The sequence below is a fragment of the Paenibacillus sp. FSL W7-1088 genome (assembly GCF_037969855.1).
GTDB lineage: Bacteria > Bacillota > Bacilli > Paenibacillales > Paenibacillaceae > Paenibacillus.
Map to the genome: position 1 here is coordinate 1,268,769 of NZ_CP150216.1, position 57,671 is coordinate 1,326,439.

Below are 57,671 nucleotides of genomic sequence, written 5' to 3' on the forward strand. Positions count from 1 at the left end.
GGAGTACTCGGCCTACCTGGCTTGCAATCTTTTTACGAAAGATGATCAACTGTATACAGGTGGCTTCGGACAGGGAGCGTGGCTGGACAGCCGCTTTCCGAAGATTACTCAGGATGGAAGAGACGGCGATGAAGAGACCGGATATATTGCCAATATGGTTGATTCCGCAACGGCAGGGTTTAAATATTTCGATTGTAACGGAATCCGCCAGGTCACGCTCAAGGTGCGCGGATACTGTAATGGAATCTTCGAGGTCAAAACGGCATGGGATGGTCCTGTTCTGGGAGTGATTCCGGTACATTTTACAAATGATTGGAAAAAATACACAGCCGAGATTACCGTTCCGGACGGTAGACAGGCTTTGTATTTTACTTACAGGGGAGCCGGAGGCGCGAGTTTGGCCTCCTTTACATTAGAATAAACCGGCTGAACAGATTCGACGTGTGTAAAGACAGAGCAGCTGCTGATCATTCAGCAGCTGCTTATTTCATGTGAACACTAAAAAGTCAATCATCAGGATGATCGGCTGCCGTTGCCTGCTGGGAATGGCTGCGAAATTCACTTGGCGCGATGCCTGTCCACCGCTTGAACTGACGGCTGAAATGCGCATTGGTTTTATACCCCAGCATCATCGCAATATGGTCAATGTTCAGGTCTGTTTGCTTTAACAGCCGCTGGGCTTCGTTCAACAGGGTTTCGGATAAAAATTTGCGCGGGGCAATGCCGTAGATCTGCCGAAAGATGCGATTGACCTGCGATGGGCTAATGTTCAGTGACTTGGCGATGTCTTGAATCCAGGTTCGCTCGCTCTCCTGAATTTCCCCATGAAGATGGATATATCTTACGGAATCCTCAATGTGCTCGGCAATTTGATGGGCGATGGTTTCTTTTCGGGATAAAGTAACAGATGCTTTTTGAGATAACTGGCCGACCAGGGAGCCAAGCAGTTCAAATACGGCGGCATGAACCTTCATTTGTTTGGAGGAAGACAGCGAGCTCAACAAATGCTCTGTGGCCAGATCATAGAGTGTAGACAGGGAAGAGGACAGACCAATAGCCAGATCGGAATCTGCCGGATAATAGATGTCTTTATAGCGGTTGAGTTCTCTGCAAAAAGAAGTATCGTGTATGCTGAAATGTACGGAAAAATAAGTGAACCCCTGCGGTCCGGCACCGGTGCAGGAATGGGTCATACCAGGACGGATAAACAGAAGGTCGCCAACAGACTGGCTGTATGACTGCCCGTTAACGACCATGTTCATCTGGCCATCCATCATCCAGTGGACTTCATACATCGAATGCTCATGGGACGGATAAGTCCAGTTGGAATCTACTTTTCGTGCATGCAGCCCCAATAATTGAAAAGACATGCGAACATCGGGCAGACGACCTAAATACACGGCTTCTGAAAGCTTGGTCACAGCAACCCAACCCCCTCGTAATGTTCTATATTCCAACACCTTACCGTTTCGTCTATATCAATTGAACTAACTATTTACACAGAAACGGAGAGGACAGAAAAAACCTGAAAAAGCGAAGCGGTCGCCTTTATCACCGGATTTTCCCTTGTGAAGAGGGAATCAAAAAAATCTGGGGATAACAGTGATTGGAAGGTTATTCTGTCATCGGAGTGTCCGTGTAAATCATCTTTAGTTCAACTGATATAGATCCATCTTAACAGAAAAAGAATGCGTGAAAAGGGTAAATCGTCGGAGTGATTAGAGCATCGTCATGAACCATAGCTGGTGCTATGGTAGTATTATCAACCCGATGGGGGAGAATGGGGGCAAGCTTGAATGAGAATTATTCGATTTCTGGATGGACAACAGAAGTGGCTGGCAGCCGTTACGGATGATGAAAAAGCGTATCGTTTGCCACAAGCAGATTTTATGACTTTGATCTATCAAGCAAGAAAGCAGGGAATTTCTCCAGTCCAACTTGTTGAAAGCGCTTTTAAACCGTTGAACAAGTTAACTGACGATTGGACTTCCCTGCATTTAATCACTCCATTGGAAGCTCCGGAAGTATGGGCGGCGGGTGTGACTTATCAGCGGAGCCGGGAAGCGCGAAATTATGAAGCGACGGATGGGAAGCTGGATGCCAAGACCTTTTACGATAAGGTTTATGATGCAGAAAGACCGGAGATCTTTTTTAAATCCACAGCTGCCCGCACCGTTGGACCGCATGAGGCAGTCACGCTTCGCAGCGATTCCAATTGGCAGATCCCGGAGCCTGAGCTTGGATTGGTGCTTGCCGCGGATGGCAGCATTGTGGGATACATCGTTGGCAATGACATGAGCTGCCGTGATATCGAAGGGGAAAACCCGCTGTATCTGCCACAAGCAAAAATGTGGCGCAATTCCTGCTCCATAGGTCCGGCCATTCGACTAGCGGAAACGGTGCAGAATCCGTATGCGTTCAGCATCGTCTGCCAGATCTATCGCGAAGGGGAAGTGGTTGTCAAGAGTGAGGCGAGCACGAGTGAATTAAACCGAAAGCTGGATGAGCTGGTTTCCTTTCTGGCTAGGGATAACGATTTGTTTGACGGTACGGTGCTTTTGACAGGCACAAGCATCGTACCACCCAATGATTTTACACTTGAACCTGGGGACCGTATTGAAATATCTATTAGCGATATCGGGACACTCATCAATCCAGTCATTTCAAACTAGTTTATAAGGAGGATGAATGCGATGACCACATTTCAGGTAGAGCAGACATACAGCAATTACATTAACGGAGAATGGGTGAAGGCCACAACCGGTGAGACCGAACCGAGTATCAATCCGGCGAATCGGAAGGAGGTAGTCGGCTACGTCCCCACTTCCGGCGTAGAGGATCTGAACCAGGCTGTTGCAGCGGCGAAGGCAGCAGCCAAGGATTGGCGGAGGTTAACCGGTGCGGAGCGTGGTAACTATCTATTTCAGGCCGCAAACGTCCTGGAACGCCGGGCCGATGAGGTTGCGGAAGCGATGACCAGGGAAATGGGCAAAACCCTTCCTGAAGCCAAAGGAGAGACGATGCGCGGTGTCGCGATCTTAAGGTATTACGCAGGAGAAGGCATGCGCAAAACAGGCGATGTTATTCCTTCGACGGACAGCGAAGCGCTGATGTTTACGACCCGCGTCCCGCTTGGTGTTGTGGGCGTTATTGCTCCGTGGAATTTTCCTGTAGCGATTCCGATTTGGAAGACGGCTCCGGCCTTGATTTACGGCAATACCGTTGTGTTAAAACCGGCACAGGAAACGGCAGTTACTGCGGCTAAAATAATGGAATGTTTTGAAGAGGCGGGTATTCCGGCAGGCGTTCTTAATCTGGTATGTGGCAGAGGCTCGGTGATCGGAAATGCGCTTGCAGAGCATCCGGATGTGGGCGGAATTACATTCACGGGTTCCAATGAAGTGGGAAAGCGCGTCGGCGCAGCAGCACTGGCACGAGGGGCCAAGTATCAACTTGAAATGGGTGGGAAGAACCCGATTATCATCGCGGCAGACGCTGATCTGGATTTGGCTGTTGAGGCCACCATCAGCGGTGGCTTGAAATCGACTGGTCAAAAATGCACGGCCACCAGCAAGGTCATTATTGAACGAAAAATATATGACGCCTTTAAAGAAAAGCTCCTCTCGCAAATTCAGGAAATCCGACTGGGTGATGGCATGGCTTCCGGCAGCTGGATGGGTCCATGTGCAAACGAAGGACAGCTCAACACCGTGCTGAGCTATATTCAAAAAGGACAGGACGAAGGTGCTGTTCTGCTGGCAGGTGGAAAAAGACCGGACGACCCGGGGCTTGCAGAGGGATTTTATGTCCAGCCGACCGTATTTGAAGGTGTCGAATCGCACATGTCCATCGCCCGGGAAGAAATCTTCGGCCCGGTACTTGCTTTAATGCCAGTGGATTCCCTGGAAGAAGCTATAGAGGTGGCTAATGACACCGATTATGGTTTAAGTGCTTCCATTTATACTCAAAATGTTGGAGCTATGCTGTCTTTCATCCGGGATATGGATGCAGGATTGGTCAGAATCAATGCGGAAACGGCTGGCGTAGAGCTGCAGGCTCCGTTCGGTGGAATGAAGATGTCTAGCTCGCATTCCAGGGAACAGGGCCAAGCGGCTATCGAGTTTTTCACCGCCATCAAAACCGTCTTCGTGAAGTCATAAACATTGGGAGGCTACCATGTACGAACAGATTACGTCGATTATGGGGGAGACGGCATCCAACTGCTTCGATATCATAGCACATGCTCCAGGGGCTGCCGGAAGTCTTCCTTTAACGGATGATTTGCTGCGAAATGCTCCAAGCGGCGACTTGTTCGGCATGTCTCAAAATGTTGGAATGGGCTGGAAACCCGGGGAATTGAACGGTAAACAGTTTCTGATCTTAAGTACACAAGGCGGCATACGCAATGAGGACGGCAGCCCGGCAGCACTTGGTTACCATACGGGCCACTGGGAGGTCGGCCTGCTGATGAAGGCTGCTGCAGAAGAGCTGTCAAGCCGGGGAGGAATCCCGTTTGCCGGATATGTCAGCGATCCGTGTGACGGTAGATCACAGGGAACGACCGGAATGTTTGACTCGCTTCCCTACCGTAACGATGCCGCTATGGTGTTTCGCCGACTGATTCGCTCCCTGCCGACGCGTAAAGGCGTGCTTGGTGTCGCAACGTGTGACAAAGGTCTGCCAGCGATGATGCTCGCGCTTGCCGGTATGCCGCAATTGCCTGGCGTAATCGTTCCCGGTGGCGTCACACTTCCGCCTATAGATGGAGAGGACGCGGGTAAAATTCAGACCATCGGCGCACGATACGTCAACGGGGAAATTTCTCTGGAAATGGCATCGGATTTAGGATGTCGGGCTTGCGCTACACCTGGAGGAGGCTGTCAGTTTCTAGGTACTGCGGCAACAGCCCAGGTCGTAGCTGAGGCCATGGGCATGACGGTGCCGCATGCCGCGCTTGCACCTTCCGGGCAGCCCATCTGGATCGAAATGGCGCGCCAATCCGCACGCGCACTGATCCACATGGAATCCCAGGGGATGAAGATGGCGGACATTGTCACAGAAGCGTCGATTCGCAATGCCATGACCGTTCATGCTGCGTTTGGCGGTTCAACCAATCTGCTTCTTCACATACCGGCTATTGCTCATGCGGCTGGTTTAACCGTGCCTGCGGTACAGGACTGGATACAGGTCAACAAAAATGTTCCGAGACTGGTTAGTGCCCTGCCGAACGGACCGATCTTCTACCCGACCATCCGGGTTTTTCAGGCAGGAGGCGTACCGGAGGTCATGCTCCACCTCAGACAGCTCGGCCTGCTGGATGAGTCTGTACCGACAGTTACAGGTACGTCATTGGGTCAAGTGCTTGATTGGTGGGAATCGTCAGAACGCCGTCATCTCATGCGGAAGCAATTGAAAGAGCAGGATGGCATTGATCCGGACAGTGTCATCATGAGTATGGAACACTCGCAGCGTCTTGGAATTTCTTCGACCGTGACATTTCCAACCGGGAATATCGCTCCTGAAGGTTCTGTGATCAAATCCACATCTATTGACCCTGCTGTGCTGGATGAGCATGGCGTATATCGTCATCGTGGCAGAGCCAAGGTGTTTACCACCGAGCGTGAGGCGATCCATGCGATTAAGACTGGCGGTATTCTGGCTGGCGACGTTGTTGTGCTTCTCGGACGAGGTCCAACGGGGACCGGCATGGAAGAGACGTACCAGCTGACGTCTGCGCTCAAGCATTTGTCTTTTGGTAAATACGTGTCCCTCATTACCGATGCCCGGTTTTCTGGTGTTTCCACCGGAGCGTGTATTGGCCATGTTGGACCCGAAGGACTGGCAGGCGGACCGATTGGCAAGCTACGGAACGGAGACTTAATTGACATCGTCGTGGATCGCAATACACTGGAGGGCAGCATTAACTTTGTCGGAGAAGGAGAGACGGAGGTTTCACCGGAAGAAGGTGCTCTTACTCTGGCACAAAGGTCTTTCCATCCGGATATGCGACCTGATGAAGCTCTGCCGGATGATACCCGGCTGTGGGCTGCGCTGCAATCCGTCAGCGGTGGGACATGGAGAGGAAATGTGTACGATGTAGAGCGGATCATAACCGCCTTGGAAGCTGGTAAAAAAGCGTTAGGCTGGTATTGAAATCAACCTTTGTTGATTACCTATCATTACTTTCATACCGGAGGTTTCTTACATGAATATGATCACGAACCCCATTCTTCGCGGTTTTCATCCCGATCCGTCTATATGCAGGGCGGGGAAAGATTATTATATCGCCACCTCCACCTTTGAATGGTTCCCTGGTGTTCGGATTCACCATTCCCGGGATCTGGTTCATTGGCGGCCGATCGCTTCTCCGCTGACCCGTGTAACGCAATTGAACATGGAGGGCAACATTAACTCCGGCGGTGTATGGGCACCCTGCCTTAGCTATGACAACGGTTTATTTTACCTAATCTACACAGATGTCAAAAGCCGGGTAGGCGCTTTTAAAGATACCCACAATTACCTTGTGACAGCAACAGATATTGAAGGGCCCTGGTCCGAACCGGTGTATCTGAACAGCAGCGGTTTTGATCCTTCCTTATTTCATGATGAAGATGGACGGAAGTGGTTGGTCAATATGATTTGGGATCATCGTAAGGGTAAAAACCGGTTTTCAGGCATCGTTCTTCAGGAATATTCCATCCAAGAACAACAGTTGGTCGGGCCTGCAGTTAACATATTTAAAGGAACGGAACTAGGACTGACGGAAGCGCCGCATCTGTATAAGCACAAGGACTATTATTATTTAATAACGGCTGAAGGGGGAACCGGTTATGAGCATGCGGTTACGGTATCACGTTCCCGTACGTTACAAGGCCCTTATGAGGTCGATCCTGCCAGTCCGATCCTCACTTCATACGGCAGGCCGGATTTAGATCTGCAAAAGGCCGGTCACGGCAGTCTCGTCGAAACGCACACCGGCGAGTGGTACATGGCTCATCTGGTCGGGCGGCCCATCAATCAAAAATATTGCATACTTGGACGGGAGACCGCGCTTCAGCAGTGCACTTGGAGCGAGGACGGCTGGCTGAGGCTTGCGAGTGGAGATCGTTATCCAGAGGTTCAGGTGCCTGCACCGAAGATCACGGCACATCCATTTGAACCAGCAGCAGAAATGGACCACTTTGATCAATTCGAGCTTCAGAACGATTGGAATACACTTCGTATACCACCCGATCCGACTTGGCTCAGCCTGACAGAACGTCCCGGTTACTTGCGCTTGCGCGGAATGGAGTCTATGAGTTCGACGCACAGGCAGAGCATGGTCGCCCGAAGATTGCAGGCGTTTGAGTGTGAAGCCGAAACTTGTCTGGAATTTGAGCCGGACCATCCACAGCAAATGGCAGGACTGATTCTGTACTACGATACCAAAGACTATCTTTATTTACGGGTTACTTGTCATGAAGAGAAGGGATTGTGCTTGGGCATTATTCAGTCCAGGTACGGGATATACGACGAACTGCTGCTGGAGGATATTCCGTTAGAATCAGTGAAAAAAATCCGCTTAAAGGTTGTGGTCAATCACGATCGTGCCTGCTTTTACTATGCGTTAGATGATGATCCATCCTGGTGTCGGGTAAGCGGGTGGCTTGATATCACACATCTGTCTGATGAATCTCCGGAATATATCCGGTTTACCGGTACCTATATCGGTCTCTGTGTGCAGGATCTTGGCGGGACCCGTAAACACGCTGATTTCGATTACTTTGTGTACAAAGAAACGAGTAACCAACGGAAAGAGTGATAGATAGAACTCCGTCCGTTTAAAATCTAATATCTGTTACAATGGTGGAAAAGGAGGGAATATATATGGCTCCCGATAAAACAAAACTTTTCCCTAACGACAATATTCGTACCGTTTGTTACATTCAAAATTTGCCGCCGCGCTCTAATGTGTTGATCGGTGATTATACGTATTATAGTGACAACAGTCGTCCACCCGAGCAATTTTATGACCGCATTCAGCATCATTATGATTTCCTGGGTGATCGTCTGGTGATCGGTAAGTTTTGTGCAATTGCCGAAGGCGTGACATTCATTATGAATGGTGCTAATCATCGGATGGAGGGCATGACGACCTATCCCTTCAATATTTTTGGTGGTGGTTGGGAGAGAGTGACCCCTACGCTGGATCAGCTGCCTTTTAAGGGAGACACTGTATTGGGGAATGACGTCTGGATTGGTCAAAATGTAACCATCATGCCGGGTGTCACGATTGGAGACGGTGCCATCGTTGCTTCCAATGCGACAGTCACCAAGGACATCGAGCCATATACCATTGTGGGTGGCAACCCGGTCAAGCCAATCAAAAAGCGCTTCGACGATGAAATCATTGCTTTACTGCTGGAACTGAAATGGTGGGATCAGGATGAGGCGTGGTTGGACACACATTTGGAACGACTGGTCTCTACATATGATCGGCAGACATTGCGTGAGCTTTTGAAGAGCAAGTAGATTGGTGTACGAGAATTAATGTGCAAAAACGAGACTATGGCTGGTTCCTTACGGAGCCAGTTTTTTATTTTGGACTACAAATGCTCATCTACATCACATTTCAGGCAACCTTGCATATCCACACTAATCTTCTGGATGGAAGAGATTAAGAGAGCCAATCCATCCGCAGGTGGACTTAACTCCCGCTGAATTCGGCTACACTGATTGTAGATCAGAGAACACGTGAAGAAGGTGAGGAAACAAACATGATGAATCTTGTGATAATAGCCGTCATTGTTCTATTGTTATCTTTAAGGGAGAAGGAAGTGAAGACATCCCGTTTATGGGTCTTTCCAGCGATCATTGCATATTGGGTGCTGTCGAGCGTAGTAAATACACCATTAACAGTGGGTAACATCCTATTATATATTGTTTTTCTCCTCATCGGTTGCGGGATTGGTGCGTGGCGGGTACATCTGGAGCAGCTTCGAGTCCATCCAACTACAGGTAAATTGATGTCCAGGGGATCGCTGGCGAGCAGCTTGCTCCTGATCGTGGTTATGGTGCTGAGACAGCTCGCCAGCCAATGGGATGTGCATCATACGGTGGTTTCACTGAGCAGTGCTTTGTTGTTTCTGCCTCTGGGAAGCATCGTTGCCCGGCGCTATTTTCTGTATGCCAAAATCCAGCGTTTTCAAGGCAGAGGTGTATAATCGTTTCAAACTTTAGGATTAGAAAGGAAAGCTATGCAGAACGATTCGAAATGGATGCAGATTCAAAAGGTGGTACTGGATCATATAGCAGATATTATTTTAACGGTGCTGCTGCTTTACAGTCTGATCGAGCCCTTCAAAGAATTGGCGTGGGTCGAGTTGAGTGTAGGACTGATCGTAAGGCTGCCCTACCTTATGTTGGTTTGGGTTCCGCAGTCACTTCGAAATGAGCGGATGCGAACGTTAGGGATATTGGCGATTTGGATGGTGACGCTGCTCTATGCCCAGTTCTTCCAGGCCGAGTATCGTATCTTTGAATTAACCTTTTATCTCATCGGATATACTGCGCTGAAATTGCCCATCCATCGTTCTTCGTTGCTTGGCATCATTATCATCATCGGGAATGCGGGGCTGCTCTATGTGGATCAATACGAACCCAATCAGATTCTGGTGTATTCGATGGCTCACGCTGGAACCTATATTCTATGCTGGGCTGCGAGAATCAGACGGGAAAGCAGACAGGCCAGCAAAAGACATTATGAGGAATTGGAGAAGATGCACGCTGAACTGACACATGCCCATCAGGAGCTTCAGGATACACATCAGGAGTTGGAGCAGGCTACCGTCCGATTGATGCAGTATGCCGTACTTGAAGAACGAAGCCGGATCTCGATGGATTTGCACGACAGTGTTGGCAACCGATTGACCTCCATTATTGTTCAGCTTCAGGCATTGCCGTATATGATGAAGATGGACGCAGCAGAAGCGGACAAAGCGATGGGGACGGTGCTTGAAGTAGTCAGACAATGTCTCCAGGAGGTTCGGACCGTTGCTCATCAGATGGGCAGCAATGAAGCAGGCCTCGGGCTGGTCGCCTTGACGAGTCTGGTGAATGAGATACGGGAGATGGCAGGTTTTACGATCAAACTCACTCCCCAAGAGCAGACGAGTCATTGGACGCCAGAAACGTCCGAATTATTGTATCGTGTACTTCAGGAGGCGTTAACGAATATTATTCGTCATGCCCAGGCTTCGCAAGTGAAGGTGAACATCCTGGAGAAGGAGCAGCAGCTGCATATGATTGTGGAGGATAACGGAATGTATCGCAAAGAAAATCCGATCTCTCCCGGTTTCGGACTATCAAGTATGAGAGCAAGATGTGAAAGGGCAGGCGGTTCCTTATCGATTGATGCAGTTGATCCACATGGAATGAGGTTAACCCTTACCATTCCTCAAGATGTGAAGGAGATTATGGGAGGTGATGAACAGTAATGGAGCAGGATATAAAGGAAATACGTGTACTCCTCGTAGATGACCAGCATCTGGTCCGGCATGGTTTACGTTTTATTATTAATGCACAGCAGGATATGGAAGTGGTAGGGGAAGCGGGTGGGGGACATGAGGCCATTCGTCTGGCAGCAGAGGTTCGTCCACATGTCGTATTAATGGATGTACAGATGGAAGCAGGAGACGGATTGGAAGCAACAGCGGAGCTAATGAAGATACTGCCTGACTGCAAAGTGGTGATCCTGACCACATTCGATCATGAGGATTATGTGTACAAAGGAATACGTGCCGGAGCTGTCGGTTATCTGCTCAAGGATGCGGCGCCGGACGAACTCGTTGATGCGGTTCGTGCTGCATACCGGGGGGAGGCGATCTACCGCACGGCGGTGGCAGCCAAAGTGATCGGTCTCGCCATTCGTTCAACCCCGAGTCATTCGGATTCAGTGAAGGATACAGTAGCATGCGAACCATTGCCGGAACCGTTTACCGGACGGGAATTGGAGGTTTTGCAGCAGATGGCCTATGGATTACGGAATGAGGAGATTGCTCGCAAGCTTTTTATCGGAGAGAGTACAGTCAAGACGCATGTGCATCGTATTTTGCAAAAAATTCAGGTGGAAGACCGCACACAGGCGGTCGTCTTTGCCATTCGTAATGGATTCGTCAAGTAAACCGTTCTTGATCTAATGGGGAGTAATAATCAATCATAATTCAGCAAATAACCAGCTGCTTCTTGCGGAGTTGGTTATTTCGTGTGTCCGTATAAATAATGTCTCAAAATTGAGAAAAGAGATGGAATGTTTGGTGTGAGATAAGTCATAGAATAACTTTAAGTAAGCGCTTCCAATAACATTAATATGAATTCACGGAGGGGTTCAGAATGCGATTTAAAAGAGCTGGCATACCGCTCGTCGCTCTGTTCATGTCGGTCACATTGTTTGCCGGTTGCCAAAGTGTTCAGCCACCATCAGTAAGTGAACCGCAAGGGACGGTGGATACACCGACCACGACAACCCAGAACGAACCTGCACCACAGACCAACAAGGAAACACCACGTAATGAGACCTTGTATATCAACGGGCTGCAATGGGGGCCACCAACCAACTTCAATCTGTTGAGCGGAAATCCCGCATTTCCAGTGAATTACGGCAACTCCAGGGAACTGGTGTACGAGACGTTGTTCATGGTGAACCAGCTGGACGGCGGTCTTGAACCGCTCTTGGGCAAGTCGTATGAATGGACAGATGAAACCACTCTGCGTATCGAGCTGAATGCGGATGCGAAGTGGAGCGACGGAACGGCTTTTACGGCAGATGATGTTGTATATACCTATGAACTGGGCAAAAAATACGATATCAACTGGAGCAGCTTCTGGACCTACATCAGTGAAGTGAAAGCGGATGGAGAGCAAGCTGTGGAAATTAAGCTGAACCCCGATAACCCTAACAAGCTGACCGTACTGGACAGCATTGAACTGATCCCGATGCTGCCGAAGCATATCTGGGAAGAGATCGAGAAGAAGAACAATAATGATCTGACCGCGATTCGCAAAGAGGTTAATGATAATCCGGTGGGAACCGGAGCCTATAAGCTTCACTTTTACAACGACCAGAAAATTACGATTGTCCGTGACGACAACTACTGGGGACAGAAATTGTTCGGCAAGCTGCCTGCACCGAAGTACATCACTCACGTGATCTACAAGGATAATGCCGCAGGTGATCTGGCGTTCAAAAGTGGGCAAGTGGACGTCTCCCAGCAGTTTATCCCTCAAGTGTGGAAGATGTGGGAAGGCGGGGCTGCTGTCAAAACGTATCTGAAGGATGCACCGTATTATCTACCCGGTTCCATGCCAAGCATTTTCTTCAATCTGTCCAAAGCCGGACTGGATAATGCTGACGTTCGCCGTGCAATAGCCATGAGCATTAACTATGACAAAATCTCGGAGCTGGCCATGAGCGGATATTCCGCACCAATGCAGCCTTCTCTGACCTTGAACTCAGACGCCGAGTCCAAATATATTGACCAGGATGCCATCAAGTCGTTGCAATGGACGATGGATATTGAAGGAGCCAATGCGCTGCTCGACAAGATTGGAGCGACGAAAGGCAAAGACGGCATCCGTGTTCTTAACGGCACACGCCTTGGACCTTTCGAGGTTGAATGTCCTTACGGCTGGTCTGACTGGAACGCTGCCCTGGAGATCGTAGCGCAGAGCGCCAAGGCCATAGGAATTGAAATTCGCACCAAATTCCCGGAATCCCCGGTATGGACCAATGATCTGCAAACCGGCAAATTCGACATCATCATGAACACACCTGCAGGCGGGGTCAGCCCAAGCCAGCCATGGAACCGTGCGATGACGATCATGTACTCCAAAGGGGTTGCCCCAATGGGTGAGATGGCATTCTGGAACTGGGGACGTTACCAGAATGACCGCGCAGACGCCATTATTGAAGAGATTCCATCTGTGTCTGACGAGGCGAAGCTGAAGTCACTGTATACCGAACTGAATACCATCTGGCTGAAAGATATCCCTTCCATTCCGCTGATGTACAGACCATGGGTATTTGACACCGTGAACGAATCAGTCTGGAAAGGTTTCCCGACCGAAGGAGATGGCACCAACATTCCGCCGCAAATCTCGATGGACGGTGCAGGTATTAAGGCATTGTATCAGATTCACAATTAAGGAACTCATATTGAATCAGGACGCGATGAAGTGAACCGTCACTTCAGACATAAGGCCCTTATCCGCTAAACTCGGGGGTGCTAAATCCTATGAATGCCTATTCCAGATATGTCGCCAAAAAAGTATTCTGGTACGGCCTGACCCTGGTCATCGCCATCGGACTGAATTTTATTTTGCCAAGACTGATAGAAGGTAACCCGGTGAGCATGATTGCTTCCAAAATGACGTCAGGGATGACCGACTCGGATTCCATCAAGCGGGTGTATGAGACATTTACGGTGGAATTCGGCATTGATCAGCCGCTATGGACCCAATTCGGCATTTATTTAAAAAATCTGTTCACAGGTAATCTGGGCACGTCCTTTGGACTGTATCCGAAACCTGTGACGGACATTCTGGCCTCCGCCGTCCCTTGGACGGTGGGGCTTCAACTTCCGGCCATCCTGGTCGGCTGGATCATTGGTAATTTGCTCGGTGCGATTGCAGCGTACCGGAAGGGTGTTTTTGATAAAGTGCTGTTTCCGGTAGCATTGTTTATCAATTCCATTCCTTTTTTTACTCTGGCTATTATTATGCTGTATGTCTTTGCGTTATCACTGAAATGGTTCCCTTTATCAGGCGGATATGACTTCCAGATGGTGCCGCAGCTGAGCTTCGACTTCATCATGTCCGTTGTTCGCCACCATACCTTACCGTTTCTCTCCATTGTGCTTGTGACCATTGGTGGTCAGGCCATTGGCATGCGGGAGATGTCCATCTATGAGCTGAATTCAGACTATGTGTTATACAGCAAACTGCTGGGTATTCGCGACGGCCGAATTGCGCGTTATGTGTTCCGCAACGCCATGCTGCCGCAAATTACGGGACTTGCGCTCTCCATCGGTACGATGGTCGGCGGATCACTTATCTGTGAGATTGTCTTCAGTTATCCGGGCATTGGCACATGGTTGTTCACGGCCATAAGGCAGCTGGATTATCCACTAATCTCAGGGTGTACGCTGCTGATTGCTATTGCTGTATTGCTTGCGAACTTTACCATTGATGTCATCTACGGCTTCATTGACCCGCGCATCAAGGCCGCTCAAATGGAGGAACAGTGATATGAAGCATTCGATCTCTATTTTGCTGAAGTCACCCAAATTCATGATCGGTGCGGTGACTTTTGTCGGCATGCTGCTCTTGGTTACGATCTATCCGCTCATCAATCGCAGTGATCCGCTCGAGATGATTGCGATGGCGTTCCAGCCACCTGGTGATGGCCTGCTGCTAGGATCGGACAATTTTGGACGGGACATTTTCCTTGAATTGATGTATGGCATCCAGACATCCATACGTGTGGGGCTGATTGCAGGTGTGTTTGCGACCGTTATTGGTCTGGTTATGGGTCTGGTGTCTGGATATATCGGGGGAATGCTGGATAACTTTCTGACGGCAATTACCAATATTTTTATCGTTATTCCTTCATTCATTATTCTGATCTTGATCTCCGTCAGCATTGATTCACGCAGTTCCCTGGTGACGGCGATCATTATCGGGATAACCAGCTGGCCCTGGACGGCCCGGGCTGTGCGAGCCCAGACGACATCTCTGCGCAGCCGGGATCATGTGCATATTGCGAAAATTTCGGGACACAGTACGCCGCGTATCATTATCCATGAGATTTTGCCGTATATCGCGTCTTATGTGGTGATGGCATTTGTGCTCCAGACGGCATCGGGCATTCTGTCCGAAGCTTCCATCTCCATGCTGGGCCTGGGGCCGTATAATACGATCTCGCTCGGCATTCTGATGAACTGGGCACTTGTGTTTGAAGCGCCAGTAGCAGGGGCGTGGTGGGCTTTCATTCCTGCGGCGCTGGCGATTGCGGTCATTACCTTCTCGCTTTATCTGATGAATACGGGCATGGACGAAATTTTCAATCCGAAAATAAGGAGCTAAGACCATGAACCAACCTATACTTCAGGTCAGCGGTCTCAAAACCTATTACCGTACCCGGCTCAAGGAGAACGTCTTTGCCGTCGACGGGGTGGAGTTCGGACTGAAAGAGGGGCAGACGCTGGGCATTGCAGGTGAATCGGGCTGTGGCAAATCGACGCTGGCGCTCAGCCTGATGGGCTTTTATTTCCCGCCGCTTCATTATGGCAGTGGTTCGATCCGCATTAATGGTACCGATATTATGCAGCTGAACAAAGAGCAGCTTCGTTCGCGCGTTCTGGGCAAGGAAATTGCTTATATTCCGCAGGCCGCTATGAATGCACTGAACCCAACGCTGCGTATAATCAGGTTTATTGAAGATATTATGAAGGAGCATCGTCCGGAGATGAAACGGTCGGATGTGCGGAAGATGGCTACGGAGCGCTTCCAATCACTGAATTTGTCGCCGGATGTACTGGATATGTATCCAAATGAATTGTCCGGCGGCATGAAGCAGCGAACGGTTATCGCCATCTCAACGATTCTGAATCCTAACGTGCTTATTGCGGATGAACCTACTTCGGCTCTGGACGTAACTTCTCAGAAGGCAGTTATTCGTCTGTTGAAGGATTTGTTGAAACGCAAGGTAATCAAATCACTGGTGTTCATCACGCATGAGCTGCCTCTGCTGTACCATGTCACGGATGAAATTATGGTGATGTATGCCGGAGAGATTGTGGAACGAGGCACGGCAGAGCAGATGATTTTTAATCCGCTGCATCCGTACACTCGCAAGCTGATGGGTTCCATCATTGTGCCGGAAGAGGGCATGAAGGAGCACAAACTAGCTGCCATTCCTGGTGCACCACCAAATCTGAAGAATGTGCCGGAAGGATGCCGCTTCGCAGAGCGATGTACACTGGTGACCGACGAGTGCCGCCAGGGGAAAATTGAGAACATTCATGTCGATGGGCGCATATATCGCTGTCTCCTGACACCCGAGATGCTGGAGCAGATCAGGGAGCAGGAGCAGGACGGTCACGTAGAGCAGGAGGCTGTGAACGAAGAGTCCCAGGAGAGTGAACAAAACCAGGAGGAAAGCGGCCTAAATAAAGAAGATGTCCGAGATGTTCGAGCTGACACAGACGATATCGCAGACCAATGAAATGATTCTTTCCGGGCGTAACGGGTTCGGATCAAGGCTCCCCGAAAGGAGTGAGGTAGTATGGCGATGGGAAAGGTGCTGATCAGCGGCCGCCATCTGACCAAGGTGTACGGTACAGGCAATCGCAAAAAGGCAGCGGTGGACGATGTGAGCTTTGATTTTCATGAAGGGGAGATTATCTCCATTGTGGGAGAGAGCGGCAGCGGCAAGACGACACTCGCGAAAATGATCATGGGTTTGCTCAAGGAAACGGGTGGAGCGATCGAATACGATGGTAAGCCCAGACAACTGAAGCGGTATCGTGAGCGTAAAGCCTATTGGAAGGATATCCAGGCCATTTTCCAGGACCCGTTCTCTTCGTTCAACGTATTTCACCGGGTGGAAAAGCTGCTGGTAGACTGTATCAAACTTCAGGGACTGAAGCTGAACAAGGACGAGGAATATGCCAAAATGAAGGAAGCTTGTTCCTTCGTCAACCTGAAGTTCGAGGAGTTATACAACAAATATCCGTTTGAACTGTCCGGTGGACAGATGCAACGGCTCATGATTGCCCGCATTTTCATGCTGCATCCTAAGGTGTTGATCGCCGATGAACCAACGTCCATGGTGGACGCGTGCTCGCGTTCAACGATTCTGGATATGCTGCTCAAGCTGCGCGATGAGAACCGCATGACTATTGTGTTTATTACGCACGACGTGGGTCTGGCGTATTATGTGAGCGACACGATTTGCATTATGGAGCATGGACGAATGGTGGAGGCGGGGAGAGCGGAGGAAGTTATTCACCATGCAGAGCATCCTTATACTAAACAATTAATCAATGACGTACCCAAAATTCATTCTCCCTGGGTGCTCGATTGACACAAATACACAAATTAAGCCCTGGACCGTGTTGAGCGGAACAGGGCTTCTTATTGTCCAAGATGAAAGGTTCGTTTTAGCGAGTGGGTGGTTGTGGCGTCTGTGCAGACTCTGTTGATGGGGGTGTTGAATGGGTGTGATCTTCCGCGTTATTCTGGTTTGTCTGCTTGCCGGAATAAAAGTTAATGATATCATCAACCGTAGAAAACACGAAATTTACATCAAAATGTTCATTGTGTGTTTGAATAAAAACCTCTTTTCCAATCCTGTTGTTGCTGTTTAGTTTAAAGCTTCTTTCATGGTTAATCCTGCTGTAAATACGGGAACTTTACCTGCTGGAAGTTGAATTTCCTTACCAGTTCTACGGCTTTTACCCATACGTGCTTCGCGATTACGCACTTCGAATTTGCCGAATCCAACCAGTTGAACCTCTTTGCCTTCTTTCAATGCTTCCAAAATCGAATCCAGTACAACCGTTACGGCCTTTTCAGCGTTCTTTTTGGAGAATCCGCCGTTTTTGGCTACTTCTGTGATCAATTGTTCTTTATCCATTTGTCATACCTCGCTTTTCGTTTTTGGATGAAATAAAACAAAAAGCTGCCTTGTACAAGGCAGCTTTAATATAATTAAACTTTAGTAACGTTCTCAGCCTGTGGACCACGGTTACCTTGAGTTACTTCAAATTGGACGCGTTGTCCTTCATCCAATGTTTTGAAACCGTCGCCTTGAATTGCACTGAAATGAACGAATACGTCTGTTCCTTCTTCAGTTTCGATAAAGCCAAATCCTTTGTCCGCGTTAAACCATTTCACTGTACCTGTTTGCATGTAGTTCCTCCAAAAAATAAGTTTTTAAACGACCATTTTGAAAAGGCTAATTTAAAAATCAACGCTAATCAGGTATATTCAAACCCACAGACTTGATGTCCGCTAATGTATCGATTAATATGATAATACCATGTCCGCTAATATAAGTCAAGATTTGGAGGTTTTTTCTAATGGATAAGGGTTCTGGTACTTCGGTACAAGGGGAAATGGTTGTTCAGGAATTCATACATATGCTTACGATTGAGGGAGAATTGACTCCCAAAACCTTGAAAGAATATGCGAGTGATTTGAAGCATTTTACCGAATGGTATAAGGGGAACGATTCTCGGGGTGAAGAGATTTCATTTCGAATCGAAGACGTACATACCTCGACTTTGGTCAGTTATCGGGAAGATTCACAAAAGGTAATGCAATTGAAGCCGTCTACCATTAATCGCAGACTAATTACATTGAAGCGGTTTTTCAAGTGGGCTTCATCGGAAGCCAGAATTAACAGTGATCCTTCCAAACCTCTGAAATTCATTCCGGAAGACAAGGTTAGCCCCCGCCGAATGACCACCGAGGAGGAACAATCATTCCTATCTGCGGTCGAGAATGGCAACTCACTTCGGGATCAGACCATCCTTACGCTCATGTTTCATACTGGTATGCGAACGATGGAGATATGCAATCTCGCTCCCGATGATATTGAATTGGGCAAAAGAAGCGGGCAACTTACCGTGCGGGCTGATAAACGAAACGGTCAACGGAAAATTCCGCTGAACATGACATGTATTTCTTTGTTGAAGATGTACATGGAGGGTCTCGCGCCAGATAGTCCTTACCTGTTTCCTTCCGAGAAAACCAGTGATCGCTTAACAGAGAGGGCGCTGCGCCATTTGATCAAAAGGGTGATGACTACAGCCGGTCTGGAAGGGCTAAGTTCCCATGATCTACGTCATCGGTTCGGATACGCCATGGCCGAGCATACACCACTGCATCGCTTGGCAGAAATGATGGGGCATATCAATCCGGATACCACGATGATTTATGTGAAGGGGTTAAATGCCAATTTATCTTTGTCGGCAGAAGAGGATGGAGAAACGGAAACGCATTAAATTACATGCAGAACTCTTTATGAGGATTACGAACGGATATAAGATCAATGAGGATCAATGATGCCCTGACCCACTTCAAGTGGATGAGGGCTGTTTGGTTATCCAAGAATGACTTACATCCCATTCAGGCTTGTTGCTTGCATTGATTTGCGATTCTAATGTAATAATGGCGTAGGTTCCATCATGCTTTTCCCAAAAAAGTATTGCCTTTGTATGATCAGGATGTAAAAGCAAGGCAGGCATGATATCCCCGGTTTCCAGCATGGTTCTTCGTTCGTTACTATAATAGGCAGCGATGAATGAAGAGTGATCTTTATCGGGAAGGGTGTTTAATGAATCCTCCAAGCTGTAAAACAGTTTCCATTCAGTTATATTCTCCTCACTATTCTCATTCAGCGTGTTACGTATCGCCTCTATTCCTCTGATCCATGATTTTGTTAACTTCTCCTGAAGTTCTTGAGGTTGGTTCTCCCAGCGTGAAGACTCGGTGGATGCTTCAGATCGATCGGTTCGAATCATCTCTGTAATTGAACCACTGCAAATTAATATTGCGGCAATGCCGGTCGTTAAAATTCCGGATTTCAAGTAATTCATCAGTTAATAGACTCCTATCCTATTTCATAATTAACCCCTTTCAATAATTTACCATATATTACGTTTGTGAGCGCCTATTATATCAATCTTATCATCTTAAAAGTAAGCGATTACATAATTAAATTTATATTGTATATTATGATGGCAACCTTGAATCATATCGACATATACATTATTGCTTGGGCTTATGGCCCCTTAAATAAAAGGAGGAATCTGACGTGTACCGGGTATTGCTGGTGGATGATGAAGAGGATGTACGCGAAGGGTTGGTTGTAGAGGTAGATTGGGAAGCACTCGATCTGCGCATAGTGGGTCTGGCGGAGAATGGACGTGAAGCACTGGAGATGGCCGAACGAGTGGAGCCGGATATTGTGGTAACGGATATCAGCATGCCATTTATGGATGGACTTGAACTTGCTCGAAGGTTGCGGGAACGCAATCCGCTTGTGAAAGTGGTGATTTTGACCGGATACGATGAATTCGACTACGCCCGGCAAGCGGTCTCGCTGAGTGTGGATGAATATTTACTGAAGCCTTTCTCGGCGGGACATCTGACAGAACTGCTTACAAGATTGCGTGCGCAAATGGCGGCGGATGTGGCCGAACGAGAGGATGTACAGCAGCTGCGCGACCATTATTATACAAGCCTGCCCTTGTTACAGGCGGACCTGATGGCAACTTTGCTGCATCGGCAGAAATCACCGGAATATATCCATGGCAAAGCAAAGCAATGCGGACTGGATCTGCATGGTGAACGCTATGGTGTATCCGTATTGACTCTGCATATGGATGGAGAACAATCCGCGGATGCGGAGCTAAAGCAGTTCGCTGCGCTGAACATTGCCGCAGAGGTATGGACGGAACATGGGGCCGGACATGCTTTTATGCATCAGGAGACGATTGTGCTGCTCTATGTAGATCAGTGGGGTGGAGAAGATGGAGAGAAACGACAGCAGCAAGCGCTGGAAAATGTAATGCGCAGCATCAATCACTATCTGCGTATTCCTGCTACTGTTGGATCGGGCTCGATCGTGAACACATTGGCAGGTGTAAAGCATGCCTATGAGGATGCACTACTGGCTCTGGATTATCGGCTTGTACCGGGGACTGATTCGCTTATCTATATTGCAGATGTGGAGCGGCAGACGGCGGGCAAACTGCGTTTTGACGAGTTGAAGCAGCAAACGCTGACACGTTGTCTGAAAGCGGGCACGCAGGCGGAGCTGGAGGATGCACTGGAGATCATTTTCCGGGAAATTACGGTGGAGCATGGGCGAAGTGACATTCAACTGTATCTGATTGAAGTTTTAACAAACGTTTGGAAGGCAGCTCAGGCATCGGGCGAGGCCATGGAGGATATATTTGGAGCAGGGTTCCAGTTGTATGCCGATTTGTTCCGTTTGCCTGGGTTGTCTGAGGCACAAGGTAAGGTGCGTGAGGTTTGTCTGCTCGTACAACATCGCATTGCCAGCGGAAGGCAGCATGTATACAAGGATATTGTGGAACAGGCATTGTCGTTTACCAAAGAACACTTCGCCGATCCGGATCTGTCCATTCAGAAAGTATGCGGGCATCTGCATATCAGCTCGGGTTATTTTTGTGGCATTTTCAAAAAAGAAGTACAGCTTACCTTCCTGCAATATCTGATGCAGATCCGGATGGAGGCGGCGAAGGAATTACTTCGATCCACAGAGATGAAGTCGTTTGAGATTGCAGGGCAGGTAGGCTTCGCGGAACCGAATTATTTCAGTTTTTGCTTCAAAAAACATATCGGCGTCTCGCCCAAAGAATATCGCAAACAGACTGCTCTAACAGCTAGTGAAGGCACAAGTCGATGAGAACGTTTGCCGGATGGATAAGATCCCTTTGGCTCAAGCTGCGGTCCAGGCTGCGTTCATCAAGAGTCAGCAGTATCCGCTTTATTATTACGTGGTCCTTCTCTGTCTTCATTGTATTGGTGCTGACCATCATGGCGATGCTGCTTCATGACAAATTCACGCAGGCCGCGGAACGAAGTGCGGAGCTGACGACGAGACAGATCGTGGATCAGGTCAGTTACAATCTGGAGGATTATGTCCGCAGCATGTCGCATCTGTATCGAGCCATTGAAGAACATATGCTGCGGGACGGCACGTGGGAAGGAGATCAGGTAGACAAACAGCTCGACACGCTGCTTAGCAGCCGCGAAGATATCATCTCTATTACTTTGCTGGATTCAACTGGGCATTTGCTCAAGAACCGACCTTCAGCCGAATTAAAGCCGAGTGCCCATGTGACACAGCAAGGGTGGTTTCAATCTGCGCTCCGAGTGCCGGATCATCTTAGTTTCTCGCTGCCTCATATTCAGAACATGTACACAGGCCCATACAAATGGGTCGTTTCCATGAGTAAAGGCATTACCGTACGCCAAAATGGTCAGGATCGGCAGGTCATTCTGCTGGTGGATATCAACTTCAAACAAATGGACGAACTGAGCCGCCGGGTCAGTCTGGGACAGCGGGGATACGTCTACATTATCGACGAAAGTGCAGGCAATATTGTCTACCATCCGCAGCAGCAATTAATGTACATGGGGCTCAAAAGCGAAAATATCGAACAGGCACTGGTTGCAACCGGCAGTTATGAAGATGAGGCGGACGGGCAGAAAAGGTTGAATACGGTCAAGTCTGTCGCCAATATCGGATGGAAAATCGTTGGTGTGGCCTATCTGGATGAGATTATGACAACTCGTCAGGAGGTCAATGGATATCTGATTCGGGTGCTGCTGGTTGTGCTGGTACTGGTTATCCTCGTCTCGCTGTTCCTCTCTTCCAGTCTGACACGTCCGATCCGGCGGATGGAGCGAAAGATGAAGGCTGTGGAGCGAGGGGATTTTAACGTGGAGCTACCCATCGAAGGGCCGCTGGAAGTGGAACGTTTATCCCGTCGTTTTAACCTGATGGTCTATAAAATCCGTACTTTAATGAGTGAAATCATTCATGAACAGGAACAGAAGCGTCGGCTCGAACTGGAGGCTTTGCAGGCTCAGATCAATCCGCATTTCCTGTACAACACGTTGAATTCGGTCGTGCGCATGGTGGGCATGAGTCGGAATGAGGAAGTCATTACGATGATCACTTCGTTATCCCGATTGTTTCGCATCAGTCTCAGTCAGGGCAAAACGATTATTACGGTCAGGGAAGAACTGGAGCACGCACACCATTACCTGACGATTCAACAGATGCGGTTCAAGCGCAAATTCAATTTTAGCATGACTGCGGATGAGGATACGCTGGACTGCCTGACACTTAAGCTGGTGCTTCAGCCACTCATTGAAAATGCGATCGTGCATGGCATTGAATATCATATGGACGAGGGATGTATTGAGATTCGTGTATACCGGGAGGACGACAAGCTGGTATTTCGGATTACGGATAATGGGGTCGGCATGACAGAAGAGCAGATGTCAAAACTTCTAATGGGCAGTCCTATCGTGAAAAGTGGTGCAGGATCAGGTGTTGCTGTACGCAATGTACATGATCGGATTCAGCTTTATTATGGCGAAGCTTACGGTCTTGAATTCGAGAGTGAGCTGGAAGAAGGCACAACCGTCTGGATTCGGATTCCGATCCAATCGGAACGAGAGGAGGACGATGCTCATGATGAACAATAAAGGGAACAGCATGTTCACCAAGCGAACCAACAGGTCGAATAAGATCCATAGAAATAGAACGGAATGGATTGCGCATCATCTGGTTATGAAAATGAAAATCTGCACTCACGTGGAATTCATACGGCCGAGAATCCTTACTCTTCGTTATACGGGCATGATAGCAGCGATTTGCTGCCTGTTGTTATGTATGGCGTGTGGTATGTCCACTGATCCGGCGGGATCGCCGCCGCGTATTGCACTGATTACGCCAGCGGGAACCGGAGAACTCGCAGAAGCGATACGTCTTGGGGCCGAAGCGGCTGCGAAAGAAGCGGGAGCGGAGCTCATTACGGTGGAGGCTTTTCCCTCAGAGGGGTTAACTTACGCGCCATCTATTCCCGACTTCACAGCAGGACAGGGAAAGGTCAAGCAAGAGCACTTGCAAGATGGGACTTATCCACTAAGCGAGCGTGAACAAGCCCAGGTGGATGCAGTATCCCTGGCACTGGAACAGGGAGCATCGGCCCTGTTAATCGATCCTTTGAGTGAGAAGGCACTCAGCGACATCATCCAGAAAGCACAGACTCAAAATGCCAACGGAGTGGTTATCCCCGTGATTTTGTTGAATGATGAATTTCCTGTAAAAGGCATAACAAGTGTTATCTCGATGGATAACGTTGAGGCTGGACGGGAGGCGGGTCAGGCCATGGCTGTGCTTCTGGGAGGACGAGGACGTATAGCCCTGCTTGGTCCTGATCCTGTAAATCCTGTTCTGATTAACCGGGAGCTAGGGGTAGAGGAATCACTGGCTCAATACCCGGACATTCATGTGGAGGCCCAATCCGTATGCAGCACCCGGGATGCTTGCTGGCAGGTGGCGAAGCAGCTGCTTGACCAGCAGCAGGTGGACGGATTGATTGCACTTCAGGAATCTGCTTCTCTGGGCGCAGCGGATGAACTGAACCGACGTACGTCAGAGAACAATGGGAACAAGGTGAAGATTGTGGGTTTTGGCAGTGAACAGCAGCAGTTAGAGCAGTTACAGGAAGGCAGAATTCAGCATTTGATCGTGCAAAACGGATTCAGTGCAGGTTATCTTGGTGTGAATCAGGCTGTTGCACGGTTGAACAATCAACAGGTGCAAGCGAGGGTGACGCTTGAAACGAAATTGGTCAGTACGGACAATATGTTCTGGATGGATAATCAGAAGCTGTTGTTCCCTTTTGTACAATGAAGGTTCAATTGAGGAAGATTTCGATAAAACAGAGGAAGATCTTGTATTCGAATTTATTGTAAACCCTTTCATAATAAAGACATCGGTAAAGCCGAATGAACTTGGGGGAGGTCATTAGGATATGAAGAAAACGTGGATGACATTGTTGCTTACAGCGTGTATGGTTGCGGCGGCGGGGTGCAGCAGTGGTGGAGACAGCGCAGGCGGCAGCACAGGAACAGATACAGGAGGTCAGGCGGCGGCAGGAACGGAAACGCCGAAGATTGGCGTGGCGATCTATAAATTCGATGACACGTTCATGACGGGTGTGCGGAATGCAATGACCGCAGCAGCAGAAGGCAAAGCCACACTCGATATCGTGGATAGCCAGAACGCACAGCCGACCCAGAATGAGAAAGTCGATCTGTTTGTATCCAAGAAATACAACGCAATGGCCGTGAATCCGGTTGACCGGACCGCAGCAGGTGTCATCATCGATAAAGCCAAGGCCGCAAGCATTCCGGTCGTCTTCCTGAACCGTGAGCCGGTTGCCGAAGACATGAACAAGTGGGATAAAGTGTATTACGTTGGAGCCAAGGCGGAAGAGTCCGGCACGATCTCCGGTCAGCTCATTGTGGACTACTGGAAGGCCCACCCGGAAGCAGATAAAAATGGGGACGGCAAACTGCAATACGTCATGCTGAAAGGCGAGCCGGGCCACCAGGATGCTGAGCTGCGGACCAAATATTCCGTTCAGGCCATCCAGGATGCCGGAATTGAAGTGGAAGCGCTTGCGGAAGACACGGCGATGTGGGATCGGGTCAAAGGCCAGGAGAAAATGCAGGCGTTCCTTGCCTCCCATGGAGACAAGATTGAAGCGGTACTGGCTAACAATGATGACATGGCACTCGGAGCCATTGAAGCGTTGAAAGCAGCCGGATACTTCAAAGACGGCAAAACGATGCCTGTTGTCGGCGTGGATGCAACTGCTCCAGCTATTCAGGCCCTTCAGGACGGCACGATGTTGGGCACGGTGTTGAATGATGCCAAGAACCAGGGCGCAGCAACGGTTGCACTGGCTTCCGTACTCGCGAAGGGTGAGACGCCAACGAAGGAAAACACCGGTTATGACATTACGGATGGAAAATACGTCTGGATTGCCTACAAAAAAATTACGAAAGACAACATTGCCGACGCCCAATAACAGCAGCAAACAGGGACGTCCGTCATGAGATGGCGTCCTTTTTTGCCGGGTTTAAGGAAGGGGAGGATGAAAGATGGAATCACCTTACCTGCTGGAGATGGACGGAATATCCAAAGCATTTCCGGGTGTGCAGGCACTAAGTCAGGTCACATTGAAGGTAAAGCCGGGTACGGTTCATGCGCTGATGGGAGAGAACGGAGCTGGCAAATCCACGCTAATGAAATGCCTATTCGGTATGTACCGCCCGGATGAAGGGACGATTCGGATGGACGGCAATGAGGTGGACATTCCGAGTTCGAAAGCGGCGCTTCAGCATGGCATATCGATGATTCATCAGGAGCTGAACCCGGTGCCACACCGTCCGGTGATGGAAAACATCTGGCTGGGGCGCTTTCCGATGAGGGGGCTGCTGGTGGATGAGAAACGAATGTATGCCGATACACTGGCTCTGTTCAAGGACTTGAATCTGGACATTGATCCGAAGGCTCAGGCGGGAACGTTATCCGTTTCCAAAATACAGTCGATGGAAATCGCCAAAGCGGTCTCTTTTCAATCCAAAGTCATCGTGATGGATGAGCCAACGTCCTCGCTAACGGGCAAGGAAGTGGACCAGCTCTTCGCCATTATTAATCAACTTCGCAGTCGCGGGGTGTCCATTATCTACATTTCGCACAAGATGGAGGAAATTCTGACGATCTCGGATGAGGTCACGATTATGCGGGATGGTTTTGTGGTCGGTACCTGGGATGCTGCCGATTTAACGACTGATCTGATCATTACCCGCATGGTTGGACGTGATTTGGATGAACGGTTCCCAGAACGCACGAACATACCTGGAGAAGTGATTTTGAAGGCAGAAGGCTTAACCTCCAGCCAGCCGAATTCGTTCCGGGATGTGACGTTTGAATTGAGGAAAGGCGAAGTGCTTGGCATCGGCGGCCTTGTTGGGGCACAGCGGACGGAATTGATCGAGTCATTGTTCGGTTTGCGCGGACTTGCTTCAGGGACGATCTCGATTCATGGGCGCAAGGTGAAGATCAAGTCACCTGCCGCAGCAAAGCGTCATAACATTGCCCTGCTGACCGAAGAGCGAAGAGTCACAGGAATTTTTCCAGTGTTGTCTGTATATGAAAATACGATTATCGCGAGTCTCGGACGTTACCGGAATCGGATCGGTCTGCTGGATGAGAAGAAAGGCCGAGATGAGGCGCGCGAGCAAACGCAGAAGTTTAGAACTAAAACGCCTTCAGTTAACACGCTGATTCGCAACCTTTCTGGTGGTAATCAACAGAAGGTACTTCTGGCCAGATGGTTGTTGACTGACCCTGAAATTCTACTGCTCGATGAACCGACACGTGGGATTGATGTAGGTGCCAAATTTGAAATCTATACCATTATTACGGAACTGGCTCGCCAGGGCAAAAGCATTATTATGATCAGCTCGGAGATGCCCGAACTGCTGGGCATGTCGGATCGAATTATGGTCATGAGCGAAGGACGGCTCACCGGAATCGTCGACGGTGCCGAGGCAACAGAGCAGGATATCATGAGGCTGGCCGCACAGCAGCGGATGGCTTAGTCAGGAGGGAATACATGAATACACAAGTTATCAATCAGGTGAAGCAGTATGTGGCGCAGCGCGCGATCTTTATTGTGCTGATCCTGCTCGTCATTGGCATTGCCATTGCCGATCCGCACTTTCTTGCTTTCTCTACACTTCGGGATATATTACAACAGTCCTCCACACGAGCCATCATTGCACTGGGTGCGGCGTTTATCCTGGTAACGGGCGGGGTCGATTTGTCGGCAGGCCGGGTCGTGGGTCTAACGGCTGTTGTATCCGCATCGATGCTGCAAATCGACGAATATGCTAATCGGTTCTTTCCCGATCTGCCACACTTATGGGTGGGATTGCCGATCGTCATCGGGATCATTGCTGGCCTGGCGGTTGGCCTCGTCAACGGCATCATTGTAGCCAAATTACATGTGCCACCCTTTATCGCCACACTGGGCACAATGGTTGCGGTATATGGTCTGAACTCGATTTATTTTGATACAGAGCCCAATCAGTCACAACCCATTGGTGGACTGAGACCCGATTTTACCGTTATTGGGTCTGGTTACATCGATCTTGGCGGCGGCTATTCCATTCCTTATATCGTATTGATTGCTATAGCGGTTGCGCTGATCTGCTGGGTCGTCTTCAACAAGACCCGCCTTGGCAAGAACATGTATGCCATCGGTGGCAACATTCAGGCTGCGCATGTGTCCGGCATTCATGTGGCACGCAACCTGGTTGCGTTGTATGCCATTGCAGGTGCACTGTATGGACTGGGCGGTGTGCTGGAAGCCGCGCGTACGGGCGGGGCAACGAACAATTACGGCAACATGTATGAGTTGGATGCTATAGCGGCCTGTGTCGTGGGGGGCGTCTCGACTGCGGGTGGGATTGGAACGGTGCCTGGTGTTATGGCAGGGGTGCTGATCTTTGGAGTCATCAACTATGGTCTGACCTTTATCGGTGTAAGTCCTTACTGGCAGCTGATTATTAAAGGGTTGATTATTGTGGCTGCGGTGGCATTTGATATCCGCAAGTATATGGCGAAAAAATAGAAGTGTAGTAATAAAGCAAAGAAGTCAGCACTCTCGAATAACAAGAGTGCTGGCTTCTTTATTTTATGAATTTACAAACCTGTCCACAATATCAACCACGGGACCAACGATGCAGAGGAGCAGCATAAACCCGGCTACGTTAAAAGCTACCCGTGTACCATAGTGCGACCGATACTTGCTAGCCATAATTACAGCAGGTATCCAGAAGATTGCCGTCGCCACAAAGGGAAGGTGGAGTCCCTGGTCACCGTTACTAAAAATCGGCAATTTCAGTAGCTCAAACAGATAATAACCAAACCTGAAATTCTCTGCTCCCCAACCATAATTAAAAGCAAATCCTAGAATAAGTATCAGCAGAGAAAGTGTCCCTATGCCCAAAGGTTTTCTTTGTTGTATCATGCTTATCACTCCATAACCAAGGTAATATCCTAAATAAATCCATTAATGTATTGTAACACAGTACTGACCATTGTGATATGTAAGATCGTTTCGCAATATGCATTTTCCTATAAACCGTTTGTCCTATTTTAATTATAAATTTATACATTCATGTGAATTTGACGAGCCTCCACTAATCGACAACATTAGCTAAACATAATCGATATAATACATGTGAATAGGATCTGGATGTGCGTATTATGTCATAGGGGGCGAGGCTGTTTGCTGAGTTACACGATGAAAATGCTTATTTTCCCGCTGGGATGTCTGCTTGTTATCCTGTCCTCTTATTTTCTAGGGCTTACTCCCCATCTCGCATTAATGATATGTGCTGGTGTGTTACTTGTAGCAAGTATATATGGGGAGAAACGTTATCCTGCATTGCGTAACATCCATTGGATTTTTCTCGGCATTTTCCATTATTTCAGTGAACTGAACTGGTGCGAATTGTTATATTATCTGCTGATCATGTCGATGATCCAAAATAAACAACGTGTTGCGCAGACTTTACCCATATCGATGCTGCTATTGCTGGAATATACAGTGATTCGGCTTTCCTATGTACCGATGGATACATATGCTTTGCTGGTATCCCTGTTTGACATGTTAACGGCGATTGTCATTATATTTTTTTATCATACACTGATTAACAGCGAGGCAGAGAAGCGCAGGCTTCGGGAGAAAAATCACTTTCTCACCCTCCATGACCCGCTCACCGGGTTGCTGAATTACGAAGGTTACATAGATGCTCTTAATAAAACGGTGGAGGAGCACAGATCCTTTCTACTGATTATCCTGAATATTCAGAATTTTAACGGGTTTGACAAAGAGGTCGAAGACAACTGGTGCAGCGTAATCGGAAATACAGGCGAAATTATTACGACACAGTTTTCGGATGCATACGGTATATCCCGCTATGCAGGAGATCGCTATGCCGTCATTTTGCCTGTTATACAAGACATTGAAGAACGCATGTCGTCACTGCTGTCAGGGGAGTTGCGGGGATTGCAGGTGAACTACAGTATTTCCTTATATCCGGGAATGTCTGAGACGTTGCAGCACTTTATTACGGTGGCGGAGGACAGGTTATTCCAACAGCAACGCAATAAATGGTTGAAAAACGAAGAGGAGGTCTTCCGTTCCGAAAGACTCCGAGCCGTTGGTGAACTGGCGGCTGGCATGGCTCACGAAATTCGTAACCCGCTGACTGCCATTCGCGGATTCCTGCAGCTCTCACGCGGACAGGCATTCAATATTGCACCATGGTATGAAGTCATCATGGGGGAGATCACGCGGGTAACAGAGCTAACGGCTGAGTTTTTACAATTTTCCAAACCACACACAAATCACATGAAACCTGAACGAGTGGGGCAATGTCTCGAACGTGTCATGTCGTTAACCGAGTCAGATGCAGCATCACGAGGCCACCGAATTACACTTGAAATGACTGGGGAGCCAGTCGTTGTTAACATGGATCGGGACAAAATTGTACAGGTTCTAATCAACCTGATCCGTAATGCTTTTGAAGCGATGGAAGACCCTGGTGAAGTGCATATTGATCTGTTACATGATGGAGATAGAGCACTTATTTCGATTACCGACACGGGCAGCGGCATTCCAGAGAACTCTCTGGCAACGATCTTTAATCCGTTCTATACGACCAAGGAAGAAGGTACAGGACTTGGACTGGCACTCTGTCAGAAAATTGCTCAGGATCATCATGGCAAAATTACTGTTCATAGTGAAATGGGGATTGGCTCTACATTTACCCTTCATTTACCTATGGGGGCATAATTCCAACTAACAAAAACGCTGAACTGATCCCGTCAAGTAGACAGTTAAGAAAATAAAAAATGGCTCGTTTAGAAACCTTAGCTCGGATAACGTGCTAAGGTTTCTTGTTATGCTGCTCTTCGGTGACGCTTTTTTTCAGCGTACTTGCGGATCATTTTATTCTCAGCTACATATCCGTGTGAATTTGCCGAGCCTCCAAATATCGACAACATCAGCTAATCATAATCGATATAATACATGTAAATAGGATTCGGATGAAGAATTATGTCAAAGGAGGCGAGGCTGTTTGCTGAGTTACACGATAAACAGGGTGGGCTGTTGCATTATTTCAGTAAAATAATATTCAATTAAAATGGAGGAGATGCAATGTACCAAAAAACGATTCGTAATCGTTTTACATTAGACGGCATTGCTATACATAGTGGGAAATTGTCAAATATAACTCTGCATTCTGCACAACCAAACACAGGTATTATTTTTAGAAGAGTGGATGTAGATCCATATGAAATTATTGAAGCTAAAATCGGTAATGTATCCAATACGGAACGCTGCACACAGCTTAAAAACATGCATGGATACACCGTATCTATGGTTGAACATACACTGTCTGCTGTTCGTGGGATGGGCATCGATAACGTGATTATTGATGTTAATGGTGAAGAATTACCTATTTTTGATGGCAGCTGTACCGATATTGCAGTCAAGATTTCAGAAGTTGGCTATCTGCAGCAAGAAGTCAAAAAAACGTACCTTCATTTACAACAAAAAATTAGAGTTGAGCACGGTAATTCTTTTCTTGAAGCTCATCCCTCCTCTATGACATCCTATTGCGTGTGTTTTAAAAATGAACATAAAATTGCCTACCTCTCGGATCAAACATCCAATTTTAATTTTATAGAAAACAATTACTTAACTGATATTGCGCCAGCTAGGACATTTTGTTTTGAAGAAGAAATAATGTACTTAAAAAGCAAAGGTTTAATACAAGGTGCTTCTTTAGAGCATGGCATAGTTATTGGTGAAAAGAAAATTTATCCCAATTTACGTTTTCATGATGAATTGTCTCGTCACAAGCTGCTGGATCTTATTGGCGATTTAGCTTTGAATCCTCCTTTTCATGCAAGAATCATAGGATCAGGAACGTCTCATTATTTGAACACTCTTTTTGCACAAGAATTATTAAATAATCTAATCTAAATACAAAGGAGGCCGCCATATCATGCCATGTAATTTAAATGAAATTTCTGAACAGTTAAATGGGATTCTAATAGGTGATGGCAATGTCGTTATAACAGGCGTAGGTTCAATTAATGCTGCTAAAGAGGGAGAAATTGCTTTTGTAACGGATAAAAATCTAAATAAATTAGATCAATGTAATGCTTCAGCTTTCATTGTGCCAGAAACGACAATAATAGAATTTAAAGTACCTGTTATTAAGGTGAAAAATCCCAGACTCGATTTTATTCGCTTAATTGAAATGTTTAGTGAGAAAACCAAAAGCAGTGGTGTAGTATCATCAGAAGCAATTGAGCCTTCGGTAACATTAGGCTACAATGTGCAGATCGACGAATTCGCGGTAATCAAAGAAGATGTGTCTATTGGGGATCATACTATTATTTCCGCGCATTCATTTATTGGAAAAAACGTGACCATTGGAACGAATTGCTTGATCCACCCTAATGTTACTGTTCTACATGATACTTTCATCGGAGATAATGTCATCATTCACTCAGGCGCAGTGATTGGCGCTGACGGCTTTGGTTTTGAATGGGATGGTCAAAAACAAGTGAAAATACCACATATCGGAAATGTCATTGTTTTTGATGATGTTGAAATTGGTGCAAACACCACTATTGATCGCGGAACGATTGATTCAACAAGCATTGGTAAAGGAACTAAAATGGACAACCTTATTCAAATTGGCCATAATGTTCAAATTGGTGAGCACTGCATTATCGCAGGTACAAGTGCAATTGGGGGCTCATCAAAAATTGGTAATCGCGTCATATTGGCTGGTGGAAGTGCGGTAATTAATAATATCACCATTGGAGACGGCTGCGTAGTTTTAGCTAAAACCATGGTTACTAAAAACATGCCCGAGAACTCAATGGTGTCAGGATATACAGCTCGTTCACATAAGAGACAACTACGAGAATCCGCTGCACTTTCCAGACTCCCCCAAACGATAAAAAAACTAAATGAAAAACTTGATGAACTTTCCAAAACAAAGGAAGGTGCTAAATGATACATCAGTCAGCTATTATTCATCCTACAGCAGTAATTGGGGACAATGTCGAAGTGGGACCTTTCAGTATCATTGAAGAAAATTCTAAAATAGGTAGCGGGTGTAGGATTGGAAGTCACGTTATTATAGGGACTAACACGATATTGGGGGAGAATAACTACATTTCACATGGTGCCATTATCGGTTCAGATCCACAAGATAAAAGTTACCAGGGCGAAGAATCGTATCTCATTATTGGAGATAATAATACCGTGAGAGAGTATGCCACCATATGTAAAGGCACATCAAAAGGAGATTGTTTCACGAGAGTAGGAAGTAACAACTTTATTATGAATTATGCTCATATCGCACATGATGTATTGATGGGAGATCACAACGTCATCGTTAATAATGTGCAAATTGGCGGACATGTTAACATTGAAGACCATATCACTTTTGGTTGTGGTTCTGGTGTACACCAATCATGTAACATCGGAAGGTTTGCAATGATTGGAGCGGGGAGTAAAGTTTCACAAGATATCGTTCCATATTCTTTAGCAGATGGTCCGCGTTCGTACATACATGGTATTAATATCGTTGGTCTAAGAAGAAATGGATTCTCAAATGAAGAAATAAGCACGATAAAAAAGATTAATACCATTTTATTTCGCCAAAAGCTAACTCTCGATCAATCTATTGAAGAAATAAACAACCTACCTCCTTCTGAATTTAAAGAACACACATTAAATTTTCTAAATAAAACTACACGCGGAATTGTACGAATGAAGCGTTAAAATGGAAACGCCGCAAAGGTCCGGAATAAAACGGAACCTCATGCGGCGTTTTAGTTTGTGGTTCTGTGTTTTTAACCAGTCAATCAACACGAACCCAAATCAAGTAAGCTGTCCCTGATGCAACTGATAGTAGAAACCTTGCTGTTGTATCAGCTCATCATGGCTGCCTCGTTCGGCGATCTTGCCGTCATCAATGACGAGAATCTGATCGGCTTCACGAATCGTGCTTAACCTATGGGCAATGACGAAGCTGGTACGATCCTTCATCAAAGTGCGCATCGCTTCCTGAATCTGCATTTCGGTGCGTGTATCAATGCTGCTCGTGGCTTCATCCAGAATAAGAATGGCAGGATCAGCGAGAATGGCACGAGCAATGGTTAACAGTTGTCGCTGTCCCTGACTCAGATTGCTGCCACCGGAAATGATCGGGGTATCGTAACCCTGCGATAATTTGCGGATGAAGGAGTGGGCATTTGCCAACTTCGCTGCTTGCTGGATCTGTTCGTCCGTTGCATCGGGTTTGCCGTAGGCAATATTGTCACGGATGGTGCCGGAGAACAAATAGGCATCCTGTAACACAATGCCAAGTTCGCGCCTTAGCTGGTCCTTCTCCAGTTCGGAGATGTCACAGCCATCAATGGTAATTCGTCCACCCGTAATCTCGTAAAAACGAGGCAGCAGGTTAATGATCGTTGTTTTACCCGCTCCCGTCGGGCCGACGAGTGCAACCATCTCGCCTTTCTTGGCGGTGAAGCTGACCTTTTTCAGAATGTCCCTCTCGGAGTTATACCCAAAGGATACATCCTCAAATACAACGTTACCCTGAATCTGCTCCAGTTGTTTCTTCTGTTCTTCCACGTATTCACTTGGTGTATCGATAATGTGGAATACACGCTCGGCACCTGCAATAGCTGCCTGAATCAGATTGTACTGGTTCGCCAAATCATTGATGGGCCGCTCAATCTGGCGGGAGTAAGCCAGGAAACTTACAATCAGCCCGATGGACGTCAGATCATGATAAGCCATCCATCCACCTACGGCTGACAGTATGGCAAAGCCGATATTGTTCATGACATTCATCGTTGGCCCGACCAGACCCGATACGCTTTGAGCCTGGGTACTGGAAGTGCGAAGCTTTTCGTTCAAATTTTGAAAATGTTTTTGTGCCTGCTCCTGACGGTTATAGGCTGCAACCACCTTTTGTCCGGCAATGGTTTCCTGGGCGTAGCCATTAAGCTCACCTAGCAACTTTTGCTGGGCGGTAAAATGTTTGCGGGTTCTTGAAGCGATCAGCCGAGTGGCGATCGTAATCAGGGGAACCGTGACCAGACTGAGCAGTGTCAGACGGACATCCAGCGCTAACATAATCGACAGGGAGCCAACCAGCAAGATGGCGCTGGACATCAGTTGGGTTACACTTTGGTTCAGCGTTGTGGACACGTTATCGATATCATTGGTAGCCCGGCTCATCAGATCACCGCTCTGATTTTTGTCAAAAAAGCTGATCGGCAGCTGCTGCAGCCGTGAAAACAGAGCATGGCGCAAATCCTTCACAGTCAGTTGAGAGACACCGATCATGACATAGGATTGAGCCCACATCATAAACGAACCGAGAACGTATACGGTCAATAATAACATGCAGTCTTTCAGTAGACCGTCCGTCATTTTGGGAACGATATGTTCGTTGACCGCACGGCCGAGCAGATAAGGTCCTGCCAGATTAAGTAATGTTCCAAGAGCCGTCAATACCAGAGCAGCGATAACCCCTTTGCGATGACGTCCCATGTATGACCACACTCGAATGATGGCGTGCCGGGCGTTCTTGGCTCTTACTTTGGGAACCGGACCTCGGCCGGGTGGCCCAGGTCTTCCGATCATCGGTGGGACAACGGTCTGATGAATGGAGGAAGAAGCGTTTTTAGCCAAATTGAACATCCTCCTTCCGTAGCTGCGAATAATAGATGGATTGGTAATGTGACGAATGGGCCATGAGATGTTCATGTGTACCACTTGCCACGATCTCTCCTTCATCAAGCACGTAAATACAGTCTGCATCCTTTACAGAAGAGATCCGTTGTGCAATCAAGAAGGTCGTACTATTTTTCATTAGTGAATGCAGCGCCTTCTGAATGCTTGCTTCGGTACGCAGATCAACGGCACTGGTGCTGTCGTCCAGAATCAAAACCTCCGGTTGCATGAGCAGGGCACGGGCAATAGAAATCCGTTGTTTCTGCCCACCTGAGAGATTGACCCCGCGCTGGCCCAACTCCGTGTCATATCCATCTTTCAGATTCATAATAAAATCATCAGCAGCCGCCGCTTGAGCTGCGGCACGTAGTTCAGCTTCCGTTGCATCAGGTCTGCCGAAGCAGATATTATCCCGGATGCTGCCACTGAACAGGATGGATTCCTGTAATACGATGGACACACGGCTGCGAAGATCCTGAAGATCCCAGTTACGCACGTTCACTCCATTCACGAGCACTTCACCCTGTGAGGCATCATACAAGCGGGGGATCAGCTGTACAAGTGAGGTTTTGCCTGATCCTGTAGAGCCGAGTAAGGCCACTTTTTCTCCCGGCCGAGCCGTCAGTGTAATTCCGGAGAGGGTATGTTCTCCATCATAGCGGAAATAGACATCCCTGAATTCCACCTGACCTGCTCCTTTACGAGACATATCATCTCCCGATTGAATATCAGGCTGGGTGTGAAGCACCTCATTGATGCGTGTTGCAGATACTTTGGCGCGGGAGAAGCTCATCATCATCATGCCGATTGAAGTGAGCGACGAGAGGACAACCGTTACGTAGTTGATAAAAGCAATCAAGTCCCCGGCGGCAATATCGCCTCCTACTACCTGAAAGCCCCCAAACCACAGCACCGCTACAATGGTTGCATTCAGCATCAGGCTTAGTACCGGTGCATTCAGCGATACGATGCGCCAGGCTTTGACTGCCGTATGGGTATAATCTTCATTGGCTTGCTGGAAACGCTTCTTCTCCTGATGTGCGCGTGCAAAAGCTTTGACGACACGAATGCCGGCCAGATTCTCCTGAAGAACCGCGTTCACCTTGTCGAGTTTGTTCTGAACGCTGGCGAAAAGTGGATAGGAGGCAGATATCAGGATATATAAGATGATAAACAGAATCGGCACGGACAAAATGAGAATGAGCGCCAGTTTGACACTGATCGTAAACGCCATAATAATACTGCCGATAATCAGCATCGGCGAACGGATAAACATACGCAGAAGCATCTGTACAAAGGTCTGCATCTGGGTGATATCACTCGTCAGGCGAGTAATAAGCGAGCCTTCCTGGAAGGTATCCAGATTACGGAACGAGAACTTCTGAATATGATCAAACAATTCCTGGCGCAGATCGGTTCCGTATCCAACAGCCGCTTTGCTTGAAAACAGCGTACAGCCTGCACCGCCAACCCATCCGATTAACGCAAAAAGAAGCATAAACAAACCTGTAGTCATAATGTGGGACAGGTTCCCTGCAAGAACACCATCATCCACAATGCTGGACATTAGCTTGGGTTGAAGTAGGTCCATGGCAACCTCAAGGACCATGAGCAATGGAGCCAGAATGGCCGCTGACTTATACGGGGTAAGAAATCGTTTTAACGTCCACAATGGGGAAAATCACCTCATTCGTTATGAAATAATCTTGTTGCAAATAGTCATACAGACAGAAACATCTCACTTAATATTCTCGCAGATTCTGAACCATGCGTTGGGCGAGCGCCGACATCAGCTGCGATTCCTCCGGTGTAAAATCTTTCTGGGCTTGGCGATCTAGCTCCTGGAATACTTCTCTCAGTTCCTTAAGCGCATCACGGCCCTGGTCGGTCAGATAGACACGCAGGCTGCGCAGATCCTTCGGGTCGGCTTCACGCCGTATAAATCCCGAGCTTTCCATACGTTTCAGCATTACCGTTACCGTAGCAGGGGCGCGGTGAAGCTGTTCGGCCAGATGTTTCTGGGTCTGACCATCTTCCCGTTCAAGCTGGAATAGCAGCGGCGGTTGACCCGGATATAACTCAGGGTGGTTGACAAGCTTCTCATGAACCTTGTAACGCTGTAGCTTGACGAGTTCTGATAATTGGCCCATTAACCGTTCATTTCGATCTGATTTCATAAGCGCTTCCATCCTTTTAATTAGTCGACTAACTAAATGATAAGTTTCATTTGACATATCGTCAAGTAAAGTTGTTATTTTATTTTTGACTAAAAGAATGATTGGTGTCTTCCATATTTTTTAACATCAAAACCAATTGAAAAGGATAGGGCAACGGAGTATTAATCCGCGAACCTATCCTTTTTGTGAGTATTCTACATATGGAACAAAGGTTACATGGGGGTGGAAGGTGAAGTGTCTTTAGCGGCAGGTGAGATGGACAACTTACGCCATATCCACTCCACCGGACCTTGACGAAATCTGCGCAGCCAGAGGTGGGAGAAGATCATTAATATTACACAGATGCTGGCCCACATTAGCAAAATGAACAGGGAGGAAGGCTGTCCACCGAGTCCAAGACCCCATCCATAGAAGAGGGCGGAGGCGATGATATTCTGCAAAATATAGCAGCTCAGAGCCATCTTGCCGATTTCGCCAAAACGGTTAAAGAGGCGGGGGAATATATTTTTTTTCATCATATAAGCAATCAGTCCCAAGTAACCAAGAGTAAGCACGGGAGCGCTAATATAACGGACGAACAGGTCCATAATACCCCCAGGAACCAGTAGAAGTAGGTTAAGAGGAATGCCTGCGGCAAGTCCCACAATCATTAAGTTGCGACGTTTGAGGCGCCCCGAATCATGATCTGAGAATATTTGAGCCCGCATAAGCAGCGCTCCCAGCAGGAAGAGGAACACATTGAGTGGAATGATGGCAATGGATTCTGTGCGGAAGAAACCGAAGTTGCTAAGACGGAACATCACTTGCTCCCACCAGGTGCCCGAGGCGTATAGACCCGTGATCGTGTCCATGCCATTGAAGGCTGAACCGGATTCCAGCGCCAATAATGCCGTAATTCCGGTAATCCCAATCAGATGCACGCCACCTGCGATGCCCATCATGATCAGAATGAAACGACGGGAGCGATTAATGATGAAGGAGACAATCATGCCTGTAATGGCATAACTCATCAGAACATCGTATTCCATGACCAACGTGTAATGCAGCAGACCATCAATCAGCAAAAGAACGCATGTCCAGATGTAGACACCAGGCCAAGTATAGCCTTCACGCTGGGCTTTTTGCCGCTTCATCTCCATGCCCGCCCCGAAGAGTAGCGTGAGCAGTCCGAGAAATTTGCCATTGACCAGCACCATCATCATCGTTTGCAGCAGTTTGTCCCATGAACTCCACCACGGCTCAAGCGGATCACTAAACATTTTGTTCAGATCACCTAAGTATGCAAACAGCCAGATGTTTGTCCCCAATGTTCCGATAATGGCAAAACCTCTGAGAATATCCAATAATGCGATTCGTTTCATTGCCTCACCTTTTCTAACACAAGTGTTTTAAAATAAAATAACACATTTGTATTAAATAAAACAACTGATTTATTCCTAATTGGAAATATTGACCTAGGTCAAAAAGATATGTTAGATTGTTATTAACTAATTGTTAATAACAAAATGTTAATAACAGAATGGGGTCTTTCGAAATGACACATAAGGGTAATTCTGATCAAAATCCATTAGCGCATCAGAATCACGTGAATATAAGTGAACAACAGTTTCTAGAAACCTATGACGCGGGCGATTACGATCGCCCTTCCGTAACGGTGGATATGTTGGTATTTACAATACGAAGTGAGACGCAGGAGAACTATCGCAAGCTTGCGGAACCTGAGCTCCAGTTGCTGCTGATCCGTCGTGGCGGTCATCCCTATATGGGGCAGTGGGCGCTTCCGGGTGGGTTTGTCTCCATGCAGGAATCGTTGGAAGATGCCGCTAGGCGGGAACTGTTCACCGAAACCGGACTGGATGATATTTATCTGGAGCAGCTGTATACCTGGGGAGATGTGCATCGTGATCCGCGTACGCGTGTAATCAGCTGCTCCTACATGGCGCTGGTTGACAGCAGCGAACTGCAACTTCAGGCTGGCGACGATGCCAGCGAAGCAGACTGGTTCCGAATGGAGCAGCGGCTTCTGGAGGAGAAACGCCATATTCATGAGCGTGGACGTGTGACGGAGCGCAGGGTGCAGTTGATTTTGACGAATGGAACAGAGGAATTGTCGGCTGTCATTGAGACGAAGGAAACATTGGAAGGCAGAGTGCGCAGCCGCAATATTACCGTGAATGAGGTTCAAGGAATTGCTTTTGATCATGCAAAGATCATTTACTATGCGCTGGAACGTCTGCGGGCGAAGGTGGAGTATACGGATATAGCTTTTAATCTGATGCCGGAGACGTTCACGCTCACCGCTCTTCAGAAAGTATATGAGACCATCAGTGGCAAAAAACTGCTGGCTGCCGCCTTCCGGCGCAAAATCGCCGATTGGGTCATCGAAACGGGGGAGTATACAGGGAATGCCGGACATCGCCCCTCTCGTTTATACAGACTGAACCCGGAAAGACTGGCCCCATAAAGTTTGGAGGGATTATCGATGGAGAAGTTTACATTTTTCTGGCGCACAGCGTCTCCGTTCTCACAGTGGCACCCGGCGGATTTTACCGTGAATGGCGTTCATTACACGAGTGCAGAGCAATATATGATGCACCAGAAAGCACTGCTGTTCGGCGATCAGATTATTGTAGATAAGATCCTGAAAGCAAGCTCCGCTTCCGTACAAAAAAAGCTGGGCAGACAGGTCGCAGGGTTCGACCAGACGGTATGGGAAGCGGAGTGCAAACGCATTGTCTATGAGGGCAACGAAGCCAAATTCACCCAAAACGAACAACTGCTGACCACACTGCTCGCCACCCGCGGCACGACCCTGGTGGAAGCAAGCCCGGATGACCGCATCTGGGGTGTTGGATTGGCGGAAGAAGACCCGCGCATCCGTAATAGAAAAACGTGGCGGGGAACCAACTGGCTGGGTGAGATTCTCACCCGTCTTAGAGAAAATATAGGAAGTGATGAAGATGAACGATCAACTTTATAAGAACAATATACAGAACAACAATCGCAGTAAAACAACAGACTTCCATAGCACAAATCAACGTTCCAAACGATCCCGTATCGCCCATCAGACGCTGGCTATTCTGGAAGAAGGAGAATACGTGAACGAGTATGATCGCAGAGTTCAGATCGGTATGGATTTACAGCGAGCGATCCGGGATTCGATATTATATCGTCCAACGGAGCTTATCGCTCTTCGAGAAAAGAGAGCTAAAGAAATGGTTCAGATGCAACCTGCCACCGAAGCTTCGGACGTTCGCATCGAGGTTACGGGCGAGACCACACTCGCAGCCGCTTCACGTCTTTCTGTGGATGAAGGAAGGGAAGATGTCGTTTGCCTGAACTTTGCATCAGCGAAAAACCCCGGCGGCGGCTTCCTGGGAGGCAGCCAGGCACAGGAGGAAAGCTTGGCTCGTGCTACAGGCCTGTACCCATGTATCGCCCAAATGAGCGAAATGTATGATTACAATCGCAAGCAGCGATCTTGTATGTACTCGGATTACATGATCTATTCGCCTGCTGTCCCGGTGATTCGCGATGACGAGGATCGGCTGCTGGGCAAATATTATCTGACGTCATTCATCACAGCGCCTGCTGTAAATGCAGGAGTGGTGAGAGATCGGGAGGATGCCGATGAGCAGCAGATTGAGTCCGTCATGAAAGGGCGTATTCGCTATATTCTGGACGTGGCCGCGCTGCATGGACATCAAACCATTGTACTAGGTGCATATGGCTGCGGGGTATTCAGGAATGATCCGGCGGACGTAGCGAAGTATTTCCATGATGTATTGGTAGAGGAGAAATTTAGGCATTCCTTTGAACGAATCGTATTTGCTGTATTGGACCGGTCAGCAGGACAGAAAACGTTCAAGGCATTTGAGAAGCGTTTGGCTGGTATGTGAATTGGAGAAGTTTGAAAAGTGAAAAGTTGTAAGGGAGAGGGTAGGTATGAAATTTCGCGAGATACAGCAGGATTTGTTTGCTATGGATGAGAGTTACACGCTTGCACACTGTATTTCCGCAGATGCCCGGATGGGTGCAGGCATTGCTGTGCAGTTTCGGCAGCGATTTGGATTGGAGGTTCTCCAGGAGCAGGCGCAGCAGGAGCCGCTTGAGATCGGACAATGTTATCCGGTAGGACGGACGCTGAATTTGGTCACCAAGGCCAAGTTTTCGAACAAACCGACCTATCAGTCGTTTACTCGTGCCGTGGAATCCATGCGTGACATATGCGTTAGAGAGGGGCTCAACAAACTGGCGATGCCGCAAATCGGCTGCGGGCTGGACAGGTTGAAGTGGGATAAGGTGAAGGGCATTATTCAGAATGCTTTTGCCGAAACGGATGTGGAGATCGTCGTTTGTACCTTGTGATTAGGCCATGCCGACGGACTTTTATCTAGAGGGATACCGATTTGGATAATAAAAAAACCTCTGCTTTGAGTGGATGAAGAGAGCATGTTCGCTGACTCTGTTTCGATCTACAAAGAGAGGTTTTTTGGTGTTTTTTTATATGTTGTGCATAAGGAACATTTTATTTCTTAGAAAACATTTCTTTGGCTTCATCCATGGCCATTTTATTGCCGATTGAAGAATAGTCCAGCCAAGGTTGAGCACCGATCGGGTAGACATGACCTGCTTTGACAGCCTTCAGTCCTTGCCAGATCGGATTGTTTTGCAGTTCTTTGAACATGCTCTGAGCTTCATCATCCGAGTTCACAACTACGAAGATCGCATCGGCATCAAAGTCCGGCAGCACTTCACGGGAAATAACTTGATACGGTTTGGACGAATCGAAATCCTTAATGCCTTTAGCTGGAGTTAACCCCAGATCTTCGTACAAAATCGGGCCCATTGGACGGCGTGTACTGAATACACGCAGTTCTTTGGCAGTAACACGGATCGCCATTACAGTGCCGTCACCGATTGTATCGTGGATCAGGGATTTCACTTCTTCCGTTTCAGCTGCATAATCCTGAATGTATTGTTCGGCTTCTTTCTCGCGGTTGACCAGTTTACCAATGTCCTTCAGGTGGTCGCGCCAAGTGCCATCATCCAGATTGAAGACGTGTACAGGGGCGATTTTCTCGAATTTGGCAATATCATCACCGGAGAATTCCTCGTCGAGATAGATGACATCCGGTTTCAGGGCAAGTAAGGCTTCCATGTCCGGGTCCTTAACGGGACCAAGCGGCGTTGTATTTTGAAGACGGTCAGCAACATGGGACAGGAAGGCTTTGGCTTCCCCGCCGATCACCGAACCAACCGGGGTAATGCCGAGAGACAGCAGGTCATTGGTCAGATGGATCGACATGGATGCGATGCGTTGTTCTCCAGAAGCGGAATGGGTGTCCTGTGCAGCGTTCGAAGTGTCCTTCGTAGAACCTTCCGACGCAGAGGATGAATTATTGGCGTTCCCGCAGGCTGCGAGTACAAGCACCAGACAGATGCTCATGAAGAGCATAAGGTTTTTCTTTAACATGGGTAATCTCAATCTCCTTGAACATCTCATGGATGTCGTTTTTATGTTGGGTGTACCGGTAAAATTATTCATTCGGATTGTTCCGATAAAGCAATTACTTGGTTCGTACCAGCAGGTATAAAAAGTAAGGTGCGCCGATCGCCGCGACCACGACGCCTGCCGGAATGGAATTGGGCTGAAAGATCGTTCGCCCGACTGTATCGGCTGCAACCAGGATCACCATGCCGATGAGTCCGGCGGCTGGGATCAGATGGCGATGCATCGGGCCAACCAGTCTGCGGGCCAGATGCGGCGCCGCCAGACCAATGAATCCGATCCCGCCAGCCATGGACACACTGACGGCAGATAATGCTACCGTGCACAATAGCAAAATAACACGTTGGGATCTGACGGGTGTACCAATACTGGTCGCGGCAGCATCTCCCAGATTGAAGGCATCCAGCGTTTTGGAGCGGCTCCATATGTACGAGATGCACAGCACAATCCATGGAAGCAGCGCCTGAACATGAACCCAGTCTCTGCCCCAGACGCTGCCTGCCAGCCAGCGGGCGGCGAAGGAATAGGTGTCTTCATCCAAACGCAGGGACAGATAGAGCGTCAGGGCATGGAAACCGGCTGCTACGGCAATGCCCACCAGAATAAGCTTAATGGGGGATACTCCGTTATGTCGGTCATAGGATAGCAGCATAATAATCAACGCCGCGGCGACACTCCCTGCAAAAGCAAACAACGGAATCAGCAAGGCAACTGAGCCATTCATGGAATGGGAGAAGCTTACGAATACCATCAATCCAAAAGCCGCTCCTGCATGCAAGCCGAGGATGCCCGGATCGGCCAATGGATTGCGTGTAATGCCTTGCAGTGCCGCACCAGCCACACCGAGTCCCGCTCCGGCGAGTACAGTAACCAGAATGCGTGGCAGTCGATAGTCGAACAATACAATCTGATCATCCGGCGTGCCATAACCAAGCAGGGTGTGAAGCACGGCTATTGGTGACAGGCGAATTGTTCCCGAGTTGAGGCTGATCACGATAACGGCACAGGCGATGCAGAGCAGCGCAACGCTGACCGCTATGGAACGTTTGCCCCGTGAGGGTGTATTGGTGTTCATCGCTATAGGGCCCTCCTTTCTTTACGGGCCAGATAGAGGAAGAAGGGTACACCGACAAAGGCGACCATAATGCCTACTGCCAGTTCCTGAGGCGGGTTCACAATGCGTGATCCCAGATCGGCGAGCACGAGCAGGACGGCTCCGAGCAGGGAGGACATCGGAATGATGAGTCGATAATCCACGCCAACCAATTTGCGGGAAATATGTGGAATGACCAGTCCAACAAAGCCGATCGAGCCTACAGCGGAAACGGATACGCCAGCCAGCACAACAACCGCCGTCAAGGCAAACAGCCTGGTCCAGCGGAGGTTGATTCCGAGATTAATCGCAACTTCTTCTCCTAGCGACATGAGAGATATCCGACGGGCCATAGGCAAAGTGAGTACCAGAGTAACGAGCAGAACAGGCAGAATCAGCTTCAGATGCCGCCATTCAATTCCCCCGAACCCACCCGCATACCAGAAGGCCAAATCCTGGCTCAAGTCAAAATAGATGGCGACACCGGTGCTGAGCGAACTCAGCATGGCTGCAATAACGGCCCCCGCAACAGTAAGCCTGATGGAGGTCAGACCTCCGGGGGCCGCCATACCCAGCAGGAAAATGAGCAGCGTGCCAAGCACAGCCCCTGCAAATGACAGGAACATAATCCAGCCATAAGGCAATCCCGGCCAGAAGGCGAAGCTGAGCGCCACGACAAAGGTAGCGCCTGCATTGATCCCCAGAATGCCGGTGTCTGCCAGCGGATTTCGTGTGATTCCCTGCATGAGCGCTCCGGCCACAGCAAAGGCGGCACCAATCACAGCAGCAGCAATGACTCGTGGCAGCCGTAGCTCGTGAATAATCTGATGCGGCGTCAAAGCCGGATTGTACTGAAATATGGCAGTCCATACGGTCTCCAGTGTTAGCCCCTTGGCACCAAGAGAAATGGCGACAAACACAGTAAGCAGCAGTGCGGCAATGGCCGCCAAAAACATCAGGCCAACCGACACTGCGGATTTTCTTGGTTTGGACGGACGTTGTGATAGTCCCGGATGTTGAATGCGGGTCACTCCTTTGGTACCAACAACGCATTGCTGTTGTTATTGATTATCATTATCAATTAGTGAACATTATAAAATCTTAATTCAGGCCCGTACATGGCATAAATTAAGATTATAGAGATGGACATTTTTTAGATTACAGAAATGCTGCATGGTTCGTCAACATAGAGAGCGCTTCATCGAGCTGGATGTTGATGGAATACGGAGCGTATACGACCCATGAATTCCAGTCTATGACATGTACGCGCCCAGCTTTTACCGCGGGATAGTTTTTCCACAACGGATCAGCAGCAATCTGCTGTAACAGAGTGGTACGTTCGTGCATGGACGTAACCGCAATCAGCAGCACATCCGCTTCGAGGCCATCCCATTCTCCAGGCGTGAAAGACATCCAGTTGAATCCCACTCCGGCAGGTTTGCCTGTTAGTTCCTTCTGAATTCGATCAGGAGCGGCCAGTTGCAGGCTGCGGTAAAATACATGTCCGAAGTTACGATTGCTGTACATGCGCGGTCCTTTTGCAGTTAAGGTACAGATCGCGACGGTGACCTGACCCGCTGTCTCCCTGATCTTTTTGCGAGCCCGCTCCGCCTTGCGCTCATGCCGATCCAGCCACTCCTTAGCCGCTTGAGTACGATCAACAATAGAGGCAATTTTCTGCAAATGACCAAACATATCTGTCTGATTCCAAGGGATGGTGATGATTGGAGCGACATCTCCGATATGTTCCATCGCTTTAACGGCTGCGTTGTCCTTGGTCAGAATCAAATCGGGATTCACATCCAGGAATGCCTGGCGTCCCTGTTCCCATGGTTCATAGGCATGGAACGGCAGCGTCAACGATTTGGGAACATGGGGCAGATGGCCCTGGATTTGAGCTGCACAGGGTGTGATGCCAAGCGTCATCAGGTGATCGGTGTATGGATAGGAGAGTGAGACGATATTTCGATGTACCTGCTTGGCATAGGAAGTTGGCGCATAACCGGCATGATTTCTGAAGCGGCGGCTGAAATAGAATTCGTCCCGATAGCCTACCTGGCGGGCCACATCACGAATACGCAGATCTGAAGTCATGAGCCATTCCTTGGCCCGATTCATTCGTAAATGAGTGATATATTCGATAGGATTTTTCTGCATCCGGCTCTTGAACAGCTGTGAATAATACGATGGATGCATACCTGCCAGTTCGGCCAGCTTCTCCAGCTTGATTTCGTTCATATAGTTTTCCCGCATGTACTGCAAGGTGGATCTGAGCCATTGTTCAGGCTCGTCCTGTGCTTCCGCATGCACCTGACCTTCCTGCGGCCAGAGCATATGAAGCAGATCAGTCAGAAGCAGCTGCACTTTCAGGCTGGTCTGTGAAGCTTCAGTTGTTAATTGTGCGGCAATTCGCTGTATCCCATAGTAAGGGCCCTGAATCCATCCTGTTACAGGGGAACCAAGCTCTCGCTCATATATTCGCCGTTCTTTCGTTTTCTCAGCCACCCGAAACAGATCGAAATGAATGATATACAATTCAATCTCTTGGTCCGTATCAGAGATAAGCTCAAGAAAGTTTCCCGGTGTAGACAAGAAGGCGGACTTACGAGTGACAAGGGATTCGATACCGTTCGCTACCAGCTTGCCCGTGAATTTGTGCATGTAGACCAAAGTATGGTGTGGAAGCTCCGTTTGACTCCATTGCCAATGCGTATTCACGGTAACCAGCTCTGCCTGACGCAGTTCGAGCAGCGCATCGTTCAGAAAAGCATCCATTTCCGTTCGGGACATGGATTCATCAGAGCGTTTCGGGTGATCCGGTTGGGTCAATGTATGGGAGGTGCTGCCGTTATTATTGGTGATTGGATGGGTTAACATGGTGTGACCTCCTTTCCTCGCAAGGTGGATATATCATAGCGAGCGCAGACGCATATCCGATGTGAACCACTGCCGGTACGTCATCAGGCTGAGCAGAATGCTGGTAATGGCGGCTGAGCTGGTAAAAGCAAACACGATCAGAATCTGGTAACGCACGGCCTCAACCGGATCGGCACCCGCAATAATCATGCCTGTCATCATACCAGGAAGCTGTACAAGTCCTACCGTTTTCATGCCATCAATCGTGGGGATCATGCTGGATTTTACGGAACGCTTCAATACGTCCTGAAAAGCACGTCTTGGCGTTGCGCCCAGTGCAAGCAGGGATTCAATCTCTCCTTTGGAGGACTCGACCTCGCGTTTCATCTGATTCAGGAACAGCCCGGACACTACCATGGCATTACCGATGGTCATCCCGCTCAACGGAATAATGTATTGGGGGGTAGGCTCTACAATACCCAGTCCTAACAACAGCCCCATCATGAGCAGCTCCGTGACCGTAATTGCAGCCGCAATATACAAGGAAATCCAGCGAAGTCCTTTGCCGCGTTTGCCAGCATTAAGGGAGGCTACGATAATCATGAATCCGACAATGGCAACGATAAGAACGGGGTGGTCCGAGTTGAAAATAAATTGAAGTATATATCCGACAAGCAACAGCTGTACAGCGGAACGAACGGTGCCTATAGCGATATCTTTTTCCAGATCAAGCTTCTGCCAGACAGAGATGAGCATGGTGACCATCACGAATATAATGGTAAAACTCAGAGCGATGAGTGACATGATTTCTCCTTATTCTGCCGCGGGGGCAGGATGCATAATGAATTGTCTGGCCAGGTCCGTAGCCGGGTTGTCAAAAAAATGAGCTGTCGGCTGGCGCTCCAGCAGTGTCTGATTGCCCATAAACCAGGTGGTTGTACTGAATGATTGTGCCTGTTCCTGATCATGGGTAACCCAGACGAGCGAAGTGCCTTCCTGCTGGCTCCAGCGGGTCAATTGTTCCTCCACCAGGCGTGCGTTGGTCCGATCCAGGGAAGCAGTCACTTCATCCAGCAGCAGGACCTCAGGACGCAGCATCATGGAACGGATTAGGGCTATGCGTTGTTTCTCCCCACCGGAGAGGTCGATGGCCCGCTTATGAATATCAAGATTCTCCAATCCCATTCCTGCAAGCAGGAGGCGGGCGAGGTCCTGATCGTATGGCTGCCTGTGAAGCAGGTGCACGGTTTTCAGGTTATCTTCCACACTGCCTGCCAGCATGACAGCCTGCTGTGCGACATAAGTCATGCGCATGCGCCAGATACGAGGGTCCGAATCCCGATAAGAAATTCCTTTCCAGATCAGGTCTCCTTCATCAGGAATATCCAGCAGGGCGAGAATGCGGAGCAATGTGCTTTTTCCTTGGCCGGATGCACCAAGTATGGCAATGCGTTCTCCCTGATCCACGATTGCGTTCACATGTTCAAATAAAATATGCTGCTCGGTTAAACCGATACGTTTCACTAGTTTATCAATGGTTAACAGTGTGGACAAAGTCGGGTCGTCCTTTCATCCGTGATCTGCAATCATCTTAGCAAAAATACAGAAAAATTGAAATGAGAGTGGATCTCAATTAGATCAATGAAATGACATCATGGAATGTGAAAGATGAAACGGGTCTGACGCAAGCGGTTCTTTTTGGTAAAATAAAGAAGACTCCGTGTTGGCCTAATCGAGATCGTGATCTTTTTAAAATATGTTGATATCAGGGGAGGCTTTACGATGACGAAAGTTGTTGGACGGGACAAGGTGAATTGGGGCATTATGGGTACGGGATGGATTGCATCCCAGTTCGCACGAGACCTGGAGCATGCCGGGAACGCCGTAAAAGCGGCGGTGGGTTCACGAACATCTGAAAGCGCAGAGAAGTTTGCAGCTGATTATGGTTTTGCACGCGCTTACGGTTCATACGATGAGATGCTGCTGGACCCTGAAGTGGATATTATTTATGTGGCAACACCGCATCCGTTACATAAGGAAAATGTGCTTGCTTGTTTGGAAGCGGGCAAGGCAGTACTTTGTGAGAAACCGTTTACGATGAATGCCCGTCAGCTGGAGCAGCTGGTCGAGGAGGCGCGTGAGCGCAAGCTTTTTCTTATGGAAGGCATGTGGACACGCTTTCTGCCACCGATTACCCAAGCCAGAGCATGGATTGCGGAAGGCAGAATCGGCGAGGTGCGTTTGGTCAAAGCCGACTTTGGTTTCCGCGTAGGCTGGGAGCCGGAAGGCAGGTTGCTTAACCCGGATCTGGGTGGTGGGGCTTTGCTTGATGCAGGGGTATATCCGATCTCCTTCGCGTCCATGATTTTTGGCGAGCAGCCTCAGCATGTGTGGAGTACGGCGAATATTGGACAGACGGGTGTGGACGAACAGTTCTCCGTACTGTTGTCTTATTCCGAAGGTCGTTCTGCATCGCTGAATGGGGCCATTCGTCTTAACTTGAGTAACGAAGCGGTCATATATGGCACAGAAGGGTATATTCGTTTACCACTTTTCTTGGCAGGCAAAGAAGCTTATCTGCACGTGAACGGCCAGGACGAACCGGAGACATTTACCGATGACCGGACGTGCATTGGATATGCGTTTGAAGCAGAGGAAGCAGGGCGCTGCATTCTGGAAGGACGTACGGAGAGCAGAACGATCCAATTGGACGAATCCCTGGAAATTATGAAGTTGATGGACACGATCCGCGGGCAGTGGGGCTTGCGTTACAAATCCGAGAAATAGACAGGAGAGGAAAAGCGATGCTGAAAATTCTGATCTCCGGATTTGAACCTTTTGGCGGGGATGCGATCAATCCGACGGGAGAGCTGATGGAGGCACTTGTGCAGGAAGTGATAGAGGGAGCGGAATTGAAAACAGTCCTGCTGCCTGTGCACTTCGATGAATGTGCGGATCTGCTGATCGCAGAGATGGAATCCTATCAACCGGATGTCGTCATCGCCTGTGGTTTGGCCAAAGGCAGGACGGCCATTACACCTGAACGGATTGCTGTTAATGTCAAAGATATTCCTCCAGGTTCCTATGCGGACAACCAAGGCCAGCTTCCCGTGGACGAGCTCATCGTGGAGGGAAGCCCAGACGGTCTGTTCTCCACATTGCCCATTCGTGCAATGGTGAATAACATGGGGGCAGCAGGCATCCCGGCTGCGGTGTCCAATACGGCAGGCACGTATATTTGTAACAATACGATGTATCGGGTGCTGGATTATATCCGGTTGAAGCAGCTTCCGATTCGTGCCGGATTTGTACATTTTCCAGCTTCAACAGAGATGGCTGTGCATCAGCCTTCGGTGCCGTCACTGCCCATCCCCATGATGCTGGATGCTCTGCGGGTTATGATTCGTACGGTAGTGGGGGTGTAATAAAGTTTGGATCGTTGTAAGAAGAACGTTTGAGATTACATTGAATGGATGAGTGGTTAGATCCGCTGAGTGGTTAGGTCTTATACGCGTGGTGGGATCAATGTGCCGAGGTTTGGATTATCAGTGTATATAGGTTCGGTTTGTTATTGAAATAAATTAAAGAGGGCTGTCCTATTGTCATGAATATGACTTTATAGGACAGCCCTTTGTATTATCTAACGAACTTGAGTCACGTTAATATGCGGAATTCCACGGATACTGGAATCTAACGAATCACAGAAGCGTTATTTCGCCGTTCTTTCTGTTTTTTCTATCTATTCGCTGAGATTTAACGGAATAACGTGACTGAGGTTCGTAAGTATTGCCGTTCCGCTCAATTCTGCTTAATAAGGTGTTACCGATTCGTTAGCGCCTCGGACACGAGATATTAGCAATGAGACTGTACCCAGCAGAAAATAGAAAGAGAGATTGGCACAGCCTAGCTTCATTGATTGTTTGGATTGATGCCCTTGCGAATTAGATCCGCAACAAATCCAGATTGAACTCGGGAACAAGTCCTTCTTTCATCGCTCGTCCAAGCAATGCTGTAATTGCACCGTAACCATCATCGCCCAGGTTGGCGCTGAACTCGTTAACGTACAGGCCGATATGCTGTGCAGTTACATCAGGGTCCATCTCTTGTGCATGTTCCATGACGTATGCTTTGGACTCATCCGGATGCGCCCATGCGTATTCCACCGAGGCACGTGCCCAACCTGCAAGGGCGTGAGCATCCAGGTTGCGACGGGCGATGATTGCACCCAGCGGGATTGGCAGACCTGTGTCGCTTTCCCACCAGTTACCGAGATCTGTCATCAGTTTGAGATCATAATTCTGGTACGTGAAGCGTGCTTCATGGATAACCAGGCCGGCATCGATCTTGCCATCCCGGACAGCAGGCATAATCTGGTCGAATGGCATAACGACAATCTCGCCTACACCGCCGGGAACATTTTGTGCTGCCCAGAGACGGAATAGCAGGTAGGCTGTTGAACGTTCACTCGGCACGGCAACTCGGCGTCCCGAGAGATAGGCCGGATCGGTTGTGCCGTTAGCGGTCAGAACCAGTGGACCACATCCTCTGCCAAGTGCGCCGCCCGCAGGCAAAAGCGCATAATCATTCAGCACATAAGGCAGTGCTGCATAGGATATTTTCATGACTTCAGGTGTATCTGGTCCATCCGGATTTGCGGCAAGGCCGTTGGTAATATCAATGTCCGCATAACGGACATCAAGCTCAGGTGCACCAGGAATCAGTCCATGCACCCAGGCGTGAAAGATAAATGTATCGTTGGGACAAGGGGAAAATGCAATTTTCATGATGTAAGTACCTCCCGTAAAATGGAACTTGCAGCCTGGAGCGCATCCAGGGCATCCTTGATGCGCCAGGCGTCGCGGTCGCGTGGGCCGACCGCGTTGGATATGGCCCGCAGTTCGAGTGCTGGCAAGCCGAACTGCTGGGCTGCCGTTGCCACGCCGAAGCCTTCCATGCCTTCGGCGGCGGCATCTGGCACGCGGCGCAGCAGCTCCGCGGCCGTCTCGGCAGTTCCGGTCGCCGTGGATACGGTGACCGCCGTGCCTCCGCTGACAGCGAGCCCTGCCCGCTGCAGCTCATGGCGCAGGCGCGCGGCAAGCACCGCGTCCGCCGCCACACGGGACGAGCCGAAGCCGAGCTCGTCCACGCTGAGGAAGCCGTCTGGCGTCTGCGAGCCCAGATCGGCGGCAACCATGGCGTCGGCCACCACGAGGGAGCCGACGTCCGCCCGGCCGGGGAACCCGCCGCCGATGCCGGCACTGACCACCAGCGTGTACGCTGGGGTCAGTCCGGTCCCGGCAAGGGGCCCCGGCCTTGAGGATGCGGCAGATGCCTGTGCCGCATCAGTTTGGCTTGGCGCGGCGGAGCCTTGCGCCAGCGCACTTGCGCCAGCCGCTGCTGAGGCAAAGGCCAGCGCGGCAGCGGTTCCTGCTGCGGCCGAGGCAGGGCCTACGCCCGCAGCAATAACATCAAAGCGTTCTGCTGCCTGGTCACCCAGGCCGCGCAGTACAGCCTCTTTTTCCGCATCAACGGCGGTTACGATTAATACACGCTTTGTCGATGCTGCTGCTGTCGCGTTTGTTTCAAAGCGATTTGACACGCTTGTAGTTTCTGGGCGATTACGATCTATAGAATCATTCTGTTTCTGTTCGTTCATTCCGAATTCTCCCTCATGAGGTTTTTATAAAGCCATCTATAAAATATGTACGCATAGGCCAGACGGAGTGACAACTGTACAAGCAACGAGCGAAGCGAGCAAGAGAACCCGTATGCGAGAACAACACGTTCTTCTCCATCATAACGGAAGGGGAAAGATCAGAACAAGCTTTGAACGTATTTAGCAAGATAAGTGATTTAACGAACAGTAACAACCAGCTCGAACCAGACTGGACCCCGAAATTACGTCTCTTATACAAAAGAGAGAACTATTTTTAGTCGCTTATATGTCACTTTGATCATATATATAAACCTAACGCGAATTATATAAGAAGTCAAAGTAAATGGTTGACAATCTGTATTAACTGTATTAATAATAGTAGTACAGTTAATACACCTTAGGGTTGGATACATACACTTCAAAATACAGTCATCGTTCATCAATAGGGTATTACAACTTTTATAGAGAGGAGGTGCGGGATGTTCGAATTGGATGTACGCAGCCGTAAGGCGATCTATGAGCAACTAGTGGACAAAATCAAAGAAATGATCGTGTACGGTGTTCTCCAACCCGATGAGCAGCTGCCTTCCGTTCGCACACTGTCCGGGCAGCTCACGGTTAATCCGAATACGATTCAGAAGGCGTACCGGGAACTTGAGCGTGAAGGTTATATCTATTCATTGCAGGGAAAAGGGAGCTTCGTATCATCGTCCGTGGAACATCCGAATGCAGCCATGAGAGATGAAATCAGAGCCGCTCTGGTGAAGCTGATTGCGGAAGCTTCATATTCCGGTTTGAGCAAAGCCGATATGACGCTTTTATTTGAGGAAGCGATGGCCCGTATAGAGAAGGGGGAGCCACATGATTGAGCTGAATCAGGTCATTAAGGCATTTGAACAGGAAAAAGCCGTTGATGGCGTCACGATGCAAGTACATAAGGGATCGATCTACGGTTTGCTCGGTTCCAACGGGGCAGGCAAAACATCGCTGCTCAAAATACTGGCAGGCATCTATCGTCAGGATAGCGGCACGGTTCGTATGGATGGACAAGAAATATATGAAAATATGGACCTCAAGGGACGCACCATTTTTATGGCAGATGCACCATACTTTTTCCCGCAATCGTCCATCCATCAGATGGCTGCCTTCTATCGTTCGGTATATCCGCGCTGGAATGAGGAGCGTTTTGTACAGCTTGGCAGTGTATTTAAACTGGACGTGAAACGTAAACTGCATCGCATGTCCAAAGGTATGCGCCGTCAGGCAGCCGTATGGCTTGGACTTAGCTGCATGCCTGAAGTGCTGCTCATGGATGAGCCGATCGATGGGCTTGATCCGGTCATGCGGCAGCAGATCAAGAATCTGCTGTTCCAGGAAGCAGCGGAGCGTCAGGTGACGATTCTGATCTCGTCTCACAATTTGCGCGAAATTGAAGACCTGTGCGACCATGTTGCCATCATGCACAAAGGCCGGATTATCGTAGAGAAAGATCTGGATGATCTGAAGGCTGATACGCATAAAATACAGGTCGCATTCCGTCATCCGGATCATGCCAAGGCTATGGAGGAACAGGTGAATATTCTGCATGAAGAGAAGCGTGGCAGTGTATCCCTGTTTATTGTGAAAGGCAATCGCGAGGCTGTAACGGAACGCTTCCGTGCACTTGATCCCTATCTGCTGGATGTGCTGCCGCTGACGCTGGAAGAAATATTTATCTATGAAATGGAGGATGCAGGATATGATATTCAACCGATTGTTCTGTAACCGGGGCATCCTGTTCCAAAATTTCAGGCAGCATGGATGGATTGGCATTTTGTATCTGCTCACGTTGTTGTTTTCGCTGCCGCTCTATATCGGTACAGAGTACCGGGAAGTACCACAGCAGATTACCAGCTTGTTCCAGGCGAATGGGGAAGTGCAAATTCTGTTTGCCATTACGTTCCCGGTAGCTGCGGGTATATTTTTATTCCGTTATATGCAATCTGGTGCACCTTCGGATCTGTTCCACAGTTTGCCGCTGCGCCGCAAGCATCTGTTAACCGTTAATTTGTTGACGGGGTTCGTCGTGACTTTGGTTCCGGTCTGGATTACCGCAGCAATAACCGGTTGGGTATGGGCAGTACTGGATCATCCAGCTTTTACTTTCGGTGGTAGTTCAATCTGGATGTGGGGCCTCAGTATGAGCATTTACTCGCTGTTTATGTTCATGCTGACCGTGGTGGTAGGCATGTGCATTGGACAGTCTGTATTACAGGGACTCACCGTATACGCACTCCTACTGTTGCCTGTTGTTGTATGGTTCATTTTTTCCTTGCATCTTCAACATTACCTGCTTGGATATCCGTACGATGATGTTGGGCGAAATGCAGAAAAAATATCTTTAGTTCTTCGCATGGGTTCGATTAGTGGAGCTCCTGTGATCGGTTGGGAACTCATTATTTATTTCATATTGACAGTGTTGTTCATTCTGTTATCTTACGTATTCTATGCGAAGAGACAGGTGGAATCTGCTACCCAAGCGGTGACATTTACACTTGTTAAACCCATATTCCGATTTGGTTTAATGTTTACGCTGGTTTTAATTAGCGGAGCCTACTTCACCATTATTGCTCCAAGAGGATCATCGGGGTGGGGAATTTTCGGATATATCCTCGGTGGAGTTGTCGGTTATATTGTAGCCGAGATGATTATTCGCAAGACGTGGTTGATTTGGAGCAGCAAGCTGCTGCCCAAGATGGTTTTATATGCTATCGTCGCCGGACTGATTTTGTACGTGCCTGTTGCCAGCTGGAATGGATATGCTGCACGAGTGCCTGAGTTGAACAAGGTTAACAGTATCAAGCTAGGTGGAGAGAGATACACTTATATTAACGGTGTCTCATCGAAAATGGATGATGGTCCTTTCTATTCAAGTGATTCTGAATATATGAAAGCTGTTATTGCTCTTCATCAGAAGATCGTGGATTCTGATCTGTCTTTGCTGGATGATCCCATCAATCCAGGTATGCGTAATGACGAGTATGTGTTTATTAATTACAAGCTGGATAACGGCAAGGTGATGAAACGTAAATACTACATTCCCGAAGCGGAGTTCCGTCAGGAATTAATGACTTTGAAACAGACCCAGGACTACAAAAGAGTTGCATACGATACGTATAAGCTGGAAGAGGACGCGCTGAGTATTGGAATTCGCTCAACCATTAGTCCTTATCTGAAGGTATATATCAGTAATCCGCAGCAAGTTCGTGAGTTCAAGGAATTGCTGAAGCAGGACATTATGGACCAGACTTACGAGGAGCAACGTTCCCCGTGGCAGTCTTTTGCATTTGCGGAAATGAATCAGGATTCTTCATCGAATGATCCTTTTCAGCCTAAGGAGATGTGGAATTTTGAGATCAAACCAAGCTATGATCGGGTATTGAATTGGCTGAAAGAAAACAAATTATACGAACAACTGGAATTTTCAGTAGATGAGGTGGCTTCCGCGCAGTTTGTGATGCAAGAGATTAACAGTCCCGGAAATCCTCAGATGGTGTACCCTCAGTCAGAATATGTGGACGGGAATTTAAGTGGCAACAAACAGATCGCTACCAAAAATAAAAAAATTATCAGCGAATTGCTTCAACGTCAAAGGTCCGGTTATCAAACAGAGAAAGATACCATCTATCAGATCAAGTTGAATGTTACCCAGGGGGAGAACATTTACATGATCCTGAAAGAAGAAGACCTGACAGAAGAAATGAAAGCCATCCTGGCTGGACGGTAAAGTAATCTGCAAGCGGGAAGGGTTCTCCCGGTTGATATGCTGGTTTCTCTATCTGACTTGACCAGAATACAAGTATGGAATATATTAGGAAAAGGTAATGGTTCGATTCGAGATGATGACCATTTCGGCGAATCCCATATGGAACGGCTTATGAGGGAAGCACCCGTAAGAGCAGGCAATACGCCTGACTTGCGGGTGCTTTTTTTGTTTTTTGCCAGTTTGTATATCAGGGATCGTAATCGAGTCACCGCACAGACACATCCAGCAGGTTCTAATTATCAATTCACATTGAGGGGGTAGAAGAGAATGCAAACTGGAATTTTGGAAGAAAAGGAAAATCATCAGGTGGGTCTTTGTTCGTGTGCAACACAAATCAGGGAACACGGCATAAATGAGGGGAATGATAACAACCAAAAGATTATGAATCAATCCCTTATGAGGAGCATGAAGAATCATAGTTTCATGAGCAACCTGAGCAACCGATGCGGGGCGCGCCCTAACCTTCGCGCTAACGTATGGACCCGTATGAGCCTGGGACTCATCATCATATTCAGTATGAGTGTGATGTATTATTCCTCCGCTGCTGAAGCGGCGGGTCCTGAGTTTGGCGTAACAGCCCAGAAGGCGTGGGAGACCGTGCTTAGCAAGGCCGATTCGCAGACCAAGTTGTCCCTGCAACGAGCGTACGAGAACGTAGGCAACTGGACGACTCAGGAACAAGCTTGGGAACAAAAGATAAAGACCATTCATGCCGCCAATACCAAGGAGCTGGAACAATTACGTGTGGGTATAAGGCAAATCGATGATGCAAAGATCGCTGGTCTAACCGAAAAGGTAAAACAAACCGAGGCCCGGTATGAGTCTTTGTTTGCCTTGTACAGTTCAGTGAATAGGCAGCTCGATGCCGCCAAAGCGATCAAAAACAAGGAATGGAGTGCGGCTATTCGCACCCAAGCGGATACGTTAAAACCAGTTGTTCAGCTTGCTCGACAAGACATTCGTTTCAAGAAAAAGGAGCTTGCCGAAGCCCGCAAACGAAAGAGCACAGAAGTGAAACGGTTGCGTACTTTACTGGCTGGAGCTGATCCCGTG

52 protein-coding genes (2 of these 52 cut by a window edge) are annotated in these 57,671 nt (G+C 48.5%); 35 read left to right on the forward strand and 17 right to left on the reverse strand.

Going from position 1 to position 57,671, the window contains the following annotated elements:
- Nucleotides 1-421: the 3' end of a family 43 glycosylhydrolase gene (locus MKY42_RS05690; RefSeq protein ID WP_339849476.1), read on the forward strand. The gene continues 1,001 nt to the left of window position 1, outside the view; the window shows 421 of its 1,422 coding nt (coding positions 1,002-1,422); its start codon lies beyond the left edge, outside the window; its stop codon occupies nt 419-421.
- An 85-nt stretch (nt 422-506) separates the two neighbouring features.
- Here the strand turns inward: MKY42_RS05690 and MKY42_RS05695 are convergent, their stop codons facing one another.
- Complete coding sequence (locus tag MKY42_RS05695; RefSeq protein ID WP_339849479.1) at nt 507-1,421, reverse strand: AraC family transcriptional regulator; 915 nt, start codon at nt 1,419-1,421, stop codon at nt 507-509.
- A gap of 375 nt (nt 1,422-1,796) precedes the next feature.
- Here MKY42_RS05695 and MKY42_RS05700 point away from each other — a divergent pair, with 375 nt between their 5' ends.
- The 13 genes from MKY42_RS05700 (at nt 1,797) to MKY42_RS05760 (ending at nt 17,122) form a co-directional block, all read left to right on the forward strand.
- Nucleotides 1,797-2,672 (forward strand): fumarylacetoacetate hydrolase family protein, encoded by an 876-nt coding sequence (locus MKY42_RS05700; RefSeq protein WP_339849481.1) that lies wholly within the window; start codon nt 1,797-1,799, stop codon nt 2,670-2,672.
- 21 nt (nt 2,673-2,693) lie between these two features.
- Nucleotides 2,694-4,160, forward strand: a complete 1,467-nt coding sequence (gene gucD / locus MKY42_RS05705; RefSeq protein WP_179265660.1) for an alpha-ketoglutaric semialdehyde dehydrogenase GucD — start codon at nt 2,694-2,696, stop codon at nt 4,158-4,160.
- Between the two features lie 16 nt (nt 4,161-4,176).
- A complete protein-coding gene (locus tag MKY42_RS05710) occupies nt 4,177-6,153 on the forward strand; it encodes a YjhG/YagF family D-xylonate dehydratase (protein WP_339849487.1) in 1,977 nt (658 codons plus the stop codon).
- Between the two features lie 52 nt (nt 6,154-6,205).
- A complete protein-coding gene (locus MKY42_RS05715) occupies nt 6,206-7,801 on the forward strand; it encodes a glycoside hydrolase family 43 protein (RefSeq protein ID WP_339849489.1) in 1,596 nt (531 codons plus the stop codon).
- 65 nt (nt 7,802-7,866) lie between these two features.
- Nucleotides 7,867-8,511, forward strand: coding sequence for a Vat family streptogramin A O-acetyltransferase (locus MKY42_RS05720; protein ID WP_090893836.1), 645 nt, complete (start codon nt 7,867-7,869; stop codon nt 8,509-8,511).
- A 245-nt stretch (nt 8,512-8,756) separates the two neighbouring features.
- Complete coding sequence (locus MKY42_RS05725; protein ID WP_179265658.1) at nt 8,757-9,203, forward strand: hypothetical protein; 447 nt, start codon at nt 8,757-8,759, stop codon at nt 9,201-9,203.
- Between the two features lie 33 nt (nt 9,204-9,236).
- Nucleotides 9,237-10,475: a sensor histidine kinase gene (locus MKY42_RS05730; protein WP_339849493.1), complete on the forward strand. Its 1,239-nt coding sequence runs from the start codon at nt 9,237-9,239 to the stop codon at nt 10,473-10,475.
- Nucleotides 10,475-11,161: a response regulator transcription factor gene (locus tag MKY42_RS05735; protein ID WP_339849496.1), complete on the forward strand. Its 687-nt coding sequence runs from the start codon at nt 10,475-10,477 to the stop codon at nt 11,159-11,161. Before MKY42_RS05730 ends, MKY42_RS05735 begins: the two co-directional genes overlap by 1 nt.
- Before the next feature lie 209 nt (nt 11,162-11,370).
- A complete protein-coding gene (locus tag MKY42_RS05740; RefSeq protein ID WP_339849498.1) occupies nt 11,371-13,182 on the forward strand; it encodes an ABC transporter substrate-binding protein in 1,812 nt (603 codons plus the stop codon).
- Nucleotides 13,183-13,271: 89 nt separating this feature from the next.
- On the forward strand, nt 13,272-14,282 hold the full coding sequence (locus tag MKY42_RS05745) for an ABC transporter permease (RefSeq protein ID WP_063567843.1): 1,011 nt from the start codon (nt 13,272-13,274) through the stop codon (nt 14,280-14,282).
- Nucleotide 14,283: 1 nt separating this feature from the next.
- Complete coding sequence (locus MKY42_RS05750; RefSeq protein WP_090893845.1) at nt 14,284-15,120, forward strand: ABC transporter permease; 837 nt, start codon at nt 14,284-14,286, stop codon at nt 15,118-15,120.
- Between the two features lie 4 nt (nt 15,121-15,124).
- A complete protein-coding gene (locus MKY42_RS05755; RefSeq protein WP_179265655.1) occupies nt 15,125-16,261 on the forward strand; it encodes an ABC transporter ATP-binding protein in 1,137 nt (378 codons plus the stop codon).
- 60 nt (nt 16,262-16,321) lie between these two features.
- On the forward strand, nt 16,322-17,122 hold the full coding sequence (locus tag MKY42_RS05760) for an ABC transporter ATP-binding protein (protein ID WP_062320810.1): 801 nt from the start codon (nt 16,322-16,324) through the stop codon (nt 17,120-17,122).
- A gap of 279 nt (nt 17,123-17,401) precedes the next feature.
- Here MKY42_RS05760 and MKY42_RS05765 read toward each other — a convergent pair whose 3' ends face one another.
- Together MKY42_RS05765 and MKY42_RS05770 are read right to left on the reverse strand one after the other, a co-directional pair.
- The gene (locus tag MKY42_RS05765; RefSeq protein WP_053783990.1) at nt 17,402-17,674 is read right to left on the reverse strand and encodes an HU family DNA-binding protein; all 273 of its coding nucleotides are present in this window, start codon (nt 17,672-17,674) and stop codon (nt 17,402-17,404) included.
- Between the two features lie 74 nt (nt 17,675-17,748).
- Nucleotides 17,749-17,949, reverse strand: a complete 201-nt coding sequence (locus MKY42_RS05770; RefSeq protein ID WP_062320808.1) for a cold-shock protein — start codon at nt 17,947-17,949, stop codon at nt 17,749-17,751.
- Between the two features lie 170 nt (nt 17,950-18,119).
- Here MKY42_RS05770 and MKY42_RS05775 point away from each other — a divergent pair, with 170 nt between their 5' ends.
- On the forward strand, nt 18,120-19,046 hold the full coding sequence (locus tag MKY42_RS05775) for a tyrosine-type recombinase/integrase (RefSeq protein WP_339849522.1): 927 nt from the start codon (nt 18,120-18,122) through the stop codon (nt 19,044-19,046).
- A 75-nt stretch (nt 19,047-19,121) separates the two neighbouring features.
- Here the strand turns inward: MKY42_RS05775 and MKY42_RS05780 are convergent, their stop codons facing one another.
- A complete protein-coding gene (locus MKY42_RS05780; protein ID WP_339849525.1) occupies nt 19,122-19,640 on the reverse strand; it encodes a hypothetical protein in 519 nt (172 codons plus the stop codon).
- Between the two features lie 218 nt (nt 19,641-19,858).
- Between MKY42_RS05780 and MKY42_RS05785 the strand changes: the two genes are divergently transcribed.
- The 6 genes from MKY42_RS05785 (at nt 19,859) to mglC (ending at nt 28,301) form a co-directional block, all read left to right on the forward strand.
- A complete protein-coding gene (locus MKY42_RS05785; protein WP_179265652.1) occupies nt 19,859-21,478 on the forward strand; it encodes a response regulator in 1,620 nt (539 codons plus the stop codon).
- Entirely contained in the window at nt 21,475-23,292 is a 1,818-nt protein-coding gene (locus MKY42_RS05790; protein ID WP_090893855.1) for a sensor histidine kinase, read from the forward strand. Before MKY42_RS05785 ends, MKY42_RS05790 begins: the two co-directional genes overlap by 4 nt.
- The gene (locus MKY42_RS05795; protein ID WP_257031554.1) at nt 23,279-24,505 is read left to right on the forward strand and encodes a substrate-binding domain-containing protein; all 1,227 of its coding nucleotides are present in this window, start codon (nt 23,279-23,281) and stop codon (nt 24,503-24,505) included. The genes MKY42_RS05790 and MKY42_RS05795 overlap by 14 nt, the downstream gene beginning before the upstream one ends.
- A gap of 121 nt (nt 24,506-24,626) precedes the next feature.
- Entirely contained in the window at nt 24,627-25,688 is a 1,062-nt protein-coding gene (locus MKY42_RS05800) for a galactose ABC transporter substrate-binding protein (protein ID WP_062320799.1), read from the forward strand.
- A gap of 73 nt (nt 25,689-25,761) precedes the next feature.
- The gene (locus MKY42_RS05805; protein ID WP_339849531.1) at nt 25,762-27,267 is read left to right on the forward strand and encodes a sugar ABC transporter ATP-binding protein; all 1,506 of its coding nucleotides are present in this window, start codon (nt 25,762-25,764) and stop codon (nt 27,265-27,267) included.
- Between the two features lie 14 nt (nt 27,268-27,281).
- Nucleotides 27,282-28,301: a galactose/methyl galactoside ABC transporter permease MglC gene (gene mglC, locus MKY42_RS05810; RefSeq protein WP_179265651.1), complete on the forward strand. Its 1,020-nt coding sequence runs from the start codon at nt 27,282-27,284 to the stop codon at nt 28,299-28,301.
- A gap of 63 nt (nt 28,302-28,364) precedes the next feature.
- Here mglC and MKY42_RS05815 read toward each other — a convergent pair whose 3' ends face one another.
- Nucleotides 28,365-28,700 (reverse strand): hypothetical protein, encoded by a 336-nt coding sequence (locus MKY42_RS05815; protein WP_090893859.1) that lies wholly within the window; start codon nt 28,698-28,700, stop codon nt 28,365-28,367.
- A gap of 276 nt (nt 28,701-28,976) precedes the next feature.
- Between MKY42_RS05815 and MKY42_RS05820 the strand changes: the two genes are divergently transcribed.
- The 4 genes from MKY42_RS05820 to lpxA all read left to right on the forward strand — a co-directional run bounded on the left by MKY42_RS05820 (nt 28,977) and on the right by lpxA (nt 33,551).
- Nucleotides 28,977-30,533, forward strand: a complete 1,557-nt coding sequence (locus tag MKY42_RS05820) for an ATP-binding protein (RefSeq protein WP_244192667.1) — start codon at nt 28,977-28,979, stop codon at nt 30,531-30,533.
- 366 nt (nt 30,534-30,899) lie between these two features.
- A complete protein-coding gene (gene lpxC / locus MKY42_RS05825; protein WP_339849542.1) occupies nt 30,900-31,730 on the forward strand; it encodes a UDP-3-O-acyl-N-acetylglucosamine deacetylase in 831 nt (276 codons plus the stop codon).
- 22 nt (nt 31,731-31,752) lie between these two features.
- Nucleotides 31,753-32,778, forward strand: a complete 1,026-nt coding sequence (lpxD, locus tag MKY42_RS05830) for a UDP-3-O-(3-hydroxymyristoyl)glucosamine N-acyltransferase (protein WP_339849544.1) — start codon at nt 31,753-31,755, stop codon at nt 32,776-32,778.
- Nucleotides 32,775-33,551 (forward strand): acyl-ACP--UDP-N-acetylglucosamine O-acyltransferase, encoded by a 777-nt coding sequence (gene lpxA / locus MKY42_RS05835; protein ID WP_339849546.1) that lies wholly within the window; start codon nt 32,775-32,777, stop codon nt 33,549-33,551. Before lpxD ends, lpxA begins: the two co-directional genes overlap by 4 nt.
- Nucleotides 33,552-33,650: 99 nt before the next feature.
- Here lpxA and MKY42_RS05840 read toward each other — a convergent pair whose 3' ends face one another.
- The 4 genes from MKY42_RS05840 to MKY42_RS05855 form a co-directional block, all read right to left on the reverse strand.
- Complete coding sequence (locus MKY42_RS05840) at nt 33,651-35,486, reverse strand: ABC transporter ATP-binding protein (RefSeq protein WP_339852742.1); 1,836 nt, start codon at nt 35,484-35,486, stop codon at nt 33,651-33,653.
- Nucleotides 35,470-37,191 carry an ABC transporter ATP-binding protein gene (locus tag MKY42_RS05845; RefSeq protein ID WP_179265647.1) on the reverse strand — a complete coding sequence of 574 codons (1,722 nt, stop codon included), beginning with the start codon at nt 37,189-37,191 and terminating at the stop codon, nt 35,470-35,472. Before MKY42_RS05845 ends, MKY42_RS05840 begins: the two co-directional genes overlap by 17 nt.
- Before the next feature lie 70 nt (nt 37,192-37,261).
- Entirely contained in the window at nt 37,262-37,696 is a 435-nt protein-coding gene (locus MKY42_RS05850) for a MarR family transcriptional regulator (protein ID WP_177185623.1), read from the reverse strand.
- Between the two features lie 212 nt (nt 37,697-37,908).
- Nucleotides 37,909-39,057, reverse strand: a complete 1,149-nt coding sequence (locus tag MKY42_RS05855) for a DUF418 domain-containing protein (protein ID WP_179265646.1) — start codon at nt 39,055-39,057, stop codon at nt 37,909-37,911.
- A gap of 173 nt (nt 39,058-39,230) precedes the next feature.
- On the opposite strand from MKY42_RS05855, the gene MKY42_RS05860 reads away from it, so the two are divergent.
- The 4 genes from MKY42_RS05860 to MKY42_RS05875 are packed head-to-tail and all read left to right on the forward strand — an operon-like array spanning nt 39,231 to nt 42,064.
- The gene (locus tag MKY42_RS05860; protein WP_179265645.1) at nt 39,231-40,160 is read left to right on the forward strand and encodes an NUDIX domain-containing protein; all 930 of its coding nucleotides are present in this window, start codon (nt 39,231-39,233) and stop codon (nt 40,158-40,160) included.
- Between the two features lie 18 nt (nt 40,161-40,178).
- A complete protein-coding gene (locus MKY42_RS05865; protein WP_339849554.1) occupies nt 40,179-40,676 on the forward strand; it encodes an NADAR family protein in 498 nt (165 codons plus the stop codon).
- The gene (locus MKY42_RS05870; RefSeq protein WP_339849557.1) at nt 40,657-41,595 is read left to right on the forward strand and encodes a TIGR02452 family protein; all 939 of its coding nucleotides are present in this window, start codon (nt 40,657-40,659) and stop codon (nt 41,593-41,595) included. The genes MKY42_RS05865 and MKY42_RS05870 overlap by 20 nt, the downstream gene beginning before the upstream one ends.
- A 46-nt stretch (nt 41,596-41,641) precedes the next feature.
- Nucleotides 41,642-42,064 (forward strand): macro domain-containing protein, encoded by a 423-nt coding sequence (locus MKY42_RS05875; RefSeq protein WP_339849560.1) that lies wholly within the window; start codon nt 41,642-41,644, stop codon nt 42,062-42,064.
- 160 nt (nt 42,065-42,224) lie between these two features.
- Here the strand turns inward: MKY42_RS05875 and MKY42_RS05880 are convergent, their stop codons facing one another.
- The 6 genes from MKY42_RS05880 to MKY42_RS05905 all read right to left on the reverse strand — a co-directional run bounded on the left by MKY42_RS05880 (nt 42,225) and on the right by MKY42_RS05905 (nt 48,711).
- Complete coding sequence (locus tag MKY42_RS05880) at nt 42,225-43,172, reverse strand: iron-hydroxamate ABC transporter substrate-binding protein (protein ID WP_339849563.1); 948 nt, start codon at nt 43,170-43,172, stop codon at nt 42,225-42,227.
- 94 nt (nt 43,173-43,266) lie between these two features.
- Nucleotides 43,267-44,283, reverse strand: coding sequence for an iron ABC transporter permease (locus MKY42_RS05885; protein ID WP_090893927.1), 1,017 nt, complete (start codon nt 44,281-44,283; stop codon nt 43,267-43,269).
- 2 nt (nt 44,284-44,285) lie between these two features.
- Complete coding sequence (locus tag MKY42_RS05890; RefSeq protein WP_339852745.1) at nt 44,286-45,257, reverse strand: iron ABC transporter permease; 972 nt, start codon at nt 45,255-45,257, stop codon at nt 44,286-44,288.
- 202 nt (nt 45,258-45,459) lie between these two features.
- On the reverse strand, nt 45,460-47,178 hold the full coding sequence (locus tag MKY42_RS05895; RefSeq protein WP_339849566.1) for an AraC family transcriptional regulator: 1,719 nt from the start codon (nt 47,176-47,178) through the stop codon (nt 45,460-45,462).
- A 33-nt stretch (nt 47,179-47,211) separates the two neighbouring features.
- Nucleotides 47,212-47,961, reverse strand: a complete 750-nt coding sequence (gene fetB / locus MKY42_RS05900; protein ID WP_339849569.1) for an iron export ABC transporter permease subunit FetB — start codon at nt 47,959-47,961, stop codon at nt 47,212-47,214.
- A 9-nt stretch (nt 47,962-47,970) separates the two neighbouring features.
- Nucleotides 47,971-48,711 (reverse strand): ATP-binding cassette domain-containing protein, encoded by a 741-nt coding sequence (locus tag MKY42_RS05905; protein ID WP_090893933.1) that lies wholly within the window; start codon nt 48,709-48,711, stop codon nt 47,971-47,973.
- 228 nt (nt 48,712-48,939) lie between these two features.
- On the opposite strand from MKY42_RS05905, the gene MKY42_RS05910 reads away from it, so the two are divergent.
- Together MKY42_RS05910 and MKY42_RS05915 are read left to right on the forward strand one after the other, a co-directional pair.
- Nucleotides 48,940-49,944 (forward strand): Gfo/Idh/MocA family oxidoreductase, encoded by a 1,005-nt coding sequence (locus MKY42_RS05910; RefSeq protein WP_179265638.1) that lies wholly within the window; start codon nt 48,940-48,942, stop codon nt 49,942-49,944.
- A 17-nt stretch (nt 49,945-49,961) separates the two neighbouring features.
- Complete coding sequence (locus MKY42_RS05915) at nt 49,962-50,582, forward strand: pyroglutamyl-peptidase I (protein ID WP_339849576.1); 621 nt, start codon at nt 49,962-49,964, stop codon at nt 50,580-50,582.
- 516 nt (nt 50,583-51,098) lie between these two features.
- Here MKY42_RS05915 and MKY42_RS05920 read toward each other — a convergent pair.
- Together MKY42_RS05920 and MKY42_RS05925 are read right to left on the reverse strand one after the other, a co-directional pair.
- Nucleotides 51,099-51,941 (reverse strand): 1,4-dihydroxy-6-naphthoate synthase, encoded by an 843-nt coding sequence (locus MKY42_RS05920; RefSeq protein WP_179265636.1) that lies wholly within the window; start codon nt 51,939-51,941, stop codon nt 51,099-51,101.
- Nucleotides 51,938-52,813, reverse strand: coding sequence for a futalosine hydrolase (locus tag MKY42_RS05925; protein ID WP_339849581.1), 876 nt, complete (start codon nt 52,811-52,813; stop codon nt 51,938-51,940). Before MKY42_RS05925 ends, MKY42_RS05920 begins: the two co-directional genes overlap by 4 nt.
- 479 nt (nt 52,814-53,292) lie before the next feature.
- Here MKY42_RS05925 and MKY42_RS05930 point away from each other — a divergent pair, with 479 nt between their 5' ends.
- The 4 genes from MKY42_RS05930 to MKY42_RS05945 all read left to right on the forward strand — a co-directional run.
- Nucleotides 53,293-53,682 (forward strand): GntR family transcriptional regulator, encoded by a 390-nt coding sequence (locus MKY42_RS05930; protein ID WP_053783970.1) that lies wholly within the window; start codon nt 53,293-53,295, stop codon nt 53,680-53,682.
- On the forward strand, nt 53,675-54,577 hold the full coding sequence (locus tag MKY42_RS05935) for an ABC transporter ATP-binding protein (RefSeq protein ID WP_090893939.1): 903 nt from the start codon (nt 53,675-53,677) through the stop codon (nt 54,575-54,577). Before MKY42_RS05930 ends, MKY42_RS05935 begins: the two co-directional genes overlap by 8 nt.
- Nucleotides 54,531-56,579, forward strand: coding sequence for a hypothetical protein (locus MKY42_RS05940; RefSeq protein WP_339849586.1), 2,049 nt, complete (start codon nt 54,531-54,533; stop codon nt 56,577-56,579). Before MKY42_RS05935 ends, MKY42_RS05940 begins: the two co-directional genes overlap by 47 nt.
- Before the next feature lie 444 nt (nt 56,580-57,023).
- Nucleotides 57,024-57,671 carry the 5' portion of a hypothetical protein gene (locus tag MKY42_RS05945; protein WP_179265633.1) on the forward strand. 246 nt of this gene lie beyond the right edge of the window, so the window shows 648 of its 894 coding nt (coding positions 1-648); it begins with the start codon at nt 57,024-57,026; its stop codon lies beyond the right edge, outside the window.

What these genes read in the sequence shown, in the direction of transcription:
- MKY42_RS05700 (WP_339849481.1), top strand. Translation starts at nt 1,797, where the DNA reads ATGAGAATTATTCGATTTCTGGATGGACAACAGAAGTGGCTGGCAGCC.
- gucD (WP_179265660.1), top strand. Translation starts at nt 2,694, where the DNA reads ATGACCACATTTCAGGTAGAGCAGACATACAGCAATTACATTAACGGA.
- MKY42_RS05710 (WP_339849487.1), top strand. Translation starts at nt 4,177, where the DNA reads ATGTACGAACAGATTACGTCGATTATGGGGGAGACGGCATCCAACTGC.
- MKY42_RS05715 (WP_339849489.1), top strand. Translation starts at nt 6,206, where the DNA reads ATGAATATGATCACGAACCCCATTCTTCGCGGTTTTCATCCCGATCCG.
- MKY42_RS05720 (WP_090893836.1), top strand. Translation starts at nt 7,867, where the DNA reads ATGGCTCCCGATAAAACAAAACTTTTCCCTAACGACAATATTCGTACC.
- MKY42_RS05725 (WP_179265658.1), top strand. Translation starts at nt 8,757, where the DNA reads ATGATGAATCTTGTGATAATAGCCGTCATTGTTCTATTGTTATCTTTA.
- MKY42_RS05730 (WP_339849493.1), top strand. Translation starts at nt 9,237, where the DNA reads ATGCAGAACGATTCGAAATGGATGCAGATTCAAAAGGTGGTACTGGAT.
- MKY42_RS05735 (WP_339849496.1), top strand. Translation starts at nt 10,475, where the DNA reads ATGGAGCAGGATATAAAGGAAATACGTGTACTCCTCGTAGATGACCAG.
- MKY42_RS05740 (WP_339849498.1), top strand. Translation starts at nt 11,371, where the DNA reads ATGCGATTTAAAAGAGCTGGCATACCGCTCGTCGCTCTGTTCATGTCG.
- MKY42_RS05745 (WP_063567843.1), top strand. Translation starts at nt 13,272, where the DNA reads ATGAATGCCTATTCCAGATATGTCGCCAAAAAAGTATTCTGGTACGGC.
- MKY42_RS05750 (WP_090893845.1), top strand. Translation starts at nt 14,284, where the DNA reads ATGAAGCATTCGATCTCTATTTTGCTGAAGTCACCCAAATTCATGATC.
- MKY42_RS05755 (WP_179265655.1), top strand. Translation starts at nt 15,125, where the DNA reads ATGAACCAACCTATACTTCAGGTCAGCGGTCTCAAAACCTATTACCGT.
- MKY42_RS05760 (WP_062320810.1), top strand. Translation starts at nt 16,322, where the DNA reads ATGGCGATGGGAAAGGTGCTGATCAGCGGCCGCCATCTGACCAAGGTG.
- MKY42_RS05765 (WP_053783990.1), bottom strand. Translation starts at nt 17,674, where the DNA reads ATGGATAAAGAACAATTGATCACAGAAGTAGCCAAAAACGGCGGATTC.
- MKY42_RS05770 (WP_062320808.1), bottom strand. Translation starts at nt 17,949, where the DNA reads ATGCAAACAGGTACAGTGAAATGGTTTAACGCGGACAAAGGATTTGGC.
- MKY42_RS05775 (WP_339849522.1), top strand. Translation starts at nt 18,120, where the DNA reads ATGGATAAGGGTTCTGGTACTTCGGTACAAGGGGAAATGGTTGTTCAG.
- MKY42_RS05780 (WP_339849525.1), bottom strand. Translation starts at nt 19,640, where the DNA reads ATGAATTACTTGAAATCCGGAATTTTAACGACCGGCATTGCCGCAATA.
- MKY42_RS05790 (WP_090893855.1), top strand. Translation starts at nt 21,475, where the DNA reads ATGAGAACGTTTGCCGGATGGATAAGATCCCTTTGGCTCAAGCTGCGG.
- MKY42_RS05795 (WP_257031554.1), top strand. Translation starts at nt 23,279, where the DNA reads ATGATGAACAATAAAGGGAACAGCATGTTCACCAAGCGAACCAACAGG.
- MKY42_RS05800 (WP_062320799.1), top strand. Translation starts at nt 24,627, where the DNA reads ATGAAGAAAACGTGGATGACATTGTTGCTTACAGCGTGTATGGTTGCG.
- MKY42_RS05805 (WP_339849531.1), top strand. Translation starts at nt 25,762, where the DNA reads ATGGAATCACCTTACCTGCTGGAGATGGACGGAATATCCAAAGCATTT.
- mglC (WP_179265651.1), top strand. Translation starts at nt 27,282, where the DNA reads ATGAATACACAAGTTATCAATCAGGTGAAGCAGTATGTGGCGCAGCGC.
- MKY42_RS05815 (WP_090893859.1), bottom strand. Translation starts at nt 28,700, where the DNA reads ATGATACAACAAAGAAAACCTTTGGGCATAGGGACACTTTCTCTGCTG.
- MKY42_RS05820 (WP_244192667.1), top strand. Translation starts at nt 28,977, where the DNA reads ATGAAAATGCTTATTTTCCCGCTGGGATGTCTGCTTGTTATCCTGTCC.
- lpxC (WP_339849542.1), top strand. Translation starts at nt 30,900, where the DNA reads ATGTACCAAAAAACGATTCGTAATCGTTTTACATTAGACGGCATTGCT.
- lpxD (WP_339849544.1), top strand. Translation starts at nt 31,753, where the DNA reads ATGCCATGTAATTTAAATGAAATTTCTGAACAGTTAAATGGGATTCTA.
- lpxA (WP_339849546.1), top strand. Translation starts at nt 32,775, where the DNA reads ATGATACATCAGTCAGCTATTATTCATCCTACAGCAGTAATTGGGGAC.
- MKY42_RS05840 (WP_339852742.1), bottom strand. Translation starts at nt 35,486, where the DNA reads ATGTTCAATTTGGCTAAAAACGCTTCTTCCTCCATTCATCAGACCGTT.
- MKY42_RS05850 (WP_177185623.1), bottom strand. Translation starts at nt 37,696, where the DNA reads ATGAAATCAGATCGAAATGAACGGTTAATGGGCCAATTATCAGAACTC.
- MKY42_RS05855 (WP_179265646.1), bottom strand. Translation starts at nt 39,057, where the DNA reads ATGAAACGAATCGCATTATTGGATATTCTCAGAGGTTTTGCCATTATC.
- MKY42_RS05860 (WP_179265645.1), top strand. Translation starts at nt 39,231, where the DNA reads ATGACACATAAGGGTAATTCTGATCAAAATCCATTAGCGCATCAGAAT.
- MKY42_RS05865 (WP_339849554.1), top strand. Translation starts at nt 40,179, where the DNA reads ATGGAGAAGTTTACATTTTTCTGGCGCACAGCGTCTCCGTTCTCACAG.
- MKY42_RS05870 (WP_339849557.1), top strand. Translation starts at nt 40,657, where the DNA reads ATGAACGATCAACTTTATAAGAACAATATACAGAACAACAATCGCAGT.
- MKY42_RS05875 (WP_339849560.1), top strand. Translation starts at nt 41,642, where the DNA reads ATGAAATTTCGCGAGATACAGCAGGATTTGTTTGCTATGGATGAGAGT.
- MKY42_RS05880 (WP_339849563.1), bottom strand. Translation starts at nt 43,172, where the DNA reads ATGTTAAAGAAAAACCTTATGCTCTTCATGAGCATCTGTCTGGTGCTT.
- MKY42_RS05885 (WP_090893927.1), bottom strand. Translation starts at nt 44,283, where the DNA reads ATGAACACCAATACACCCTCACGGGGCAAACGTTCCATAGCGGTCAGC.
- MKY42_RS05890 (WP_339852745.1), bottom strand. Translation starts at nt 45,257, where the DNA reads ATGTTTTTGGCGGCCATTGCCGCACTGCTGCTTACTGTGTTTGTCGCC.
- MKY42_RS05895 (WP_339849566.1), bottom strand. Translation starts at nt 47,178, where the DNA reads ATGTTAACCCATCCAATCACCAATAATAACGGCAGCACCTCCCATACA.
- fetB (WP_339849569.1), bottom strand. Translation starts at nt 47,961, where the DNA reads ATGTCACTCATCGCTCTGAGTTTTACCATTATATTCGTGATGGTCACC.
- MKY42_RS05910 (WP_179265638.1), top strand. Translation starts at nt 48,940, where the DNA reads ATGACGAAAGTTGTTGGACGGGACAAGGTGAATTGGGGCATTATGGGT.
- MKY42_RS05915 (WP_339849576.1), top strand. Translation starts at nt 49,962, where the DNA reads ATGCTGAAAATTCTGATCTCCGGATTTGAACCTTTTGGCGGGGATGCG.
- MKY42_RS05920 (WP_179265636.1), bottom strand. Translation starts at nt 51,941, where the DNA reads ATGAAAATTGCATTTTCCCCTTGTCCCAACGATACATTTATCTTTCAC.
- MKY42_RS05925 (WP_339849581.1), bottom strand. Translation starts at nt 52,813, where the DNA reads ATGAACGAACAGAAACAGAATGATTCTATAGATCGTAATCGCCCAGAA.
- MKY42_RS05930 (WP_053783970.1), top strand. Translation starts at nt 53,293, where the DNA reads ATGTTCGAATTGGATGTACGCAGCCGTAAGGCGATCTATGAGCAACTA.
- MKY42_RS05935 (WP_090893939.1), top strand. Translation starts at nt 53,675, where the DNA reads ATGATTGAGCTGAATCAGGTCATTAAGGCATTTGAACAGGAAAAAGCC.
- MKY42_RS05940 (WP_339849586.1), top strand. Translation starts at nt 54,531, where the DNA reads ATGAAATGGAGGATGCAGGATATGATATTCAACCGATTGTTCTGTAAC.